Annotated in this window: 52 protein-coding genes and 2 pseudogenes (1 of these 54 only partly in view); 34 read left to right on the top strand and 20 right to left on the bottom strand. The window is 63.5% G+C overall.

From position 1 onward, the window contains the following. Positions 1-431: the 3' portion of a histidine utilization repressor gene (gene hutC / locus B3M58_RS13990; RefSeq protein WP_296219968.1), read on the top strand. It extends 280 nt beyond the left edge of the window; 431 of the gene's 711 nt are visible here — the last part of the coding sequence; its start codon lies off the left edge, out of view; the stop codon is at positions 429-431. 128 nt (positions 432-559) lie between these two features. Beyond that, positions 560-973, top strand: coding sequence for a hypothetical protein (locus tag B3M58_RS13985; RefSeq protein WP_296219967.1), 414 nt, complete (start codon positions 560-562; stop codon positions 971-973). Between the two features lie 186 nt (positions 974-1,159). Here the strand turns inward: B3M58_RS13985 and B3M58_RS13980 are convergent, their stop codons facing one another. Further along, the gene (locus B3M58_RS13980) at positions 1,160-1,597 is read right to left on the bottom strand and encodes a nucleoside deaminase (protein ID WP_296219966.1); all 438 of its coding nucleotides are present in this window, start codon (positions 1,595-1,597) and stop codon (positions 1,160-1,162) included. A gap of 73 nt (positions 1,598-1,670) precedes the next feature. Continuing rightward, entirely contained in the window at positions 1,671-2,288 is a 618-nt protein-coding gene (gene trhA, locus B3M58_RS13975) for a PAQR family membrane homeostasis protein TrhA (RefSeq protein WP_296220123.1), read from the bottom strand. A 271-nt stretch (positions 2,289-2,559) separates the two neighbouring features. Here trhA and B3M58_RS13970 point away from each other — a divergent pair, with 271 nt between their 5' ends. Together B3M58_RS13970 and B3M58_RS13965 are read left to right on the top strand one after the other, a co-directional pair. Next, positions 2,560-4,197, top strand: coding sequence for a VRR-NUC domain-containing protein (locus tag B3M58_RS13970; RefSeq protein WP_296219965.1), 1,638 nt, complete (start codon positions 2,560-2,562; stop codon positions 4,195-4,197). Continuing rightward, positions 4,194-6,497 carry an ATP-dependent DNA helicase gene (locus B3M58_RS13965; RefSeq protein ID WP_414704091.1) on the top strand — a complete coding sequence of 768 codons (2,304 nt, stop codon included), beginning with the start codon at positions 4,194-4,196 and terminating at the stop codon, positions 6,495-6,497. Before B3M58_RS13970 ends, B3M58_RS13965 begins: the two co-directional genes overlap by 4 nt. Positions 6,498-6,697: 200 nt before the next feature. On the opposite strand, the gene B3M58_RS13960 is transcribed toward B3M58_RS13965, so the two are convergent. Together B3M58_RS13960 and B3M58_RS13955 are read right to left on the bottom strand one after the other, a co-directional pair. Beyond that, on the bottom strand, positions 6,698-7,123 hold the full coding sequence (locus B3M58_RS13960; RefSeq protein WP_296219964.1) for a 3-isopropylmalate dehydratase: 426 nt from the start codon (positions 7,121-7,123) through the stop codon (positions 6,698-6,700). Positions 7,124-7,242: 119 nt separating this feature from the next. Further along, positions 7,243-7,680 carry an HIT family protein gene (locus B3M58_RS13955; protein WP_296219962.1) on the bottom strand — a complete coding sequence of 146 codons (438 nt, stop codon included), beginning with the start codon at positions 7,678-7,680 and terminating at the stop codon, positions 7,243-7,245. A gap of 105 nt (positions 7,681-7,785) precedes the next feature. On the opposite strand from B3M58_RS13955, the pseudogene B3M58_RS13950 reads away from it, so the two are divergent. Together B3M58_RS13950 and B3M58_RS13945 are read left to right on the top strand one after the other, a co-directional pair. Continuing rightward, positions 7,786-8,490, top strand: a pseudogene (locus tag B3M58_RS13950) (glutathione S-transferase N-terminal domain-containing protein). 101 nt (positions 8,491-8,591) lie between these two features. Then, the gene (locus tag B3M58_RS13945; protein ID WP_296219944.1) at positions 8,592-9,164 is read left to right on the top strand and encodes a hypothetical protein; all 573 of its coding nucleotides are present in this window, start codon (positions 8,592-8,594) and stop codon (positions 9,162-9,164) included. A 3-nt stretch (positions 9,165-9,167) separates the two neighbouring features. Here the strand turns inward: B3M58_RS13945 and B3M58_RS13940 are convergent, their stop codons facing one another. Then, positions 9,168-9,968, bottom strand: a complete 801-nt coding sequence (locus B3M58_RS13940) for a substrate-binding periplasmic protein (RefSeq protein ID WP_296219942.1) — start codon at positions 9,966-9,968, stop codon at positions 9,168-9,170. Positions 9,969-10,158: 190 nt separating this feature from the next. On the opposite strand from B3M58_RS13940, the gene B3M58_RS13935 reads away from it, so the two are divergent. Together B3M58_RS13935 and B3M58_RS13930 are read left to right on the top strand one after the other, a co-directional pair. Further along, positions 10,159-11,211, top strand: coding sequence for a GGDEF domain-containing protein (locus tag B3M58_RS13935; RefSeq protein ID WP_296219940.1), 1,053 nt, complete (start codon positions 10,159-10,161; stop codon positions 11,209-11,211). 153 nt (positions 11,212-11,364) lie between these two features. Further along, a complete protein-coding gene (locus B3M58_RS13930) occupies positions 11,365-11,691 on the top strand; it encodes a hypothetical protein (RefSeq protein ID WP_296219938.1) in 327 nt (108 codons plus the stop codon). A gap of 255 nt (positions 11,692-11,946) precedes the next feature. Here B3M58_RS13930 and B3M58_RS13925 read toward each other — a convergent pair whose 3' ends face one another. From B3M58_RS13925 to fadD2, 6 genes and pseudogenes are all read right to left on the bottom strand, one after another. Further along, positions 11,947-12,474, bottom strand: coding sequence for a DUF3087 family protein (locus tag B3M58_RS13925; protein ID WP_296219936.1), 528 nt, complete (start codon positions 12,472-12,474; stop codon positions 11,947-11,949). Between the two features lie 82 nt (positions 12,475-12,556). After that, positions 12,557-16,621: an ATP-dependent RNA helicase HrpA gene (gene hrpA, locus B3M58_RS13920; RefSeq protein ID WP_296219935.1), complete on the bottom strand. Its 4,065-nt coding sequence runs from the start codon at positions 16,619-16,621 to the stop codon at positions 12,557-12,559. A 90-nt stretch (positions 16,622-16,711) separates the two neighbouring features. Beyond that, the gene (locus B3M58_RS22635) at positions 16,712-17,467 is read right to left on the bottom strand and encodes a methyl-accepting chemotaxis protein (RefSeq protein ID WP_414704093.1); all 756 of its coding nucleotides are present in this window, start codon (positions 17,465-17,467) and stop codon (positions 16,712-16,714) included. Positions 17,468-17,569: 102 nt separating this feature from the next. Then, positions 17,570-18,307 (bottom strand): annotated as a pseudogene (locus tag B3M58_RS22630) (cache domain-containing protein); the annotation flags it as partial. 380 nt (positions 18,308-18,687) lie between these two features. Continuing rightward, positions 18,688-20,376, bottom strand: a complete 1,689-nt coding sequence (gene fadD1 / locus B3M58_RS13910; RefSeq protein ID WP_296219933.1) for a long-chain-fatty-acid--CoA ligase FadD1 — start codon at positions 20,374-20,376, stop codon at positions 18,688-18,690. Positions 20,377-20,616: 240 nt separating this feature from the next. Continuing rightward, positions 20,617-22,305 (bottom strand): long-chain-fatty-acid--CoA ligase FadD2, encoded by a 1,689-nt coding sequence (fadD2, locus tag B3M58_RS13905; protein WP_296219931.1) that lies wholly within the window; start codon positions 22,303-22,305, stop codon positions 20,617-20,619. Positions 22,306-22,532: 227 nt separating this feature from the next. Here fadD2 and B3M58_RS13900 point away from each other — a divergent pair, with 227 nt between their 5' ends. From B3M58_RS13900 to B3M58_RS13870, 7 genes are all read left to right on the top strand, one after another. Further along, entirely contained in the window at positions 22,533-23,495 is a 963-nt protein-coding gene (locus B3M58_RS13900) for an alpha/beta hydrolase (protein ID WP_296219930.1), read from the top strand. Further along, positions 23,492-23,962, top strand: a complete 471-nt coding sequence (locus B3M58_RS13895) for a MaoC family dehydratase (RefSeq protein ID WP_296219929.1) — start codon at positions 23,492-23,494, stop codon at positions 23,960-23,962. The genes B3M58_RS13900 and B3M58_RS13895 overlap by 4 nt, the downstream gene beginning before the upstream one ends. 145 nt (positions 23,963-24,107) lie before the next feature. Further along, the gene (locus tag B3M58_RS13890) at positions 24,108-24,614 is read left to right on the top strand and encodes a DUF1993 domain-containing protein (protein WP_296219928.1); all 507 of its coding nucleotides are present in this window, start codon (positions 24,108-24,110) and stop codon (positions 24,612-24,614) included. 247 nt (positions 24,615-24,861) lie between these two features. Further along, positions 24,862-25,518, top strand: a complete 657-nt coding sequence (locus tag B3M58_RS13885; protein WP_296219927.1) for a TetR/AcrR family transcriptional regulator — start codon at positions 24,862-24,864, stop codon at positions 25,516-25,518. 1 nt (position 25,519) lies between these two features. Further along, positions 25,520-26,479: an HlyD family secretion protein gene (locus B3M58_RS13880; protein ID WP_296219926.1), complete on the top strand. Its 960-nt coding sequence runs from the start codon at positions 25,520-25,522 to the stop codon at positions 26,477-26,479. Continuing rightward, positions 26,466-27,404 carry an ABC transporter ATP-binding protein gene (locus B3M58_RS13875; protein WP_296219924.1) on the top strand — a complete coding sequence of 313 codons (939 nt, stop codon included), beginning with the start codon at positions 26,466-26,468 and terminating at the stop codon, positions 27,402-27,404. The genes B3M58_RS13880 and B3M58_RS13875 overlap by 14 nt, the downstream gene beginning before the upstream one ends. Then, positions 27,401-28,480, top strand: a complete 1,080-nt coding sequence (locus B3M58_RS13870; protein ID WP_296219923.1) for an ABC transporter permease — start codon at positions 27,401-27,403, stop codon at positions 28,478-28,480. Before B3M58_RS13875 ends, B3M58_RS13870 begins: the two co-directional genes overlap by 4 nt. Before the next feature lie 146 nt (positions 28,481-28,626). Here the strand turns inward: B3M58_RS13870 and ccoM are convergent, their stop codons facing one another. The 4 genes from ccoM to B3M58_RS13850 all read right to left on the bottom strand — a co-directional run bounded on the left by ccoM (position 28,627) and on the right by B3M58_RS13850 (position 29,998). Next, positions 28,627-28,743, bottom strand: a complete 117-nt coding sequence (gene ccoM, locus B3M58_RS13865) for a cytochrome c oxidase subunit CcoM (RefSeq protein WP_296219921.1) — start codon at positions 28,741-28,743, stop codon at positions 28,627-28,629. Positions 28,744-28,896: 153 nt separating this feature from the next. Next, complete coding sequence (locus B3M58_RS13860; protein WP_296219920.1) at positions 28,897-29,058, bottom strand: hypothetical protein; 162 nt, start codon at positions 29,056-29,058, stop codon at positions 28,897-28,899. Then, on the bottom strand, positions 29,055-29,657 hold the full coding sequence (locus tag B3M58_RS13855) for an alpha-ketoglutarate-dependent dioxygenase AlkB family protein (RefSeq protein WP_296219919.1): 603 nt from the start codon (positions 29,655-29,657) through the stop codon (positions 29,055-29,057). Before B3M58_RS13855 ends, B3M58_RS13860 begins: the two co-directional genes overlap by 4 nt. A 44-nt stretch (positions 29,658-29,701) precedes the next feature. Then, the gene (locus B3M58_RS13850; protein ID WP_296219917.1) at positions 29,702-29,998 is read right to left on the bottom strand and encodes an aspartate-semialdehyde dehydrogenase; all 297 of its coding nucleotides are present in this window, start codon (positions 29,996-29,998) and stop codon (positions 29,702-29,704) included. 177 nt (positions 29,999-30,175) lie between these two features. Between B3M58_RS13850 and rapA the strand changes: the two genes are divergently transcribed. Then, positions 30,176-33,019 carry an RNA polymerase-associated protein RapA gene (gene rapA / locus B3M58_RS13845; RefSeq protein ID WP_296219916.1) on the top strand — a complete coding sequence of 948 codons (2,844 nt, stop codon included), beginning with the start codon at positions 30,176-30,178 and terminating at the stop codon, positions 33,017-33,019. Positions 33,020-33,145: 126 nt separating this feature from the next. Here rapA and B3M58_RS13840 read toward each other — a convergent pair whose 3' ends face one another. Beyond that, positions 33,146-34,474: a spinster family MFS transporter gene (locus B3M58_RS13840; RefSeq protein ID WP_296219915.1), complete on the bottom strand. Its 1,329-nt coding sequence runs from the start codon at positions 34,472-34,474 to the stop codon at positions 33,146-33,148. Between the two features lie 423 nt (positions 34,475-34,897). Here B3M58_RS13840 and B3M58_RS13835 point away from each other — a divergent pair, with 423 nt between their 5' ends. Beyond that, complete coding sequence (locus B3M58_RS13835) at positions 34,898-36,952, top strand: hypothetical protein (protein ID WP_296220119.1); 2,055 nt, start codon at positions 34,898-34,900, stop codon at positions 36,950-36,952. 205 nt (positions 36,953-37,157) lie between these two features. Next, positions 37,158-38,753, top strand: a complete 1,596-nt coding sequence (locus B3M58_RS13830; RefSeq protein ID WP_296219914.1) for a GGDEF domain-containing protein — start codon at positions 37,158-37,160, stop codon at positions 38,751-38,753. A 67-nt stretch (positions 38,754-38,820) separates the two neighbouring features. Here B3M58_RS13830 and B3M58_RS13825 read toward each other — a convergent pair whose 3' ends face one another. Together B3M58_RS13825 and B3M58_RS13820 are read right to left on the bottom strand one after the other, a co-directional pair. Next, complete coding sequence (locus B3M58_RS13825; protein ID WP_296219913.1) at positions 38,821-39,615, bottom strand: hydroxypyruvate isomerase family protein; 795 nt, start codon at positions 39,613-39,615, stop codon at positions 38,821-38,823. After that, entirely contained in the window at positions 39,612-40,502 is an 891-nt protein-coding gene (locus B3M58_RS13820) for an NAD(P)-dependent oxidoreductase (RefSeq protein ID WP_296219911.1), read from the bottom strand. The genes B3M58_RS13825 and B3M58_RS13820 overlap by 4 nt, the downstream gene beginning before the upstream one ends. A gap of 141 nt (positions 40,503-40,643) precedes the next feature. Between B3M58_RS13820 and B3M58_RS13815 the strand changes: the two genes are divergently transcribed. From B3M58_RS13815 to phnE, 4 genes are read left to right on the top strand one after another with little or no spacing between them, the layout of a single operon-like run. Beyond that, complete coding sequence (locus B3M58_RS13815) at positions 40,644-41,495, top strand: putative selenate ABC transporter substrate-binding protein (RefSeq protein WP_296219909.1); 852 nt, start codon at positions 40,644-40,646, stop codon at positions 41,493-41,495. Further along, positions 41,492-42,295: a phosphonate ABC transporter ATP-binding protein gene (locus B3M58_RS13810; protein ID WP_296219908.1), complete on the top strand. Its 804-nt coding sequence runs from the start codon at positions 41,492-41,494 to the stop codon at positions 42,293-42,295. Before B3M58_RS13815 ends, B3M58_RS13810 begins: the two co-directional genes overlap by 4 nt. Then, positions 42,289-43,116, top strand: coding sequence for a PhnE/PtxC family ABC transporter permease (locus B3M58_RS13805; protein WP_296219907.1), 828 nt, complete (start codon positions 42,289-42,291; stop codon positions 43,114-43,116). Before B3M58_RS13810 ends, B3M58_RS13805 begins: the two co-directional genes overlap by 7 nt. Further along, positions 43,113-43,880: a phosphonate ABC transporter, permease protein PhnE gene (phnE, locus tag B3M58_RS13800; protein WP_296219905.1), complete on the top strand. Its 768-nt coding sequence runs from the start codon at positions 43,113-43,115 to the stop codon at positions 43,878-43,880. The genes B3M58_RS13805 and phnE overlap by 4 nt, the downstream gene beginning before the upstream one ends. A gap of 121 nt (positions 43,881-44,001) precedes the next feature. Here phnE and B3M58_RS13795 read toward each other — a convergent pair whose 3' ends face one another. Next, positions 44,002-44,370 carry a DUF5064 family protein gene (locus B3M58_RS13795; RefSeq protein ID WP_296219904.1) on the bottom strand — a complete coding sequence of 123 codons (369 nt, stop codon included), beginning with the start codon at positions 44,368-44,370 and terminating at the stop codon, positions 44,002-44,004. A gap of 84 nt (positions 44,371-44,454) precedes the next feature. Then, positions 44,455-44,772 carry a DUF2288 domain-containing protein gene (locus tag B3M58_RS13790; protein ID WP_296219903.1) on the bottom strand — a complete coding sequence of 106 codons (318 nt, stop codon included), beginning with the start codon at positions 44,770-44,772 and terminating at the stop codon, positions 44,455-44,457. Between the two features lie 299 nt (positions 44,773-45,071). On the opposite strand from B3M58_RS13790, the gene B3M58_RS13785 reads away from it, so the two are divergent. The 12 genes from B3M58_RS13785 to B3M58_RS13730 all read left to right on the top strand — a co-directional run bounded on the left by B3M58_RS13785 (position 45,072) and on the right by B3M58_RS13730 (position 56,517). Beyond that, positions 45,072-46,199 (top strand): branched-chain amino acid ABC transporter substrate-binding protein, encoded by a 1,128-nt coding sequence (locus B3M58_RS13785; RefSeq protein WP_296219901.1) that lies wholly within the window; start codon positions 45,072-45,074, stop codon positions 46,197-46,199. A gap of 123 nt (positions 46,200-46,322) precedes the next feature. After that, entirely contained in the window at positions 46,323-47,246 is a 924-nt protein-coding gene (gene livH, locus B3M58_RS13780) for a high-affinity branched-chain amino acid ABC transporter permease LivH (protein WP_296219899.1), read from the top strand. Further along, positions 47,243-48,511, top strand: a complete 1,269-nt coding sequence (locus B3M58_RS13775) for a high-affinity branched-chain amino acid ABC transporter permease LivM (protein WP_414704090.1) — start codon at positions 47,243-47,245, stop codon at positions 48,509-48,511. The genes livH and B3M58_RS13775 overlap by 4 nt, the downstream gene beginning before the upstream one ends. Then, positions 48,508-49,275: a high-affinity branched-chain amino acid ABC transporter ATP-binding protein LivG gene (gene livG, locus B3M58_RS13770; RefSeq protein ID WP_296219897.1), complete on the top strand. Its 768-nt coding sequence runs from the start codon at positions 48,508-48,510 to the stop codon at positions 49,273-49,275. Before B3M58_RS13775 ends, livG begins: the two co-directional genes overlap by 4 nt. Continuing rightward, positions 49,275-49,976 carry an ABC transporter ATP-binding protein gene (locus B3M58_RS13765; protein WP_296219894.1) on the top strand — a complete coding sequence of 234 codons (702 nt, stop codon included), beginning with the start codon at positions 49,275-49,277 and terminating at the stop codon, positions 49,974-49,976. The genes livG and B3M58_RS13765 overlap by 1 nt, the downstream gene beginning before the upstream one ends. 502 nt (positions 49,977-50,478) lie before the next feature. Next, positions 50,479-51,189 (top strand): rRNA pseudouridine synthase, encoded by a 711-nt coding sequence (locus tag B3M58_RS13760; protein WP_296219893.1) that lies wholly within the window; start codon positions 50,479-50,481, stop codon positions 51,187-51,189. 71 nt (positions 51,190-51,260) lie between these two features. After that, positions 51,261-51,722: a DUF1456 family protein gene (locus B3M58_RS13755; RefSeq protein ID WP_296219891.1), complete on the top strand. Its 462-nt coding sequence runs from the start codon at positions 51,261-51,263 to the stop codon at positions 51,720-51,722. 119 nt (positions 51,723-51,841) lie between these two features. After that, on the top strand, positions 51,842-52,612 hold the full coding sequence (locus tag B3M58_RS13750) for an SDR family oxidoreductase (RefSeq protein ID WP_296219890.1): 771 nt from the start codon (positions 51,842-51,844) through the stop codon (positions 52,610-52,612). A 118-nt stretch (positions 52,613-52,730) separates the two neighbouring features. Further along, entirely contained in the window at positions 52,731-53,366 is a 636-nt protein-coding gene (locus tag B3M58_RS13745) for a DUF1326 domain-containing protein (RefSeq protein ID WP_296219888.1), read from the top strand. Positions 53,367-53,368: 2 nt separating this feature from the next. Continuing rightward, positions 53,369-54,172, top strand: coding sequence for a DUF2182 domain-containing protein (locus tag B3M58_RS13740; RefSeq protein ID WP_296219886.1), 804 nt, complete (start codon positions 53,369-53,371; stop codon positions 54,170-54,172). A 68-nt stretch (positions 54,173-54,240) separates the two neighbouring features. Beyond that, on the top strand, positions 54,241-54,933 hold the full coding sequence (tsaA, locus tag B3M58_RS13735) for a tRNA (N6-threonylcarbamoyladenosine(37)-N6)-methyltransferase TrmO (RefSeq protein WP_296219885.1): 693 nt from the start codon (positions 54,241-54,243) through the stop codon (positions 54,931-54,933). 162 nt (positions 54,934-55,095) lie between these two features. Next, a complete protein-coding gene (locus B3M58_RS13730; RefSeq protein ID WP_414704089.1) occupies positions 55,096-56,517 on the top strand; it encodes a sensor domain-containing protein in 1,422 nt (473 codons plus the stop codon). Positions 56,518-56,749: the final 232 nt, after the last annotated feature.

Genomic DNA, 56,749 nt, shown 5'->3' with positions numbered 1-56,749 from the left:
ACCACTACAGCAACGACATCCTGCGCTGCGAGGCCATCGATGCCGACGATGAAGTGGCCCTGCGCCTGGGCGTTCGCCTCGGCACCCCGACGTTCCACAGCATCCTGGTGCACCGCGAAAACAGCGTGCCGATCCAACTCGAAGACCGCTACGTCAACCCGCGCTGGGTGCCCAACTACCTGGCGACCGATTTTTCCCGGCAGACGCCCAACGAAATTCTCGTGGCCACCTGCCCGATCTCGGTCGTCGAGCACGTGGTCGAAGCCGTATTGGTCGATGCCCAGACAGCCGAATGGCTGGCCATCGACACCGCCACGCCCTGCCTGAGCATGATCCGGCGAACCTGGTCAGACGAACACCTGATCAGTTATGCCCGTCTGATCCATCCCGGCGACCGTTACAAGCTGCGCTCGGCAATGCCGCGCGGCTGAATGGCGCAGTGGCGCGCCCAGCGGGTCGGCAGTATTGAATGGGCCACGACAGCGGCTGACGGGCAACGCCCTATCCGCCTTGGGCAGCGCTACACTTGCAACCCGATACCACGACAGCGGAGAGTCCCGTGCCCCCAATCGATCAACCAAAACGCCTCGCTGCTCGGCTGGCGATCCTGCAACACCCGGATGCCCAGGACTGCACCGTCTACCGCTCGGACGACGATGACCCCGAGGCCGAAGAAGAGGATCTGGGCGATGCCAAAATCCTCTTCACCGGCGTATTCGCAGCCCCCGCCGACTGGGATGAGCACGAACGCAGCGAGTTTTTCGGCGACAGCGCCCCCGAGCTGTTTATCAACGCTTATATCGAGTGCGAAGCCAAACCGGCAACCGCTGGTTTCTTCGTTCCGGAGATTGGCGATTACGTAGCGACCATGCCAGGGCTGGGCGAAGTCGTGATGTTCTACGTGCACGACTGCAACGAAGATGAGCACGGCAGGCTGTGCACCCTGATCCGCGACGATGAACTGCTGGATTGAGCGCAGCGGGTGGCGTGCCGGCCGGCCTGACGCGCGGCTTGGCCAGCTGATGAGCGCAGCAGACGCGGTCTTTTTCGCGTAACGCAGCGCCAGAGAGGCGCCTCTAAAACGGCTTGAACAGCGCCTCGGCAGCACGTCTGTGCCCTGAGGCGCACTGACCTTGCAGGCTATTGCAGACGTTGGACCTTACTCGCCGATGTCTTCGTTCCACAACGCCGGCTGGCGGGCGATAAAGCCTTGCATCAGCGCCACGCAGGTTGCGTCTTGCAGCACCTCGACCGCGACGCCGCGCGTACGCAGCAACTGCTCCTCGCCCATAAACGTCTGGTTTTCACCGATGACCACTTTCGTGATGCCGTACAGCAGAATCGCGCCGCTGCACATCGCGCACGGCGACAGCGTGGTGTAGAGCACCGCTTCGCGGTAGGTCTGCGCGGGCAGGCGGCCCGCATTTTCGAACGCGTCCATTTCGCCGTGCTTGATCACGCTGCCTTCCTGCACCCGTCGATTGTGTCCACGACCGATGATCCGGCCTTGGTGCACGATCACAGAGCCGATCGGGATGCCGCCCTCGGCCAAGCCCTGTTGCGCCTGCTCAATCGCCGCTTGCATGAAGGGGTCCATGGTGATTCCTCAAGGTTTGACGTGCCTGACAGCACGGTAATCTGCGCGAAAGCGGCGCACGGAGCAGAGCGCCTTACACAACGTAGAACAAGATCGCCACAAAGTGCAGCAAACTGCCGGCGATCACGAACAGGTGCCAGATGCCATGCCAATGACGGAAACGGCTGTCGTAGGCAAAGAAGATGATCCCCACCGTGTACAACACCCCGCCAGCGGCCAACCAGCTAAAGCCTTCGAGCCCCAGCGCGGCGATCAGCGGTTTGACCGCGACCAGCACAATCCAGCCCATCACCGCGTAGATCACGATGGACAACACCCGCGCCTCGGAGCGCGGCTTGAGCTCTTGCAGCATGCCCAGCAACGCCAACCCCCAGACGATGCCAAACAGCGTCCAGCCCCACGGCCCGCGCAGCGTCACCAGGCAGAATGGCGTGTAGCTGCCGGCGATCAGCAGGTAAATCGACAGGTGATCGAGCTTGCGCATGATCACTTTCGCCGGCCCTTGCACGCTGTGGTAAACCGTCGAAATGCTATAGAGCAAGACCAAGGTGACGCCATAGATCGCAACGCTGACGATCTTCGCGGGCGCGCCATCCAGGCTCGCCAGCACCAGCAACCAGACCGCGCCGATGCAGGCCAGCACAGCGCCGACCAAGTGCGTCCAGGCATTGAATCGCTCGCCCTGATACATAGTGCTCAAACCCCAAACGGCCGCGATTGTGCGAGTGCCCCAGGCTTATCGCTGAAAGCACGCGCCGCTGCAAGCAATCCGCTGTGCGTGCTGGCGGCTCTGCTGCGGGCGCTGTCGCCATTCTGTTGATGCCGCCCAGCGTCCGCTGGAGGCATAAACGCTCATGCAAATCGGGGCCATCGCCCTTCTATTTACCCCCTCTTATCCGCTGGTCGTTGCAAAGCCTGCGCCGCGCTGATATCTGTATATAAAACCAGTGTCCGGCGCGCCCATGCAGTTCCAGCTCGATCCCCGCTTCTATTACCTGTCGAACTTCCATAAGGCACTGGCCTGGCTGCAAGACCGCTATGACGACTTGCTGATAGAGCCCGAGCGGGTGTTTTTGCGTCAGTTCGCCGAGCTGGAGGTGCCCGCCCAGGCCTTGCTGGTGCGCATGATCATGCGCAAGGGCCCGCACTTTCGCGCCAGCAAGCTGGACTACGCCGAGATCGGTTGCCCGCGACGCGCCGCCCAGCCGTTGCTCGCGGCCGGCTGGATAAGCGACGCCGCCGAGCTGTCGCTGGAGGCGCTATTCGCCCTGCTGCGCAAGGACGAACTGCTCGAACACCTCAACGCGCAGGCGCACAAAGCGCTGAAGAAAGCCGAGCTGTTCGAACGCCTGGCCGAGCCGTATTGCGAACCACAACCCTTTGCCCGTTGGTGCCCTGGCCTCGACGAGCAGGTGTTGACCTTGCACATCGGCGAACTCTGCGAACGCCTACGCTTGATGTTCTTCGGTAACCTGCACCAGGACTGGACGGAGTTCGTGCTGGCCGACCTCGGCATCTTTCGCTACGAAAACGTGGAATTGAGCGCCGACTCCCGGGGTTTTCGCCGCCGCGAAGATGTCGACAGCTACCTGCACCTGCGCCGCTGTCAGGAGCACTTCGAGGCCGGTGCGCCAATCGCCGAGGTGCTTGCACTGATCGGCGAGCCGCCGCACGAGCAGCCGTTTCTGGCCCGCCGTCATGCCAAGCTGCTGTTTCGCCTCGGCCAACAATTGGAGCGCGCCGGCGACCTGGAGCACGCCCTGGCCTGCTATGCCGGCAGCCACTATCCCGGCGCCCGCCAGCGGCAGATCCGCGTACTGGAACGCAGCGCTCGTCCTGCCGAGGCCTTTGCGCTGGCGCAAGTCGCCGCCGAACACCCGCAAAGCGAGGCCGAAGCACAACTGCTGGAGCGTGCGCTGCTGCGCCTGGGCCGGCAGCTCGGCGTCGCGCAGCCGGCGAAACCGCGCAGCGCGCCGGCCAAGCGGATCGACCTGTGCCTGCCGCGCCCCGAGGCGCACAGCGTCGAGTTCGCCGTCAAGGCGCACCTGCACACTGACGATGCGCCGGTGCACTACGTCGAGAACAGCCTGATTTGCAGCCTGTTCGGCCTGCTGTGCTGGCAAGCGATCTTCGCGCCATTGCCGGGCGCATTTTTCCACCCGTTCCACACCGGCCCGGTGGACCTGCTTAGCGCGGACTTTCACAGCCGCCGCGCCGAGCGGTTCGCCGCGTGCCTGGCCCAGCTCGACTCGCCGGCCTACAAGCAAACGATCCGCCAGACCTACGCGGACAAGTACGGTATCCAGTCGCCGTTCGTGTTCTGGGCCGCGCTCGATCAGACGCTGCTCGAACACGCCCTCGAGTGCCTGCCCGCCGCCCATCTGCGCGCCTGGTTCGGCCGGCTGTTGCTCGACATCAAGGCCAACCGCGCCGGCATGCCGGATCTGATCCAATTCTGGCCGGCCGAGCGGCGCTACCGGATGATCGAGGTGAAAGGCCCCGGCGACCGCCTGCAAGACAACCAGCGGCGCTGGCTGGCGTTCTGCGCCGAACACGGCATGCCGGTGGACGTGTGTTACGTGCAGTGGGCCGAGGCATGAAACAACGGCTTCTGCACTACCAGGTCGCCGTGCGTGCGCTGTGCGAGTTCACCGCCAAGGTCGGCGACCTCGACTTACGCTTCACCCCCTCGCCCACCGCCCAGGAAGGCATGAGCGGGCACGCCATCGTGGTCGCCCGGCGCGGCCCCGGTTATCACGCCGAACTGCCGCTCAGTGGCGAATACCAGGGGTTGCAGGTGCGCGGCCGGGCCGACGGTTTTGATCCGGATTACAACCGCCTGGAGGAGATCAAGACCCACCGTGGCGACATCGCGCGCATCCCCGAGAACCATCGGCTGCTGCACTGGGCCCAGGCCAAGGTCTACGGCTGGCTGCTGTGCCAGGAGCGCGGGTTGCGCGAGATCAACCTCGCGGTGGTCTACTTCAACGTGCTCAGCCAGCACGAAACCGCCTTCCATGAAAGCTGTACCGCCGAGGAACTGCGCGTCTTCTTCGAGCTGCAATGCAGCCGTTTCATCGCCTGGGCCGAACAGCAGCGCGACCACCGCCGGGCACGTAACCAGGCGCTGGAGCGGCTGCGTTTTCCCCATGCGCAGTTTCGCAGTGGCCAGCGCCAGTTGGCCGAGTCGGTGTACCGCGCCGCCCGCGACGGCCACAGCCTGATGGCCCAGGCGACCACAGGCATCGGCAAGACCCTCGGCACGCTGTTTCCGCAGCTCAAGGCGTTCCCGGAGCAACAACTCGACCGCCTGTTCTTCCTCACCGCCAAAACCCCTGGCCGGCGCCTGGCCCTGGATGCGCTGGCGACCCTGCGCAGCCAGGAAACCGCCATGCCGCTGCGGGTGCTGGAACATGTGGCGCGCGACAAAGCCTGCGAACACCCGGACAAAGCCTGCCATGGCGACTCCTGCCCATTGGCCAAGGGCTTTTACGACCGCCTGCCGGCCGCGCGCCAGGCCGCACTGGAACGCCAATGGCTGAGCCAGGACAGCGTGCGCGAAGCCGCCCTGGCGCATCGGGTCTGCCCCTACTACCTGAGCCAGGAACTCTGCCGCTGGGCCGACGTGGTGGTGTGCGATTACAACTATTACTTCGACATGGGCGGCCTGCTCTATGGCCTGACCCTGCTCAACGAATGGCGCGTGACCCTGCTGGTGGACGAAGCGCACAACCTGATCGAGCGTGCGCGCAGCATGTACACCGCCGAACTCGATCAGGCCAGCTTCAATGCCCTGCGCCTGATCGCCCCGGCGGTGCTGAAAGCGCCGCTGGAGCGGGTCAACCGCCACTGGCAGCAACTGCAACAAGATCAGGAGGCGGCGTATCAGGTGTACCCGGCGGCGCCCGACCTGTTCATCATGGCGCTGCAAAAAGCCGTCAGCAGCCTCACCGACCACCTCACCGACCAGCCGACCGGCAACGATGCCGAGCTGCTGCATTTCTACCTGAACGCCATGCTGTTCTGTCGCCTCGCCGAAGCCTTCGGCGCGCATTCGCTGTTCGATATCAAGCGCAACGAGGAGCACGGCGGGCGCTCGCTGTCGACCCTGTGCATCCGCAATATCGTCCCGGCGCCGTTCCTCGCACCGCGTTTCGACGCGGCCCACAGCAGCACGCTGTTTTCCGCGACCCTGAGCCCGGCGCATTACTACGCCGACCTGCTCGGCCTGCCGCCGAACACGCCGTGGATCGATGTCGAATCGCCGTTCAGCGCCACGCAGTTGCAGGTACAGGCGGTCAGCAACCTGTCCACCCGCTACGTGCACCGCGACTATTCGCTGGCGCCGATTGCCGCGCTGATGGCCCGCCAGTTTGCCGCCCGGCCCGGCAACTACCTGGCGTTTTTCAGCAGCTATGCCTACCTGCGTCTGGCGCTGGAAACCTTCAGCGAAGCACACCCGCAGGTGCCGGTGTGGGAGCAATCGCGGCAGATGGACGAAAGCCAACGCCAGCAGTTTCTCGAGCGGTTCAGCAGCGGTGGTCAGGGCATCGGTTTCGCCGTGCTCGGCGGCGCTTTCGGCGAAGGCATCGACCTGCCTGGCGACCGTCTGATCGGCGCGTTTATCGCCACCCTCGGCCTGCCGCAGATCAACCCGGTCAACGAAGAGATCAAACAACGCATGCAGGTCATGTTCGGCAGCGGCTATGACTACACCTACCTCTACCCCGGCCTGCAAAAAGTCGTACAGGCCGCCGGCCGGGTGATTCGCACCCAGCAGGACCAGGGCGTGGTCTACCTGATCGACGACCGCTTCAACCAGCCGGCCATTCGCCGCCTGCTGCCGACCTGGTGGCAGGTGGATCGCTGCCGCTTGCCGCTGTTGAGCGCACCGCTGTAAAGCGCATCGACTGCTGCTCAACCGCGATAAAAACCCTAGCGGTTGCCAGGCTTTTCACGGCTATCTACCGCCTAGACGGCGAATAAAACAGCGCGGATTGATCCGCGAACACCGTCGAGACGGCAGCGCGGCGACGGCTAAAACGCCATGCCACGCAGGCCAAGTGATGGCGAGACCTCAGACGAGGCCTCGCCGAGCGATCAGGGCGTAACCGGTTTGATATCGAACCCGCCCTTGTTCTGACTGACGATGCGGAACTGCTGGCTCTCGCCCTCCGTCACCCGTACCGCCACTTCGCGGCGCAAGCGGCCCATGCCGCAGAGCGTATCGTCCTGCTTGTCGATGCCAATCCCCAGCACCCGGTTACCCGGCGGCACATGCAGGCTGACCGCCTCGCCAATAGCGATGCGCGCAGCAACCTGGCGATCGACCAATACGGCCACGTAACAGCCGCCACCGAGCATGCCGAGATCGCGGTTGACCACAATCTGTCCGGTGTTCTGTGCCGGCTGCTGGTAGGCCAGCACACGGTCGCTGGGCACCTGGGTCACTTTGTCGGGATCAGCCTGATAGGACGAGCAGCCAGCCAGCGCCAGCAGGGGCAGAACGGCAAAGATCAATCGCATGGGGCCCTCCATGGGCGCAAAGAATGCCGACTGAGTATTGGCGCAGGCGGGCATTGGCTCAAGTGATAGCGGCAAACAAACCCGTCTGGCTTTCGCTTTGCCAGCCTGCGCACGTTGTCTCAGGCGCGAATACGCTGCAGCAAGCGTGCTTGCAACCGCTCAAGCTCGGCCGGATCGGCCTTGCTGCTGGCGTGCATGCCCAGGCCCTGGCCGGCAAAGCGCGGGACGATGTGCACATGAATGTGAAACACCGTCTGCCCGGCCGGTGCGCCGTTGAATTGCGCCACCTGCACGCCGTCCGGTTGCAGCTCGTCCACCAACACTTGGGTGAGCCGCTGCACCACACGCATCAGCCTGCCCAGGTTGTCCGCATCGATCTCCAGAAGATTACGCGCCGCCGCGCGCTTGGGGATCACCAGGGTATGCCCGTAGGACTGCGGAAACAGGTCGAGGAAGGCGAGCACATCGTCGTCCTCGTACAGTTTGAAGCACGGCGCCTCGCCGCGAATGATCTGGGCAAACACGTTCTGCGCATCGTAATCGCCGTACAGGCTCATCTAGGGTCTCCATTACCAGTGGTCGATGGCGCACCATAGCCGGCACATGACCCGGCGGGCAACGCCGGCTATTCTGGCGTTTTCGCCAATTCGACTGGAGCCCGTATGCCAACCCTCGCCGCGTTCCCCATCACCGCCAAATGGCCCGCCAGCCAGCCCGAGCGCTTACAGCTCTACTCGCTACCGACGCCCAACGGCGTCAAGGTGTCGATCATGCTGGAAGAAACCGGCCTGCCTTACGAGCCGCATCTGGTGAGTTTCGAACGCAACGAGCAGCTCTCGGCGGAATTTCTCTCGCTCAATCCCAATAACAAGATCCCCGCGATCCTCGACCCCAACGGCCCCGGCGGGCAACCGCTGGCGCTGTTCGAATCCGGGGCGATCCTGCTCTACCTCGCCGAGAAAACCGGCCAGCTCCTCCCCATCGATCCCGCCGCGCGCTACGAAACCCTGCAGTGGCTGATGTTCCAGATGGGCGGCATTGGCCCGATGTTCGGTCAGCTCGGCTTCTTCCATAAATTCGCCGGCAAGGACTACCCGGACAAACGCCCGCGCGACCGCTATGTCGACGAGTGCAAACGCCTGCTCGGCGTCCTCGACCAGCGCCTGCAAGGCCGCCAGTAGCTCATGGGCGACACCTACAGCATCGCCGACATCGCCACCTTCCCCTGGGTGCGCAATCTGATTGGCTTCTATGACGCCGGCGAGCTGGTGCAGTTCGAGCGCTTCGGCAATGTGCAGCGGGTGCTGGCACAGTTCGTGGCCCGGCCAGCGGTGATACGCGGCTTGGCGATCCCCCTGCGCGACTGAACCAGCGCAGAGCAATCAGCGAAGACGGACTGCGTGCGCAAAACCTCGGCAGCCGTTATCGTCGCGGCCTGATCACCTTCAATTCAGAACGAGTCGGTTTCATGCGCAACCCCCTCACTCAGGCCACCCTCTTCTGCGCCTTGGCGCTTTGTTCGCTTGCCACGCTCGCCAAGGTCGAGGTTGAGGCCGCACAACACCACGCCCTCGGATCGGTACTCGCCGTCAAGGTCTCCGAAGACATCGCCCCGGGCGACTACGAAGCCCTGCTACAAGGCATCAAAGCCAACCCAGGCACGTTCTCCCGCAAGCTTGTGCTGCTCGACAATATTGGCGGCAGCGCACCCGAAGCGATCCGCATGGGCCGCCTGCTGCGCGAACTGGGCTTCGATGCACTGGTGCCTGCCACCGGCGTCTGCCAGGGCAGCTGTGTTTACTTGCTGGCCGCGGGCCACAAAAAGACCGTCAACGGCCATGTCGGCCTCCATCGCCCGTACTTCCCCAGCGGCGACTCGGCCCTGGCGCAGTCGCAACAGAGCCGCATGCGTTACAACGCGCAGGCCTACTTTCGCGAAATGAACGTCGCGAGCCAACTGGCGGGCGAGATGCAACGCATCGAGCCGCACAAGATGCGTGTGTTGTCGGCTCAGGAGCTGGCCCGTTTCAGGCTGAACTGAGGCTCAATTGTCGAGATAGTGCTGCACGATGTGCGCGTGACTGCCGTCCTCGACCAAGCGTTCGAGGCCCAGGCGATACTGCGTGACAAAGGCCTGGGTGTTGCTGCGCTTGCTGAGCGCGACCTCCGAGGCCTCGTTGGCCACCACCACCTGCGTGGCGCTGATCGCCTGGTCCAAACCCAGCTGACGGATTTCGTAGATCCCGGTGAGCTCGTCGGCAATTACGCCGTCGATGCGCCGGTGCGCAATCATCTGCCAGAGGTTGTTGCGGTTGGCGCTGAAACTCACGCGCGCGGCGAAGTTCTGGTGGCCCATCAGTTGCTGGTAGGCCTCACCGTAGGACACACCGATCTGCGCACCAAGGCGCAAATCGCTGTCGCGCAGTTCCGGCAGATGGCGGATCGGATAACGCGCCAGGGCGTCCTTGTGCATGAACAGGATATTGCGTGACGGTTTACCGAACGGCCCAGAGAAGTAAGCATATTGCTCGCGCTCCGGCTTTCTGAACGCACCGGGCAGGACGTCCAGGCGCCCCAGTTCCAGCTCCTTGAGCGCCCGCGCCCAGGGCAACTTGACCAAACGCACCTGGCAACCCAGACGCTTGAGCACCAGGCGGTTGCTGTCGACGTAGATGCCGCCGATTTCACCGTTGGCGAGCTGCATGCTGAACGGTGGATCATCCTCCCAACGCAAGGTTTTTTCACAACCCAGGACACTGCCCGGCAGCACAATCGCCAGCAGCCAGATCAACAACGAGAAGGGGTGAAACAGCCGCGCCGCTACGCCATTACCCATACGCCCCATGTTCAGCGCTCGCCTTCACCAAAATCACTGACCAGAGTCTAGAGAACACGCAGGCCGTTGTATGCCCTCAATATTGGCCAGCGGTCTGGCCTTGCACAGCATCTGCCGCGCGCTGGCGCTGGACATCGCCGGGTAAGCGCAATAGCGTTATGCCTTGATTGCTGCCTTCAGGGTAAGACAAGGATCTGGCATGCCTGAACGATTGGAAACCAATGAGCGCCATCGACGCATGGTGCTCAAGGCATTGCTGTGGACCACCCTGGTCGGCGGGGTATTTTTCAGCATCCTGAATACCCTGCGCGAGATTTGGCTGCTGGTCGTTCTGGAAGGCGGGTACGCCTGCTTCTCGCTGTTTTTGCTGTGCATCATCGATCGCACACCACATCTGCGCACCTGGACCCTGGTTTACCTGCTGCCCTTCTTCAGCATCATGATGGTGTCGCTGCTGCTGCCCAAGACCAGCTTCGCGGTTTTCGCCTGGATTCAGACCATTCCGATCATCTGTTACCTGCTGCTTGGCCTGCACCTGGGCTTCCGGGTAGCGATACTGTTTATCGGCATCGGTCTGCTGGCATTCAATTACCGCTACATCAGCGACGACTACCTGACCAACATCACGGTCATCGCCAACATATCCCTGGCGAGCCTGGCCATGCTGCTGTTCTCGCACATCTATGAGCGCAGCCGCCTGGACAACGAACAGCGCCTGCTGCAACTGGCCAGTACCGACAGCCTGACCGGCCTGGCCAATCGCACCAAACTGAGCGAAGTCTTCCAGCGCGAAAGCGCCCATGCACAACGTGCGGGCTCACCCCTGGCACTGGTGTTTCTCGATATCGACCACTTCAAGCAAATCAATGACCAGCACGGCCATGACAGCGGCGATCAGGCGCTTTGCCACCTGGTCAGGGTCCTGCGTGAACGCCTGCGCAACACCGACCTGTTCTGCCGGCTTGGCGGCGAAGAGTTCGCCGTCTTGTTGCCGCATGCCGACATGACCCAGGCGACCGAGATTGCCGAAAACCTGCGCCTGCGTCTCGCCGCATCGCCCCTGATGCTAGGCGAGACAGCCTTGAATATGACCCTCAGCGCCGGCGTGGCCTGCCTCGGCGCGGACGGCACAAGCCTCGATCAACTGATGAAAGCCGCCGACCGGCGTACCTACGCAGCCAAACACACCGGCCGCAACCGCGTGATCGCCGCGGACGAGCCGCAACTCGGCGAGCTGGAGCCGGCTCGCTAGCAGCGGCGCAACCCGCCCGGCCAACCGGCAGATAATCCCCGGACAATTTCGCTGAGCTCGCCCTGCCCAGGGATAAAACAACCTCGTGCGAGGTCATAACGCCAGGCAATCCGGCGGCCGCCCTGACGGCGTTTTCCATAACGAGGTGGTGAGATGACGGTGAACACCGTACTGGGTTTGTCGATGGTAGTGGCGATGTCCTGCGGCCTGCTGGCCCCGGCGCTGGCTGACCATCGCGACGACGATGACGAGTGGGAAGAGGAATTCCGCGATGGGCCATGCAAGGTCAAGCGTGAATCCGACGGCGACGATTACAAGGAAGAGATCAAATGTCCAAATGGCCGTGGCGCGCACTGGCGTCGTGGCGAGTGGAAGGACGAGTACTGGGATCGTGGCTGCAAGGTGAAAATCGAAGCCAAGTACGACGAGTTCAAGAAAGAGGTCAAGTGCGAGCGCGATAATGACGATGACGACGATTGAGCGGTGTCGATATCGCGACAACATGGCTGATTAGCCGGCATGCCACAGGGTGACCTGTATCGCTGCGCGGCCATGGGTCGCGCTTAGCAATACCGGCGCCGCGACAGTGCAGCGGCGGCTTCTGCGTTAAGAGCCTCTGCCGGCCTTCAACGGCGTGGCATCCGCCGGCGCCTCGGCCCTCTTCCGGACTGTCCAGCCCAAGGTCATACCCACGGCGGCGGACGCCGAGCAGCCGAGATTGGCTAATCGCAGACCCTAATTATCGGCCTGCTTTACCGCCGCCAACCAGGCCGGGTCCAGGCGCGGCTGGCTCACCTCCAGTCCCTGCGCCTGCATGCTTGCCTGGTGCTGGTCGATTTCCCGCAGCATCTGGCTGAGATCGCTGGAATTACCGTCCAACTGGTACATCTGCGTCACCCCCAGGTGGTAGAAGCGCAGCAGCTTCATCGCCGTGGGATCGCCAGCGGCGACGCCGGCTTTGACATGGTGCATGACATTGGTCACGCGCATCAGACTGCGCTTGAGCCGCCAGCCGTAGACCGCTGGCGCCATCCAGGGCAGCGACCACAACTTGAACCGCACCAGGGCGATGGTCAGCACCAGAGCGAGCAGCACGCCGGCCAGGTTCCAGCGAAAATTGTCGCCGCCGGCCGCGCCGAACAACGTCACCGCCAGGCTGGACAGCAGCAGAGCGAGCACCACGAAGATCGCCGCGATGACCAGGGTGATCCGCCGCGTTTGCTTGCGGTAGTTTTCGGCATTGCAGGCTTCGATTTCGAACATCAAGGCGGTCACGCTCCAGAAGGGTTATTGAGGCAGGCTCAGCAGTCGGGTAGACAACGCGCATCAGCTCACACACCGATGCTCAGGCTTCCACCGCGCCCCACTGCTTGCTTAGGCGTTTATCCGACACCGCTAGCTTGGTGCCCAGCTGCTGGGCGAACAGTGACACCCGGTATTCCTCAAGCATCCAGCGGTACAGGGTGAGCTGCGGGTCGCGCTTGCCTTCCTGGCCGTGTTTGCCCAGGCGCGCCTGATACTGCTCCCAGTAACCGGCCAACTCGCCGGCCCAGACGCGGTCGCGCTGCAGCTGGCCGGCGATTTTGTCCAGGCGTTGTTCGATGGCCTTGAGATAACGCGGCACTTCCTTGAGCCATTCGGCCGGGGTTTCGCGGACGAAGCCGGGATAGACCAGATTGCTCAGTTGCAGCTTGATGTCGTTGAGCGCCATGGCCTGGGCCAGGTCGATCTTGCCCTTGAAGCGCTTCTGCAAGCCATGCCACAGCTTGAGAATCTCCAACGTCAGCTTGGCCAGGCGTTCGGCTTCGCCGGTCCAGTCACCGCGCTTGCGTTCGGCCAGAGCAGCCAGACCCGCGCCGTCGCGCGGTAGCGGCTCGCAGCCCTCGAGGATGCAGCTGTCGAGGCTGGCCAGCAGAATGTCTTCGACCAGCGCGTCGACCCGGCCCAACTCGCGGTAGAGCAACGCCAGCTCAGTCAGCCCCGGCAGTTTGCCGCGCAGAAACTTCGCCTGCTCAGCCAACTGCTGCAACAGAAAACGCTGCAAGGCACGGCGATGCTGGAACTCGGCTTCGGCCAGGGTCGGGAAGCGCCCTTCCTTGACCACACCCGCTTCTTCCACCAGTGCCGGGTAGACGGTCATGGACAGGCCAGCGACCTGTTGCTGGGTCTTCGCCGCCACTTCGCTAAAGGCCTTGGCCTCTACCGGTTGCTGGCTCTTGGCGGTTTTCGGCAGGGCCAGGCCGGCCTGGGTGGCTTCGCTAAAGCGCGCGGTCAGCTCAGCCAGGTCGCGACCTTCACCCAGGGGTTTGCCCTGGTTATCGACCACTTCGATATTCATCCGCAGATGGCTTTCGATCTGGGAAGCGGATTCAGCCCAGGCCTCGTCGCTGACCCGCGTGCCGGTCATACGCGTCAGCTCGCGGCCGAGTGCTTCCGGAAGGCTGCCGTCGGCAAAGCTGATCTTGCTCAGCGCCGCGCCGACAAAATCCGGCACCGGTACAAAGTTTTTGCGCAGCGCCTTCGGCAGGCCGCGCACCAGGGCCATGCACTTGGCCTCCAACAGCCCCGGCACCAACCATTCCAGGCGCTCAGGCGGCAGTTGCGGCAACAACGGCGCGGGCACGCGCAGGGTCACGCCGTCACGCGGGTGGTTGGGCTCGAAGTGATAGGTAAGCGGCAGGGTCAGCTCGCCCAGGCGCAGGGTGTCCGGGTACTGCGCAGCGGTGACTTCGGAGGCCGAGCGGGCGAGCACATCCTCTTCGCGCATCAGCAGCAGCTGCGGATTCTTCGCGCTTTCCGTCTTGTACCAACTATCGAAGGTGGCGCTCTGGTAGATGTTCGCCGGCAGGCGCGCCTCGTAGTAGGCAAACAGGGTTTCATCATCGGCGAGAATGTCGCGGCGGCGCGCCTTGGCTTCCAGCTCGTCGAGCTTTTCCAGCAACTGGCGATTGGCGGTCAGGCACTTGGCCCGCGAATTGATCTCGCCACCCACCAGGCCCTCGCGGATAAACAGCTCGCGACAGATCACCGGTTCGATGGGGCCGAAATGCACCGGACGGCGGCCGACCACGATCAGGCCGTAGAGGCTGATCTGCTCGAAGGCCACCACCTGGCCGCGCTTCTTCTCCCAGTGCGGCTCCAAGTGGTTTTTCTTGATCAGGTGGCCGGCCAGCGGCTCGATCCAGTCCGGCTCGATCTTGGCCACCATGCGCGCGAACAGCTTGGTGGTTTCCACCAGCTCGGCGGCCATCAGCCAGGTGGGCCGCTTTCTACCTAGGCCCGATGATGGATGCACCCAGAAACGCCGCTGACGCGCGCCGAGGTAGTCGCCGTCTTCAGTCTTCTGGCCGATCTGGCTGAGCAGACCGGCGAGAATTGCCTTATGCACGGCGGCGTAACCTTTGGCGCGCTGGGCGGCCTGGTCCTTCTCGGCCAGCTCTTTTTCTTTCTGGGCCGCCGATAGCTGTGGTCCGGCATTCCGGCGGTCCTGGGTAGTCGGCGTCTGCTCTTTAGCGCGCGGCTCGCCCCTACCCGCATCGCTCGCCGGTTTGCCTAGCTGCAAATCACGGGTAATCAGTACCAGCTGGCGGTGCGCGTCGCGCCACTCACGCAGCCTGAGGTAATTCAGGAAATTCTTCCGGCACCAGCTGCGCAGCGCACTGCTGCCCAGGGCCTGGCGCTGTTCCTCGAAACCGCGCCACAGGTTGATCAGCGCAGCGAAGTCAGAATCGACGTCCTTCCACTGCGCGTGAGCCTGGTCGGCGGCCTGCTGGCGGTCAGACGGCCGCTCGCGCACATCCTGCACCGACAGCGCACTGGCAATGATCAGGATTTCTTCCAGGCTGCCCTGCTTGGCGCCTTCCAGCACCATGCGCCCCAGGCGCGGGTCCACCGGCAGGCGCGCCAGCTGGCGACCCAACGGCGTCAGTTGGCCCTCGCGATTAACCGCCGAAAGCTCCTGCAGCAGGTTGAAACCATCGCTGATGGCCTTGCCATCCGGCGGTTCGATAAAGGGAAAAGCCTCGATCTCGCCGAGGCGCAGATGGAGCATCTGCAGAATCACCGCGGCCAGGTTGGTGCGCAGAATCTCCGGGTCGGTAAAGGCCGGGCGGCCGTTGAAGTCTTCCTCGCTGTACAGGCGAATGCAGATGCCCGGCTCGACCCGCCCGCAACGGCCCTTGCGCTGATTGGCGCTGGCCTGGGACACGGCCTCGATGGGCAGGCGCTGCACCTTGGCGCGGTAGCTGTAGCGGCTGATCCGTGCGGTGCCGCTGTCGATCACATAGCGGATACCGGGCACGGTCAGCGAGGTCTCGGCGACGTTGGTGGCCAGGACGATCTTGCGTGCGCCCATGGGCGCGAAAATCTTCTGCTGCTCGGCCGGGGTCAGCCGCGCATACAGCGGCAGCACCTCGGTTAGGCGCAGGTTGGCCTTGCGCAGCACCTCGGCGGCGTCACGAATCTCGCGTTCGCCAGGCAGAAACACCAGCACATCGCCGGGGCGCTTGCCCTCGGCTTTCTCAAAGGCGCTGATTTCATCCAGGCTGGCGAGCAGCGCCTGGTCGACGGACAAATCTTCTTCGACGCGATTGCCGTCTTCGTCCTGCTCGGCCGTCAGCGGTCGGTACCAGGTGTCCACCGGGAAGGTACGGCCGGACACCTCGACAATAGGTGCATCGGGAAGGCCGCCCCCACCGAAATGCTTGGAGAAACGCTGCAGGTCGATGGTCGCCGAGGTGATGATCAGCTTGAGATCGGGGCGACGCACCAGCAGGGTCTTCAGGAAACCCAGGAGGAAGTCGATATTCAGGCTGCGTTCGTGAGCCTCGTCGACGATGATCGTGTCGTACTTTTCCAGGTAGCGGTCGTGCTGGGTTTCCGCCAGCAGGATGCCGTCGGTCATCAGCTTGATCAGGCTGCGCTCGTTGCTCTGATCCTCGAAGCGCACCTGATAGCCGACCAGTTCGCCCAGGGGCGTACCGATTTCCTCGGCAACCCGAGTCGCCACGCTGCGCGCAGCCAGGCGGCGCGGCTGGGTGTGGCCGATCAAACCATGCACGCCACGCCCCAGCTCCAGGCAGATCTTCGGCAACTGGGTGGTCTTGCCCGAACCGGTTTCCCCGGCGATCACCACTACCTGATGCTGGCTGATGGCGGCCTTGATCTCGTCGCGCTTGGCGGCAATCGGCAGCGCATCGTCGTAACGCATAACAGGCACACTCAGCCGGCGCGCCTCGACCTTGGCCCGGGACGCCTCGAAGCGCTGCAGCCACTGCGTGAGCTTGGCCTCGTCCACCGGGCTCTGCTTGCGCAATTCATGCAACTGCCGGCGCAGGCGATGCCGGTCGCCCAGCAGGGTCTGGTCGAGGTTTTTCAGCAGTTGGTCGAACGAGGCAGGCGAATCGATCATCAGAGGGCTTTGGCGATGGCGGCAAAGGGCGCAATTGTCGCAGATTTGCCCCAGCCAAGACGACCGCCGTCGACGCCGCAGCCAGCCGCGTCAGATCTGGAACTGCCCCACCAGGCGCTGCAGGCGTTCGCCCAGGCCGTTGAGGTCGCGGGAGGTCTGCGCGCCCTCAACGGCGTCGTTGGCCACGCCGTCTACAGCCACGGCGATCTGGTGCACGCTGCGGTTGATCTCCTCGGCCACCGCGGTCTGCTCCTCGGCGGCGCTGGCGATCTGCGCGTTCATCGAGTTGATGGTGCCGATCAACTGGGCGATGGCATCCAGCGAGGCGCCGGCGCGATTGGCCTGCTCGCGGGTGCTATCGCCCATCTGGCTGGCGCGCTGCATGGTGGTCACGGCCTCGCCGGTGGTGTTCTGCAGGCGGTCGATCATGCCCTGGATCTCGCCGGTGCTCTGCTGGGTGCGGCTGGCCAGGGCGCGCACCTCGTCGGCGACCACGGCGAAACCGCGCCCCGCCTCCCCGGCGCGGGCAGCTTCGATGGCGGCATTGAGCGCCAGCAGGTTGGTCTGGTCGGCGATGGCGCGGATCACTTCGAGCACGCTGACGATGCCCTGTACGTCCTGGCGCAGGGTTTCCAGCGATTCGCTGCTGGCACGCACCTCGCCCACCAGGTGGTGGATGGACTGCACGCTCTGATCGACCACGCGCTTGGCCGACTGGCCTTCGGCGTCGGTATCGCGCGCCGCCTCGGCCGCGCGCTGGGCGCTCTGCGCCACTTCCTGGGCGGCGGCGGACATCTCGTTGATCGCCGTGGCGACCTGATCGGTCTCGTGGCGTTGCCGCTCCATGGCCTGCTCGGAGCGCTGCGCCTGGCTGGCCACGGCACCGACCAGCCCGGACAGGCTGCCGGTGGTGCCGGCCACCTGCTGCACCAGCAGGTGAATCTTCTCGACGAAGCGGTTGAACGAGGCGGACAGCTCGCCCAACTCGTCACGGCTGGTGACCGGCAGGCGATGGGTCAGGTTGCCGTCGCCAGCGGCCATGTCGTCGAGGTTGGCCTTGATCAGCTGCACCGGCCGGGTGATCGACGCCGCCAGCGGCAGGGCCAGCAGCGTCAGCACCAACAGCAGGCCGACGGCCGAACCGATCATCACCAGCAACAGGTGGTCGGTGCTGCGCTGGAACTCGTCGCGGGCCAGTTGCACGTCGCGCTCGACGCCATCGAGGTTGACCGAGGTGCCGAACACCAGCTTCCACTTCGGCAGGTAGTGGGCATAGCCCACCTTGGCCACCAGTTCCTGGCCGTCGCCGAGCACGAAGCTGTAGTCGACGTAGTGGCTGTTATCCATGCCGGCCCGCACCAGCTCGCGGATGGCGTAGACGCCGTTGGGGTCGCGGTAGCCGCTGAAGTCCTCGCCGATCTTGTCGTCGGTGTTGCCCTGCAGCACCCGGCGGATGCCGGTGTCATAGCCCCAGAAGTAGCCGTCGACGCCGTAGGACAGGCGCTTGAGCACCTGCACCGCCTCGTCGCGCGCCGCCAGGTCGCCGTCGGCCGAGGCCTGGTACAGCGGGGCGATGGCGTTCAGCGCCAGCTCGACGTACTGCTTGATCTCGCTCTTGCGATCCTCCACCAGCTTGGCGCGGGTCTGCGCCTCCTGCTGGGCGGCCAGGTTGTCGAGCACCACCATGGCGATGCTGGAGAGCAGCAGGGTCAGCAGGCAGATAGGGCCGAGGGCCAACAGCAAGACTTTGGAGCGCAAACGCAGTCGGGCGAACATGGTCACGGCACCTGCAACATGAGGGAATTAAAGGAATGGCATATTGCCGATATCCTGGCGTCATAAAAATAGAGAAACACAAAAACTGGTCGGACCAGCCGTAAAATCGTCGGGGAAGATTCAGGCCATCGCGGCGTGACCGCACCTCAAATGGCCGTTATCGGGGGCAATAAAAAATTGCCCGGAGCAATTTTTGACGTCGCCTGCGACGGCCCCGCAGGGGTGGCCGCCAGGGATGGTGGGCAACAAAAAACCCGCCGCAGCGGGTTTTTCGGGTCAGCTCGGGCGAATCACTTCTTGCCCAGCTTCTTCAGCTCTTCGTCGCGCAGCTCGCGGCGCAGGATCTTGCCGACGTTGGTGGTCGGCAGCACGTCGCGGAACTCGACGCTTTTCGGCACCTTGTAGCCGGTGAGGTTGGCGCGCATGTGCTCCATGACCTGTTCCTTGGTCAGGGTCACGCCCGGTTTGGCGACCACAAAGATTTTGATCGCTTCGCCGGATTTCTCGTCCGGGATGCCGATGGCCGCGCACTGCAATACGCCCGGCAGGGTCGCCAGTACGTCTTCCAGCTCGTTCGGGTAGACGTTGAAGCCGGACACCAGAATCATGTCCTTCTTGCGGTCGACGATGCGCATGTAGCCGTCTTCCTGGATCACCGCGATGTCGCCGGTCTTCAACCAGCCGTCGGCGTCGAGGATTTCGTCGGTGGCTTCCTGGCGCTGCCAGTAGCCCTTCATCACTTGCGGGCCTTTGACGCACAGCTCGCCGATCGAGCCAAGCGGCAGCTCGTTGCCTTCGTCGTCGATGACCTTGCACAGGGTCGACGGCACCGGAATGCCGATGGTGCCGATCTGAATGTGCTGGATCGGGTTGACCGAGGCCACCGGGCTGGTTTCGGTCATGCCGAAGCCTTCGCAGATGGCGCAACCGGTGACTTGCTTCCAGCGCTCGGCGGTGGCCAGTTGCAGGGCCATGCCGCCGGACAGGGTGACCTTCAACGCGGAGAAGTCGAGCTTCTGGAACTCTTCGTTGTTGCACAGCGCGACGAACAGCGTGTTGAGACCAACGAAGCCGCTGAACTTGTGCTGCGCCAGGTCCTTGATCATCCCCGGCAGGTCGCGCGGGTTGGTGATCAGCACGTTGTGGTTACCGATCAGCATCATCGCCATGCAGTGAAAGGTGAAGGCGTAGATGTGGTACAGCGGCAGCGGCGCGATCAGAATCTCGCAGCCTTCGTTGAGGTTGGAGCCCATCAGCGCCTTGCACTGCAACATGTTGGCGATCAGGTTGCGGTGGGTCAGCATCGCGCCCTTGGCCACGCCGGTGGTGCCGCCGGTGTATTGCAGCACGGCGATGTCGCCGTTGTTCGGGTTGGCTTCGTTGACCGGCTTGCCGCGGCCTTTGCCCAGGGCCTCGGTGAATTTGACGGCGTGCGGCAGGTTGTACGCCGGCACCATCTTCTTCACGTACTTGACCACGCTGTTGACCAGCAGGCGCTTGAGCGGCGGCAGCATGTCGCCGACTTCGGTGATGATGACGGTCTTGATCCCGGTCTTCGGCAGCACTTGCTCAGCCAGGTGTGCCATGTTGGCCAGGCTGATCAGCGCCTTGGCGCCGGAATCGTTGAATTGGTGTTCCATTTCCCGCGCGGTGTACAGCGGGTTGGTGTTGACCACCACCAGGCCGGCGCGCAGGGCGCCGAATACCGCGACCGGGTATTGCAGGACGTTGGGCAGTTGCACGGCGATACGGTCGCCGGGCTGCAAGTCGGTGTGCTGCTGCAAGTAGGCGGCGAACGCCCCGGAGAGCTCATACAGCTCGCCGTAGGTCAGGGTCTTACCGAGGTTGCTGAAGGCAGGCTTGTCAGCGAAGCGTTGGCAGGACTGTTTCAGTACCGCCTGAATATTCGGGTACTGGTCGGGATCGATTTCGGCAGCAATCCCAACGGGATACTTATCCTTCCAAAAGTTTTCGGTCATGGAAGCCCACTCCTAAGCAACAGCTAATCTTCACCGCGCGAAGGCGGTTGTTTGTTGTATGTTTGCTCGTTTTTTTGCCGACTAGACGGCAAAAAAGCGGGCCGAGAGTAGCAGCTTTGCCAGGGACCGCCTAGCACCAAACCAGGCCTCGTCAGTCAAAAAAATGACCGAAAGCCCAGCTTTCGGTCATTTTTAGAGCAGCCCTTTCGATCAGCCGATAGACGGCGGTACTTCAGGGTTTCAGGCGATATCACGTAACTCGCGGCGCAAAATCTTGCCGACCGGGGTCATCGGCAGCGAATCGCGGAAGACGATGTGCTTGGGCACCTTATAGCCGGTGAAGTTTTCCTTGCAGTAGGCTTTCAGTTCCTCGGCGCTGAGGCCACCGTCGCGGGCGACCACGAACAGTTTGACCACTTCCCCAGACTTCTCGTCCGGCACGCCGATGGCCGCGCAGCTGGCGACTTTCGGGTGGGCCATGACCACATCTTCGATCTCGTTGGGGTACACGTTGAAGCCGGAGACGATGATCATGTCCTTCTTGCGGTCGACGATACGCACGAAGCCGTCCGGGTCGATCACCGCCACGTCACCGCTCTTGAACCAGCCGTCGGCGTCCAGCACCTCGGCCGTGGCCTCTTCGCGGTTCCAGTAGCCCTTCATCACCTGCGGGCCTTTGATGCACAGCTCGCCGCGTTCGCCCAGGGCCAGCGCGTTGCCGTCGTCATCGATGACCTTGAATGCGGTGCCCGGCACCGGAATGCCCACCGTGCCCAGGCGCGCCTTGTCGCCATACGGATTGGTGCTGGCCACCGGCGAGGTTTCGGTGAGGCCGTAGCCTTCGACCACGGTGCAGCCGGTCATCGCCTGCCAACGCTCGGCGGTGGCTTTGACCAAGGCGGTGCCGCCGGAATTGGTGACCTTGAGGTTGGAGAAATCCAGGTGCTTGAACTCAGGGTGATCCATCAGCGCGACGAACAGCGTATTGAGGCCCAGCAACGCGGAAAACTTCCACTTGCCCAGTTCCTTGACGAAGCCTGCAATGTCGCGCGGGTTGGTGATCAGCACGTTGTGGTTGCCGTTGACCATCATGCACATGCAGTTCGCGGTGAAGGCATAGATGTGGTACAGCGGCAGCGGCGCGATCATGATTTCCTGGCCCTGCTTCATCAGCGGGCTGCCATCGGCACCGAGCTGCGACAGGCAGGCATCCACTTGCAGCATGTTGGCCACCAGGTTGCCGTGGGTCAGCATCGCGCCCTTGGCCACGCCGGTGGTGCCGCCGGTGTATTGCAGCACGGCGATGTCGCTGTGGCCGACCTTGACCGGCTTGAGGCCGTGGCCCTGCCCTTGCTTGAGCGCGTCCTTGAACGATACCGCCTGCGGCAGGTGGTAGTCGGGGACCATTTTCTTGACCTTTTTCACCACGGTATTGACCAGCCAGCCTTTCAGGCTCGGCAGCAGGTCGCCCATCTTGGCTTCGATCAGGTAGTCGATGTCGGTGTCCGGCAGCACGTCCTGCACCAACTTGCCGAACATGTTCAGGTAGACCAGCGCCCGCACGCCGGCATCCTTGAACTGGTGGCGCATTTCGCGGGCGGTGTACAGCGGGTTGGTGTTGACCACGATCAGCCCGGCGCGCATGGCGCCAAACACCGCAATCGGGTATTGCAGGACGTTGGGCATCTGCACGGCGATACGGTCGCCGGGTTGCAGATCGGTGTGCTTTTGCAGGTAGCCGGCGAAGGCCGCGGACAGGCGATCCAGCTCGGCGTAGGTCAGGGTCACGCCCAGGTTGCTGAATGCCGGGCGGTCGGCGAATTTCTTGCACGAGCGCTCGAACACCTCGATGACCGACTTGTAGGCCTCCAGGTCGATGTCGTTGGGTACGCCGGCCGGGCGTTTGTCGCTCCAAAAATCAGGCTGCATTATTTTTATCCTCTTCCCCTGAAAGTGTCTGCCCTGATCGGCACGCCTTGCATCACCTCATGCAGCCGCGCGTAAGAGCCTGTGGCGAACTTAGCAGCTATGCCGCAAGGCGCAAATACTTGCGGCAGCGTCATTGACCGCGTGAATCTTCGTCCACGCCGTTCAGCTGGGAAAAGCCCATCGCCTGGCTCTACAATGCCGCACTCTTGCAGGCCTAAGGATTCGCCATGCTCCACGATGCGTTTTGGCTCAGTAGCAGCGATGCCGCCCCTCTTTATGTGAACCGCTGGTTCGCCGAGCAGCCGCCCAAAGCGGTGGTCATGGTGGCGCACGGCATGGCGGAACACAGCGGTCGCTATGCGCGGTTGGGCGCAGCGTTGGTGGCCGCAGGTTATGAGCTCTATGCCCACGACCAGCGCGGCCATGGCAAGACCGCCGAACACGGCATGCTCGGCCATTACGCCGACGACAATGGCTGGCAACAAGTGGTAGGCGACCTCGCCTGCCTCAATCACCAGATTCGCCAAACCCACCCGCAAGCCCCGATCTTCCTGCTCGGCCACAGCATGGGCAGCTATATCGGCCAAGCCTACCTGATGCAGCACAGTTGCAGTCTGCAAGGGGCGATTCTGTCTGGCTCCAACTACCAGCCGGTGGCGCTGTACCGTGTGGCACAGCGGCTCGCTCACCTCGAACGCTGGCGCCAAGGCCCGACCGGACGCAGTGCGCTGATCGAGTTCCTCTCCTTCGGCTCGTTCAACCAGGCCTTCAAGCCCACGCGCACCGCGTTCGACTGGTTGAGCCGCGATCCGGCCGAGGTCGACAAGTACGTCAACGATCCGCTGTGCGGCTTCCGCTGCGGCAATCAACTGTGGATCGACTTGCTCGGTGGCCTGCAACAGATCACCCCAGTGAAAAACCTCGCGCAGATCGACAGCAGCCTGCCGCTGCTGGTCATCGGCGGCGCCTGCGACCCAGTCAGCAACGGCAAACGCCTGGAGGCGCTGGCCAACGCCCTGCGCCAGGCCGGCAATAAGCAGGTGCACCTGAAGATTTACCCGGACGCCCGCCACGAACTGCTCAACGAGAGCAATCGCGACGAAGTCACCGCCTACCTGATCGATTGGCTCGAGCAAGCCCTGCGCTTGCCCCGCCAACGCCACTCACAGCTCCAGGAGATTCAGCCATGAGCCAAAGCAGCAACACGCCTTACGACGCCCTCGAAGTCGGCCAGACCGCCAGTTACAGCCGCACCGTCGGAGAACGCGATATCCAGCTGTTCGCCGAAGTTTCCGGCGACCGCAACCCGGTGCACCTGGATGCCGACTACGCCGCCAGCAGCATGTTCAAAGAGCGCATCGCCCACGGCATGTTCAGCGGTGCGCTGATCAGCGCGGCGGTGGCCTGCGAGTTGCCCGGCCCGGGCACTATTTATATCGGCCAGACCATGCGCTTCACCGCGCCGGTCAAGCTCGGCGATACCCTCACCGTGCGTCTGGAAATCCTCGAAAAACTGCCGAAGTTCCGCGTGCGTGTGGCCACTCGCGTGTTCAATCAGCGCGACGAGCTGGTGGTGGACGGCGAAGCGGAAATTCTCGCGCCGCGTAAACAGCTAACCGTCGAACTGGCCGAACTGCCGCCGATCACCATCGGCTGAGCAGCCAATCCGTAGGGTGGGTTGGCGCATGCGTTAAAAATTACGAGTTACACCGATTACGAACGCCATAACCCACCAGCTTCCCTACGCTATTCCTGCCCTTGCGCCGGATTACGCACTACCAACCGCCTTACTGGAGAATTCCATGTCCCTGTCCATGTACCACGTGTCCGTTGCGGTCTTCACCCGTCAACTGAGCAACCTGTCGACCATCCTTGGCATCGCCGCCGCCCACGCCGAGAGCAAGAAAATCGAGCAGAGCGTCTTCCTCAACGCGCGCCTGGCGCCGGACATGTTCCCGCTCAGCCGTCAGGTACAGATCGCCTGCGACGGCGTGAAAGCCGGCGCCGCCCTGCTGGCCGGCAGCGAAGCACCGAGCTATGCCGACGACGAAACCAGCTTCGCCGAGCTGCAAGCACGCATCGCCAAGACCCTGGCCTTCCTGCAAGGCATCAGCGCCGAGCAGATCGACGGCAGCGAAGAGCGCACCGTGACCCTCAAGCGTCGCGACAAGGAAACCCACTTCCAGGGCCAGGCCTTCCTGCTCGACCACGTGCTGCCGAACTTCTATTTCCACCTGACCACCGCCTACGCCATCCTGCGCCACAACGGCGTCGAGATCGGCAAGCGCGACTTCCTCGGCACCCGCTGAGGCGCCGCCGCGCGACAGCACAAGACCGGCTCAGGCCGGTCTTGTGCTGTCAGGGCACCCGCGCCCACCGCGCCAGACCAGCGGGCAACCTGGGGTTGACGGCTACAGGTGGCTCTATGCTGAAAGTAGCTGCGGCGCCCAGCGCCGTGGCGATGTCAAGGCCGGTAGCCGGCGCGTCATATACCGCTCGGCTTAATCCTCGGCGCCGGGCTTGCCATTAATTAAATAAGTATTTAATTAATGGCACATGAACAGATCAGCCCCCGCTCCAGACAAAACCGCCCGTACGCCAGGGCGCCCCACTGCCGACGCTGCCCCGCAGCGCGAACGCCTGCTGGACGCCGCCGTGAACGCCTTCGCTCATACCGGCATCCACGCATCCAGCCTGCGCGGCATCGCCCAGCAGGCCGGTGTCACCCCGGCACTGGTCAATTACTACTTCGGCAACAAGCCGTGCCTGGTCGAAGCCATGGTGGAGGAGCGCTTGCTGCCGCTGATCCAAGGCGTTGCCGCACGCCTGCAACAGGCCGGCGACAGCCCACGCGAACTGGTTAGCCAGTTCGTCCGCGGGATGAGCGAGATGGTGACCCGGCATCCGTGGATTCCACCGTTGTGGGTGCGCGAAATCCTCTGCGAAGGCGGTGCACTACGTGACCTGCTGACCACCCGCGTCGCTCCACTGATCCCTCTGCTGCTGGCCCAGCGCTTCGCCGCCGCCCAGGCGCGCGGCGACCTCAACCCCGCGCTCGACCCACGCTTACTGGTGGTCTCGCTGATCGGCCTGACCATGCTGCCGCACGCCGCCGCGCCGCTCTGGCGCGGGATATTCGCCAACCCGCAGATCGGCGACGAAGCACTGATCTGCCACACCCTCGCCCTGCTCGAACAGGGGATGGAGGCCTGAAATGACCAGACTACTGCCCGGCCTGTTGTGCGTCACCCTGCTCGCCGGCTGCGAGCAGCCGGGCGACGATGCGCTACTCGGCAGCCTGGAATGGGACCGCATCGGCGTGCCTGCCGAGGCCTCGGAAACCATCCTCAGTTGGCACGTCGCCGAGGGCCAGTATGTCGAGGCCGGACAATTGCTGTTGGCGCTCGACCCACGCCGCCAGGATGCGCGCATCGCCCAGGCGCGCGGCGAAGTGGCCCAGGCCGAGGCCCGCCTCAACGAGCTGAGCAACGGCGCCCGCCGTGAAACCCTTGACGCGGCACAGGCCACGCTGGCGCGCCAGCGTGCCGAGCAGCGTAATGCCGAGCACAATTTCCAGCGTATTGCCGCGCTCTACCAACGTGGCCAGGTGGCCATTGCCGAGCTGGACCGCGCCCGCGCCGGCCGCGACCAGAGTCAGGCCGCCACGCGTAACGCCGATGCCCAACTGCGCGAACTGAGCAACGGCACCCGCCCCGAACAGCTCGAGCAGGCTGCCGCTGCGCTGGACGCCGCACGTGGCAAGCTCGCCCAGGTTATGCTCGACCGCGAACACCTGAACGTGCGTGCGCCACGGGCCGGCCGGGTCGATGCCCTGCCCTTCAAGGCCGGCGACCAACCGCCAAGCGGCGCCGAAGTGGCCAGCCTGCTGGTCGGCGAGATGCCCTATGCGCGGGTCTACATCCCCGCTAGCCAGCGGCCGCACACCGCCCTGGGCGACGCCATGCGCGTGCAGGTCGAAGGCATAGAACAGCCCTTCGCCGCCACCGTCAGCAGCATCCGCAGCGAGGCCAGCTTCACCCCGTATTTCGCCCTCAGCGGCGACGATGCCAGCCGGCTGATGTACCGTGCCGAGCTGCGCCTGCACGGCGCTGCCGCGCGCCAACTACCGGCCGGTTTGCCCCTGCAAGCCGAGCACGACGATGAACAGCCATGAGTCGGTAATCCAGGCGCGCGGCCTGAGCAAGCGTTTTGGCACGCTTACCGCGGTCGACCAACTCAACCTCAGCGTGCGCCGCGCCGAGGTGTTCGGCTTTCTCGGCCCCAACGGCTGCGGCAAATCCACCACCATCCGCATGCTGTGTGGCCTGTTGCTGCCCAGCGCCGGTGAGATCGAGGTGCTTGGCTGCCAGATCCCCCGCGATGCCGAGGCGCTGAAACGGCGCATCGGTTACATGACGCAGAAGTTCTCGCTGTACGAAGACCTCAGCGTCGCCGAGAACCTGGAATTTCTCGCCACCGTACAGGGCCTTGCTAAACACGCGGCGCGCCAGCGCATCGAGGAGCTGCTGGAGCGTTACTGGCTGGCCGACCGTCGCCGGCAGATGGCCGGCAGCCTCAGCGGCGGGCAGAAACAGCGCCTGGCCCTGGCCGGTGCGGTGCTGCACAAGCCGGACCTACTGTTGCTCGACGAACCGACCAGCGCCGTCGATCCGCAATCGCGCCGCGAGTTCTGGGACTCGCTGTTCGAGCTGGCCGACGCCGGCACCACCCTACTGGTCTCCACCCACTACATGGACGAGGCCGAGCGCTGCACGCGTCTGGGTATCCTCGATGCCGGCCGTCTGGTGGCAGATGGCAGCCCGCGCCAGCTGATGGACGCCCTGCCCGGCCACCCACTGTTGATCGAATGCGCCCAGCCGCGCCAGGCGCAACGTGCTCTGCAAGGCTTCCCGGAGGTGCTGGCGCTGGCGCAGATCGGGGCCAGCCTGCGCGTGCTGGTCGCCACCGCCGATGCGCGCCAGCGCATAGCACAGCGCCTGCGCGCCACCCACCTCGAGGCGCGAATCGAGGACACCGAAGCGAACCTGGAAGACGTATTCGTCACCGTCACCCGCACACCATTGCAGGTCGCGCCATGAACCTGCATCGCCTGGCCGCCATCGTGGTCAAGGAACTGCGCCAGTTGCACCGCGACCGGCTGACCGTCGCCATGATCGTCGGCATCCCGCTGCTGCAACTGGTGCTGTTCGGCTACGCGATCAACATGGATGTACGCGGTATCGACGCCGCCGTGCTGGACCAGGCCAACACCGCGCGCTCACGTGAGGTGGTGGCGGAAATCGGCGTCAGCCAGGTGCTCAACCTGCGCTACCGGCTGAGCACGCCGCAACAACTGGACAGCCTGCTGCGCCAGGGCAAGATCAGCGCCGCCCTGGTGGTGCCGGCGAATTTTGAGGCGCGCCTGCAACGCCATGATCGCCCGCCACTGCAACTGGTGGTGGATGGCTCCGACCAGAGCGTGCAAGCCTCGGCGCGGCAGCTGGCGGCCTATCCGCTGCCCGGCTGGGAGAGTCGCCAGGGCGTGGCGCTGATCAACCTGTACAACCCGCAGCGCCTGGCGCCGCTGAACACCGTGCCTGGGTTGATCGGGGTGATCCTGACCATGACCATGGTGCTATTCACCGCCATCGCCCTGGTTCGCGAGCGCGAACGCGGCAACCTGGAGATGCTTATTGCTACGCCGCTGTCGCCCTGGGAGCTGACCCTCGGCAAGGTACTGCCGTTCATCGGCATCGGTCTGATTCAGGTAACGGTGATCCTGCTGGCCGGCCGCCTGCTGTTCCAGGTACCGATCCGCGGCTCGCTGCTGGAGCTGTACGGCGCCGCCTTGCTATTTATCGTCGCCAGCCTGGCCCTCGGGGTGTTCATCTCGACCCTGGCGCGGACGCAGTTCCAAGCCATGCAAATGGCCTTCTTCACCTTCCTCCCGCAAATCCTGCTGTCCGGTTTTATGTTCCCGTTCGCCGGCATGCCCCGGGCCGCGCAGTGGATCGCCGAGCTGTTGCCGCTCACCCACTTCCTGCGCCTGGCGCGCGGCATCATGCTGCGCAGCGCCGGGCTGCTCGACTTGTGGCCGGAAATGCTCGCGCTGCTGGTGTTCGCCGTGCTGATGCTGAGCATCGCGGTGGCGCGGGTGACCAAGCGCCTGGACTGATAGCCAGGCGCGCCGGGCAAGTCCACGGGCTAGCGCCAACCTCCGCAGCCGTACCGCCGCCCACGCCCAAGCCGCAGGCAAAAAACGGACAAAAAAAGGGCGACCGAAGTCGCCCGAATTGCCTTGCGTGCCTCTTGTGGAGGGATTCAGCGCGCCTTGCGCTTGTGCGAATCCTTCCAGATGAAGTAACCGACGCCTGCGAAGAAGGCGCACATCAGGCCGACGGTGCCAACACCGGCGAGCACTACGACATCGATAAACATGGTTGCCTCCTGCGTGAGTCCTGTCTGGGATGGCTCCACATTACTCAGGGCAGCGCAGGCACACATTGATCTGGATCAATGCGACTGGGGGCGCGATTGGCGGGCGCGGGAAAGACCTGATCCAAATCAATGGATCGGTGCGGCAGGCGGGAATCAGCGTTTTTTCGGCTTGGTTTTTGATTTTTTCTTGGCCTGGGCCAGCGGCAACGCCTGCTCGAAGGCCTGGCGCATGTCGTCGAGCTTCTTGTCGTGTACGTCGTGGATACGCTTGCCGCGCTCGGCGGTGAAATCGATCAGGTTGTCGTCGTTGCTCATGAGGGCGACCGGATTAGGCGAAATGTCAGGTTCAGGCGGGGCGCGCACGGCGTGCGCGTCTTCGCCACTTGATGCTGCCAATAATGCTGCGTCGGCCCGCGCATGACCAGTAGCGAACCGTGCTCCAGCGCCAGCGAGTGCTCGATACGACTCTGCCCCTTGCGGCGCAGGTCGAAACGCCGGGTACCGCCGAGGTTGAGCGAGGCAACCAGCGGGTTGCGGCCCAACTCCGCTTCATCATCGCTGTGCCAGCCCATCGAGTCGTTGCCATCGCGGTAGTAGTTGAGCAGCACGCCGTTGAGCGCCTGTCCTGCCGCTGCCGCTACACGGCGGCGAATCTCGGCCAGCAGTGGCGTCCAGGGCAGCGGTTGGTGGGTCAGCCCGGAGTAACGGTAGCTGGCCTCGGCATCGCCGTACCAAGCCACCAGACGCGGCACCGGGTAGGCGCGCCCGTACAGGCGCACTTGCGGCTGCTCCCAAGGCGTCTGCGCGATCAGTTGCTGCAACCAGCGATCCGCAGTGGCGGCGTCCAGCCACTGCGCTTGCAGCTGGAGTTCGGCATCGGGCAACTGCAAGTCGGTGTCGGCGAACAGGTTCACGTCGGGCTCGGCGCTATGCGGGACAGAAGCGCATTGTGCGCGGCTCAGACTTCCACATCCACCCACAGCCCTTGTCGCGGCAGCGCCTCGATCACCGCCTCGTCGGCCTTGGCCACCTCGCCTTCGGCCAACTCTTCCGGGGTGTAGCCCCGCCGCTGACGTCGGCGCTGCTCTTCGCGCAGCAGCTCGGCGGCCTCCTGGGGATGGCGTTTGTCCAGGCCCACGCCACTTTCCTTGGCGCCTTCGGCAGCCGGCGTCACCGGCGGAATGTCGGGGCGTGGCTTGATCACGTCCTGCTGCACGGTGACTGGCGCCATGCTGTGGGGAATCGGTGGTAGCACGTTATCGCCCTCCTTTGGTCAGACTGTCGGCCAGGCGAACGCCGACTTGAGAGCAGCCTCGCTACACTTTCGACTCAGGTTACGCCGCTAAGTGCCCGTTTGCAGTGAATGCGCCTTTGGCCTGGGCTCGGCGTTCCGTTACCATAGCCGGCTTTTTCACGCGGGAGACAGACAGGCATGGCGCAATACGAACCGGGGCAACGCTGGATCAGTGACAGCGAGGCTGAACTGGGTTTAGGGACCGTCCTCATGCAGGATGGCCGCATGCTCACCGTGCTCTACCCGGCTACCGGCGAAACCCGCCAATACGCCACCCGCAATGCACCGCTGACCCGCGTGCGCTTCTCCCCGGGCGACGAAATCACCCACTTCGAGGGCTGGAAGCTGACCGTGCAGCAAGTCGACGATGTCGATGGCCTGCTGGTTTACCACGGCCTCGATGGGCAGAACCAGAGCGTCACCCTGCCGGAAACCCAACTGTCGAATTTCATCCAGTTCCGCCTGGCCAGCGACCGCCTGTTCGCCGGGCAGATCGACCCGCTGCCCTGGTTCGCCCTGCGCTACCGCACCCTGGAATTCACCAGCCGCCAGCTGCAATCCTCGCTGTGGGGCCTGGGCGGCGTGCGTGCGCAACCGATTGCGCACCAGCTGCACATCGCCCGCGAAGTCGCCGACCGCATCGCCCCGCGCGTCCTGCTGGCCGATGAAGTGGGCCTGGGCAAGACCATCGAAGCCGGCCTGGTGATTCACCGCCAGCTGCTCTCCGGGCGCGCCAACCGCGTGCTGATCCTGGTCCCGGAAAACCTCCAGCACCAGTGGCTGGTGGAAATGCGCCGGCGCTTCAACCTGGATGTGGCCCTGTTCGACGCCGAGCGCTTTATCGAAAGCGACGCCAGCAACCCGTTCGAGGACTGCCAGCTTGCCCTGGTCGCGCTGGAATGGCTGTGCGAGGACGAAAAAGCCCAGGACGCGCTGTTTGCCGCCGGCTGGGACCTGATGGTGGTCGACGAAGCCCATCACCTGGTCTGGCACCCGGAACACGCCAGCCGGGAATACGCCCTGGTCGAGCAGCTCGCCGAAGTGATTCCCGGCGTACTGCTGCTCACCGCCACCCCGGAACAGCTCGGCCAGGACAGCCACTTCGCCCGTCTGCGCCTGCTCGATCCGCACCGCTTCCACGACCTCGAAGCATTCCGCGCCGAGAGCGCCAATTACCGCCCGGTCGCCGAAGCCGTGCAGGAGTTGCTCGATCAGGGTCGCCTGTCGAGTGCCGCGCACACGACCATCCACGATTTCCTCGGCGCCGAGGGTGAAGGCCTGCTCGCCGCGGTCAACGATGGCGACAGCGAAGCTGCAGCGCGCCTGGTGCGCGAACTGCTCGACCGGCACGGCACCGGCCGCCTGCTGTTTCGCAACACCCGCGCCGCGGTGCAGGGTTTCCCCGAGCGCGATTTGCACCCCTACCCGCTGCCGAGCCCGGATCTGTACATGGAGCTGCCGATCGGCGAGCACCCGGATCTGTACCCGGAAGTCAGTTATCAGGCGCAGAGCGAGATCGACGACGAGCAGCGTTGGTGGCGTTTCGACCCGCGCGTCGAATGGCTGATCGATGCCCTGAAGATGCTCAAGAAATTCAAGGTACTGGTGATCTGCGCCCACGCCGAGACCGCCATGGACCTGGAGGACGCCCTGCGCGTGCGCTCCGGCATCCCGGCCACGGTGTTCCATGAAGGCATGAACATCCTCGAGCGCGACCGCGCCGCCGCCTACTTCGCCGACGAAGAGTTCGGTGCCCAGGTGTTGATCTGCTCGGAAATCGGCAGCGAAGGCCGCAACTTCCAGTTCGCCCACCACCTGGTGCTGTTCGACCTGCCGGCCCACCCGGACCTGCTCGAACAGCGTATCGGCCGCCTCGACCGCATCGGTCAGCAGCACCGCATCCAGTTGCATGTGCCGTACCTGGAAAACAGTCCGCAAGAGCGTCTGTTCCAGTGGTACCACCAAGCGCTGAACGCCTTCCTCGCCACCTGCCCGACCGGCAACGCCCTGCAACACCAGTTCGGCGGCCGCCTGCTGCCGCTGCTGGAAAGCGGCGACGACGGCGAATGGCAAACCCTGGTCGACGAGGCCAAGGCCGAACGCCTGCGCCTGGAAAGCGAGCTGCATGCCGGCCGCGACCGTCTACTGGAACTCAACTCCGGCGGTGCCGGCGAAGGCGAGGCGCTGGTCGAGGCGATTCTCGAACAGGACGACCAATTCGCCCTGCCGATCTATATGGAGCAGCTGTTCGACGCCTTCGGCATCGACAGCGAAGACCACTCGGACAACGCCCTGATCCTGCGCCCCAGCGAAAAGATGCTCGACGCCAGCTTCCCGCTGGGCGACGACGAAGGCGTGACCATCACCTACGACCGCAACCTGGCCCTGGCTCGCGAGGACATGCAGTTCCTCACCTGGGAACATCCGATGGTGCAAGGCGGCATGGACCTGGTGCGCTCCGGTTCGATGGGCAACACCGGCGTGGCGCTGATCAAGAACAAGGCGCTGAAACCCGGCACCGTGCTGCTCGAACTGCTGTATGTCAGTGAAGTGGTGGCCCCGCGCGCCCTGCAACTGGGTCGCTACCTGCCGCCGATTGCCCTGCGCTGCCTGCTCGATGCCAACGGCAACGACCTGGCACACAAGGTGGCCTTCGAAACCCTGAATGACCAGCTGGAAAGCGTGCCGCGCGCCAGTGCCAACAAGTTCGTGCAGGCCCAGCGCGACAGCCTCAACCCGCTGATCAATGCCGGCGAAGGCAAAATCGCCCCGCACCACATCACCCGGGTCGCGGAAGCCAAGCGCCGTCTGGCGGCCGACACCGAAGAAGAACTGGCCCGCCTGACCGCTCTGCAAGCGGTCAACCCGAGCGTACGCGACAGCGAGCTGGACGCCTTGCGCCAGCAACGCGAGCAAGGCCTGGCCCTGCTCGACAAGGCCGCCCTGCGCCTGGAGGCGATTCGCGTACTGGTCGCCGGCTAACTCGACCCGCTGAACAAACAAGGCCCGCAATTGCGGGCCTTGTTTGTTCAGGGTGACGGGCTGTGGGAGGGTTTCAGCCGCGATTCGACGCGCCTCTGGCTTGTCGCGGCCAAAGCCCCTCCCACATCACGCCGGCACCGCCTCGCTCATGCCGACGCGCATCCGCCGGGCATCGGCGGCGAAACAGCGCGAGGCCTGCACCAGCGCCAGCATGGTCAGCAACAGCGCCGCCGGGATCAGGTACATGGCGTCGTGCAGCCCTACCGCCTTGAACGCCTCGCTCATCTCGCTGGCACCTGCCGCAAGCATCGCCGCCTGGGCGAAGTGGTCGGAGAGCAAGCCCACGGCAATCGGCCCCAGCCCGCCGCCCAGCAAATACAGACCGGCGAAGAACAATGCCATGGCCGTGGCGCGCAGGCGCGGCTCGATAACGTCCTGAATCGCCGTGTAGACGCAGGTGTAGAAGTTGTAGGAGAACAACCAGCCCAGGCTGAACACGCCGACGAAGATGGCGATGTCGATACGCCCGGACAACAGCGCATAAGCGGTGGCCAGCGCCGCGATCAACATGCTGAACGCCGCGAACAACAGGCGCCCGGACTCCCAGCGCTGGTGAATCCGATCCGCCAACCAACCGCCGAGGGTCAGTCCCAGCAAACCGGTCACCCCGACAATCATGCCGGTGGCCATGGCCGCCTGCTCCAGCGGCAACAGAAAGTAGCGCTGCAGCATCGGCACCATGAACGAATTGCAGGCATAGGTGGCGAAGTTGAAGGTCAGCCCCGCCACCACCAGCCACCAGAAGGTGCGAATCGCCAGCACCTTGCGCAGCGGCTTGTCCACCGGTGCGGCCGCCACCTGTACGGCTTCGGCGGCGCCGCGCTTGGGCTCCTTGATGAAGAACATGAACAGCGCAAGGATCAGCCCCGGCACGGCGGCGATGAAGAACGGCGCACGCCAGCTGTCGAACGCCTCGACCATCGCACCAATGGTGAAGAACGCCAGCAACAGGCCAATCGGTAGGCCGAGCATGAAAATACCCATGGCCCGCGCCCGCTTGTGCGCCGGGAACAGGTCGCCGATCAGCGAATTGGCCGCCGGTGCATAACTGGCTTCGCCAATCCCGACCCCCATGCGAATCAGCAGGAAACTCCAGAAGTTCCAGGCCAGACCATTCACTGCGGTCAAGCCACTCCACACCGCCAAGCCCCAGCCCATGATCTTGCGTCGTGAGCCGGTGTCGGCCATGCGTCCCAGCGGTACACCGGCGATTGCATAAACGAGGGTGAATGCCGTGCCGATCAAGCCCAGCTGAAAGTCGCTGAGGCTCCACTCCATACGGATGGGTTCGATGATGATGGCCGGGATGGTGCGGTCGAAGAAGTTGAACAGGTTGGCGAGAAAAAGCAGGAACAAAATGCGCCACGCATTCGTCGCTGGCTGGGTGTGTTGCATGGAATCCATCTCTATTTGTTGTTATTGAAGCGCGCCGCCAACCTTGGCAACGCCTGTCAGACCTTTTGCAGGGTGCAATCTAGAGCGTTCGGCCTGATCTGTCTGCGACTATTCGCCGGATTTATGCACGCCGATGACGGCGATTCGCCGCGCTCGACGCCCCCGGCAACGCCTGCATTGCACGCCACCGACAACCGGCCGAATAACGCGAATTGCATTTTTTCATGCTACAACCAAGCGTGTTGCGCGCACTGTGGCCACTGGCCGTAGTGCCTTTCACCACTCGCCGGATTGTCGATCATGAAAATAAAAAAAGACGCTGTTTCCGCCGCTGCGACCGAAGCCACCCTGGCCAAACTGGCTGACGACTTGCTTATCCCCGCTGCGCCGCTGCGCCGGCTCGACGAGAACAGCGAGCAGTACATGTATTTCACCGAGCGCGACATCGATCGCATCCTCGACAACCTCGACGGCTTGCGCAGCCTGGTGTTCCCGCCGGCCAACCTGGATGACGACGCCGACATGCGCCGCGTCCAGCATTTCCCGTCGGTGTGCCTGATCGGCCTGGGCCGCTGCGGCTCGAATATCGCCCTGGATGTCGCCTCCCTGGTCTACAACGCCCGGCAGTTCTACCTCAGCGAATTCAACAACGAAGAAAAAGCCGTCGCCGAGCAGGATTTCCGCCCCACCCGCTGGATTCGCAGCAACCTGCTGCGCGCTCCGAGCAAGGACAGCAAACCGGTGTTCCTGATCGAGCCGCTGGTGATGCTCGGCGACCTGGACAAGGACATCGAAGGGCGCATCCGCTTTTCGCGCAAAGGCGAAACCAGCGGCTTTCTCAGCGACTACAGCAAGATGAAGATCATGGACCTGTCCGAGGTGCATGCGGGCGGCGCCGGTAACGCGCCGATCCTCGGCCAGTACCTGGCCAAGATCATCCTCAACAAGGACACCCAGCGCTTCAGCAACGCCGACTGGAAGTTTATCCACAGCTACTTGATCGACTCCTGCGGGATCAAGGCCAACCAGTCGCGCCTGTACTTCTACATCTTCAGCGCCGGTGGCGGCACGGGCTCGGGCATGGCCTCGGAATTTGGCCTGGCCCAGCAGTTCGCCTACATGAGCAAGACCTTCGACAGCAAAACCCAGGATGAAAACCCGGAAAACCGCGATCACAGCTTCGTTTTCGAACCGATTTTCACCAGCGGTATCTGCATCCTGCCGAACATTTCCGACCAGCGCAGCGAGATGTCCGAAGCCCTGCACATCAATGCTGGGCGCCTGCTGTGCAAGTACCTCGCCGAGGAATGGGACTTCTCCTACAACTTCGACAACGAGGAAAACAGCGAAGCCAGCGTGATGCGCCGCATCCGTCCGTGGAATGCGATGATGCTGATCTCCAACGACATCATGCGTTACGCCGAAGAGAGCGACGACGGCAACATCCAGAACATCGACGTCAACGCCATGGAGCGCCACGCCAACCAGTACATCTCGCAGCAGATCTTCAACATCCTCACCGCCCAGGCGGTGACCACCGACTACGACCAGAACTACTTCCGCCGCGCCGGTATCGACATCGGCGAAACCATTCGCCTGGATGCCAACGACCTGTTTATGAGCCTGGCAGGCCCGGTGGCGATCGCCTATGCCGAATCGGTGGTGCCCGAGCAGGCGTCCGCCAGCACCGACAAATTCCGCGTGCTGGATAAAGAGCCGCCCCGTTTGAACATCGACGACCTGTTCTTCCGCTCCATCGACCTGCCGCACTTCAACAAGGTCACCCAGGCCATCGAAGGCATCAGCCTGCTGCCGATCGAATCCAAGCGTTACCGCGAGGCCCTGTCGCACTACAAGAAATCCGGCTTCGACGCCGCCGAACTCAGCGACCTGCACTTCTTCAAGAACTGCTCCTCGGTGGTCTCGATCGTCTCCCTGCCGAAGGACTACAAACTCTCCTACATGGACCTGAACCGGCTCAAGACCCACCTCAACAGCCTGTTCCCCAACACCACGCTGAAACGCTACGCCCTGGTCATCGGCGCCTCGGCCAACCTCTCGTTGACCACCCTGATCGTCAAGAGCCCGTGCCTGTCGGACGATTTCCTGACCCTGATAGTGGCCTTTATCAAGCGCTGCTTCGCCCGCGAACAGCACCGTTTCGACGACAGCCTGGACACCGCCATCCTCGACTTCATCGTCGCCGACGAATTCGACGAGGCGCGGGTCGACGCCATGCTCAACGAACACGAAAACCCGGCGAAAATCCTCGACACCAACTGGTATGCAATCAAGCCGATGTACGAGAAGAAATACCGCGAGTTGATCCACGACAAGGACAAGTTCGTCTCGATCAACGACATTCGCCTGAGCCGTGACAGCGTGAAGAAAACCATCAAGTACCTGCGCGAAATCTACCGCCACCGCATCGGCAAGACCCGGGTGATCTCGCTCAACGACTACGACGCGCGCCGCTGACCGAAGCAGGCGTGGCCAGTAGCGCGCTGCTTGCCAGCGCACCGCTGGCGATCATTGACGCAACAGCAATCGCCGTCCATGGTTTAAACGGGCTGTTAAGCGCCAGCGTCGCTGGCAGGTTGTCATGCCAATACCATCACCCCACCACTCCTCACGCAGACCCGGCAGCAGCCAGAAATGGCTGGGCCTTGGCTGGTTATTAATTGTGCAGTGGCTGTGTCTGGCCGAGGCCGTGGCGGCCGACACGCTGCGCCTGCAATTGCGCTGGCTGCATCAGTTCCAGTTCGCCGGCTACTACATGGCCCTGGAAAAAGGCTATTACCAGCAGGCCGGGCTGGAGATACAGATCCTGGAAGGTGGCCCGGGAACCCCCAAACCCATCGATAGCATGCTCGCTGGCGATGCCGACTTCGCCATTGCCAACAGCGGCGTGGTCATCGCGCGCATGGCCGGCAAACCGGTGGTGGCGTTGGCGGCGATCATGCAGAGCTCGCCGATCGTGTGGATCGTGCGCGCCGACTCGGACATCTACACCCCGCTCGACCTGGCCGGCAAACGGGTGATGTTGATGCCGCCGCCGGAAAGCGCCGAGCTGCGCATCACTCTGGCCCTCGAAGGCATTGACCCCAATCGCCTGGATGTGCGCCAAACCAGCTTCAATCCGCAGGACCTGGTCGACGGCAAAGTCGATGCCTTCGACGGCTATATCTCCAACGAGCCGTTCTGGCTGAAGCAGCAACGGGTTGCTTACCGGCTGATCAACCCGCGCGAATACGGCGTGAACTTTTACAACGACGTGCTGACCACCCGTGAAGCCCTGCTGCAACAACGCCCCGAGCAGGTCGAGGCGTTTATCCAGGCCAGCCTGGTTGGCTGGCAGTACGCCCTGGATAACATCGAGGAAAGCGTGCAGCTGATACACCGGCGTTACGCACCCAACAAGAGCCTGGAGCATTTGCGCTTCGAGGCCGAAGAGCTGAAGAAACTGATCATGCCCGAGCTGGTGCAACTCGGGCACATGAACCCGGGGCGCTGGCAGACCATCGCGCGCAATTACGTACAACTGGGCATGGCCGAAGGGCCGGTAAACCTCGACGGTTTTATTTACCGGCACCAGGCCCGCACCGACCACCGCCTGCTCTATCGGGTACTTGCCGGTGCCGCCCTGGCCCTGCTGCTGGTTGGCACCGTGGCCCTGCGCTTCGCCCACCTGAGCCAACGCCTGCGCCTGGAGATCGGTCGCCGCCGTCAAGCCGAGCAGGAACTGCTCGGCAGCAACCTGCAACTGGAGCGCCTGGCCAACACCGACCGCCTGACCGGGCAATGGACCCGGCTTAAATTCGAAGAGGTGGCCAACAACGAAATCAACCGCGCCGGACGCTATGACCTGCCGCTGTCGCTGATATTCCTCGACATCGACCGTTTCAAACTGATCAACGACCAGCATGGCCACGAGGTTGGCGACGCCGTCTTGAGCGGAGTGGCGCACCGCCTCAAAGCACAATTGCGCGACTCGGACAGCCTGTGCCGCTGGGGCGGCGAGGAATTCATCATCCTCATGCCGCATACCGACCTCGATCACGCCTGCGCTATCGCGGAAAAACTGCGCGCCCTGCTCGCCGCGACTCCCGTGGCCGAGGGCATCGACGTCAGCGCCAGCTTTGGCGTCGCGCAATGGCAGGCCGGCCAGAGCCTACGCGAACTGGTGCACCGGGCCGACCAAATGCTCTACCGCGCCAAGCAACTGGGGCGCAACCGCGTCGAGTGTTTTACCCCCGGCAAGCACCTGCCGCAGGCGTAGGGTGGGTTACAACGCCGCTCGGGATGGAACAAATAATCCGCATGGCGAATGGGCGCCTAACCCCACTTTACGAACTGCCACCAGCTTGGCGCCAGTCGGCCAGCCAGCTCAGGCTAGCCAGCGTTCCCGCCTCGCCCGGCCGGTATTCGGCGCCCAGCCAACCGCGATAACCGCTGCGTTGCAAAGCCGCCAACGGCGCGGCAAAGTCCAGCTGGCCGCTGCCTGGCGCACCGCGGCCAGGGCAATCGGCAACCTGCACATGGCCAATACGCCCGCGCAGTAATTCAATCCCCGTCACCAGATCGAGGCCTTGCCGCGCCATGTGGTACAGGTCGTACTGGGCCAGGCAGTTGCGCTGGTCGACCGCGCGCAGCAAAGCGTCCAGCTGCGCCGGGGTGTTGATCAGAAAACCCGGCATATCCAGCGGATTGATCGCCTCCACCAGCACGCGGATGCCGAGTAATTCGAACGCCTCGGCGGTCTTGCGCAGATTGCCAACCAGGGTGGCGAGGGCCTGCTCACGGCTCACGCCCTCAGCCAGCCGCCCCGGCAATACATTGACGCAGGCCGGACGCACCATGGCGGCGTAGGTCAGCGCCTCCTGCAACGCCGCGTCGAATGCCGCCTGGCGTGCCGGCACCGCGGCCAGCCCGGCGCCGCCGCTCATCAGGTCGCCGGCCGGCAGGTTGATCAGCACCAGCGGCAAACCGGCGCGCTGCAAAGCCTCCTGCAATTGCAGCGCCGGCAGCTCATAGGGGAATTGGATTTCCACACCATCGAAACCCGCGGCCGCCGCGGCGACGACGCGCGCGTGCAGTGGCTGCTCGGTGAACAGCAGCGACAGGTTGGCGGCGATCTTCATCGCTCGACCTCGCGGTACAGCTCGACCAGGGTCGCCGGGTCGCGTTCGAGGTTGCCCTGGCTGCCGTGCAGGCGCATCAGCTGCGCCGCCAAGCCGCTGATCGGCGTAGCCGAACCGATCTCGCGGGACAGCTTGGCCGCCGTATCCAGATCCTTGAGCAGGGTGCGCACATGCCACTTGATCGGTTCGAACTGACTGGCGGCCATCTGCGGGGCGAGAATCTGCAAGGGTTTCGAGTCGGCGAAGCCGCCTGCCAAAGCTGGGGCGATCAGGCGGGCATCAACACCGGCCTGCTCCGCCAGGGCCACAACTTCGGCAATCACCAGGGCGTTGCAGGCGACGATCATCTGGTTGCACACCTTGGTCACCTGGCCGGCACCGACCTCGCCCATGCGCGTCAGCCGCTGGCCAAGGTGAGCGAGGATTGGCCGCGCCCGCTCGACATCCTCCTCACGGCCACCGGCCATGATCGCCAGGGTGCCCGCCTCGGCGCCGGGCGTGCCGCCGGACACGGGCGCATCCACCCAGCGCATGCCGGTACGGCGCTCCAGTTCGGCGGCCATCTCGCGGGTGGCCGCCGGTTCCAGGCTGGAAAAGTCCACCAGCAGCTGCCCCGGCTTGCCGCCCTCGACGATACCGCCGGGGCCAAAGACCACCTCGCGCACCACCTCGGTGTTGGCCAGACAAAGCATCACGATGCCCGCCTCGGCGCACAATTCGGCTGGCGTCAGCACGCGTTGCGCGCCCTGCTCCAGCAACGCCAGGCACTTATCCGGCGAGCGGTTCCAGATGCTTAGGGGATAGCCGGCGGCCAACAGCCGGCGGGTCATCGGCAGGCCCATCAGGCCGATACCGGCGAAAGCGATTGCGGGCAGCGAGGCGGTCATGCGGCAGCTCCAGAAGGCTCAAAAGACGACAATTTTAATCGCAGTGTCAGCGCTGTGGCCGCTGAAAATGAAAGCTGCGAAGAACCCAGCGCCTCACTATACTCCGCCGGCTTTCCCCGCTATTGAACCGGAGAACCCGAAATGCTCAAGCCCACTCTGGCGCTCGTCGCCGGCTTTGCCCTGTCTTTTTCCGCCGTCTTTGCCCACGCCGCCGATGTTCTGCGGGTCTCGGCCATTCCCGATGAAGCGCCGACCGAATTGCTGCGCAAGTTCAAACCGCTGGGGGCCTACCTCGAACAACAACTGGGCATGAAAGTCGAATTCGTCCCGGTGGCCGATTACGCCGCAGTGGTCGAATCGCTGGCCGCCGACCGCCTCGACATGGCCTGGCTGGGCGGTTTCACCTTCGTCCAGACGCGCCTGAAAACCGGCAACGCGATTCCCCTGGTGCAGCGCGCCGAAGACGAAAAGTTCACCAGCAAGATCATCAGCGCCGACCCGGCCGTGCAGTCGCTGCAAGACCTGAAAGGCAAGACCTTCGCCTTCGGCTCGGTATCGTCTACTTCCGGCAGCCTGATGCCGCGTTATTTCATGCTGCAAGACGGCATCAAGCCGGAAGAGTTCTTCAGCCGTATCGCCTACTCCGGCGCGCATGACGCCACCGCCGCCTGGGTGCAGGCCGGCAAAGCCGACGGCGGCGTGCTCAACGCCTCGGTGTGGGACAAGCTGGTTGCCGCTGGCAAGGTCGACCCCGACAAGGTCAAGGTGATCGCCACCACCGCGCCGTACTTCGATTACAACTGGACCGTGCGCGGCAACCTCGACCCGGTCGTGCGGGACAAGATCAAGGCCGCCTTCCTCGCCCTCGACCCGGCCAACCCGCAACACAAGGCGATCCTCGACCTGCAAGCGGCCACTCGCTTCATCGAGACCAAGCCGGAAAACTACCAAGGCATCGAGCAAGCAGCCCGCGCAGCCGGCCTGTTGAAGTGAGCCTGCGGCTGCATGGCGTGGGTCTGACCCACGCCAATGGCCAGGTGGCGCTCAGCGAAATCGACCTGACTATCCAGCGCGGCGAGCGGGTGGCCATCATCGGCCCGTCGGGCGCCGGCAAGACCAGCCTGCTGCGCCTGCTCGCCACCAGCCTGGCGCCCAGCGTCGGTGAGCTGAGCCTACTGGGACAACAGCCCTGGCAGCTCAGTGCGCGCAAACGCCAGCAGCTGCGCGCGCATATCGGCCTGATTCACCAAGCGCCGCCGTTGCCACCTCGGCAACGGGTAATCACGGCGGTGCTGGCCGGCAAACTCGGCCAGTGGTCGCTGGGCAAAAGCCTGCTCAACTTGCTGCATCCGGTCGATATGCCGGGTGCCCAGGCCGCTTTGGCGCGCCTTGACCTGGCGGAAAAACTCTTCGAGTGCTGCGATCAATTGTCTGGTGGTCAGTTACAACGCGTCGGCATCGCCCGCGTGCTCTATCAAGCGCCCGAGCTGATCCTCGCCGACGAACCGGTCTCCGCCATGGACCCGGTGCTGGCCGGGCATACCTTAAGCGTGCTCAACCAGGAAGCCAGCGCGCGCGGCATTACCTTGCTGGCCAGCCTGCATGCAGTGGAACTGGCCCTCGCGCACTTTCCACGGATCATCGGCGTGCGTGAAGGCCGTATCGTCTTCGACCTGCCGCCATCGGCGATCAGCCCCAGCGCGCTGGACAGCCTGTATGCCAATGAACAGCTGCAAGCCTTGCCGGCTTCGCTGCCGGCGGCGCCTGTCAGCGTACACATCCCACGATGCTGAACCCGGTATTACGCGACCCAGCCGCTCTGCCACGCCTGCTACTGACCGCGCTGGCGCTGCTGCTGTTGTGGCCAGGCTTGTCGCTCAGCGAGCTGGATCTGGCGGTGCTGGCCGACGCCGACAACGCGGCCAATATGGGGCGCTTCCTCGCCGACTTCTGGCCCTTGGCGCATGACCGCGAGTTTCTCCGGCTGCTTGGCCGTGCCACCCTGGAAACCCTGGCCATCGCTACCGCCGGCATGGCGTTGGCGTTGCTGATCGCCATTCCCGGCGCGCTGCTGGCCAGTCGCGCCCTGTCGCTGTCTGCGGTGCACCTTGCCGGCCGCCCGGCCTGGTGGGCGCAAGCGTTACGCTGGCCGGTGCGCGGCCTGTTGATCGTGTTACGCAGCGTGCCGGAGATCGTCTGGGCGCTGCTGTTCGTGCGCGCCGTCGGCCTCGGCCCAACCGCCGGGGTACTGGCCATCGCCATCACCTACAGCGGCATGCTCGGCAAGGTTTATGCGGAAATCTTCGAATCGGTCGACCCACGCCCGAGCCGCGCCTTGCTGGTTGCCGGCAGCCCACGCCTGAGCGCTTTCGCCTACGGCGTGCTGCCGAATGCCGCTGCGGAAATGCTCTCCTACACGGTGTATCGCTGGGAATGCGCAATCCGCGCCTCAGTGGTAATGGGCTTCGTCGGCGCCGGCGGCCTGGGTCAGCAGATCGACCTGTCGATGCGCATGTTCGCCGGCGGTGAAGTGGCGAGCATGCTGCTGACCTTCCTCGCCCTGGTGCTACTGGCCGACCAGCTCAGCCGCTTACTGCGGGCACGCCTGCTATGAGCCGCGCGCTTAACTACGCGCTGCTGCTCGCGTTACTGGCGGCAGTGATTGCCTCGTTCAGCTACCTGGGCATCGATTTGGCGGCCTTGGTCGGCGGCGACAGCCTGAGCCAAATGGGCGGTTACGCCAGCAGCTTCTTCAACCCGGATGTCTCCACGCCTCACCTGCATGCTATCTACCGCGGCGCGCTGGAAACCCTGGCCATGTCGGCCATCGGCACCCTGCTCGCGGCGCTGCTCGGCCTGGCCTTGGCGTTGCCAGCCGCCGGACGCTTCGGCTGGCTGGCGCTGAGTGGTTCACGCTTGCTGCTCAATGCCCTGCGCGCCATACCGGAGTTGGTGTGGGCGGCGCTGGTGGTGCTGGCCGCCGGCCTCGGCCCGAATGCCGGCACCCTGGCCCTTGCCCTGCACACGGCGGGCGTGCTCGGCCGCCTGTTTGCCGAAGCCCTGGAGAACACGCCAACCGCGCCAGCCGAGGCGATTCGTCTCAACGGCGGCGGACGCCTTACTGCGTTTTGCTACGGCACCCTGCCAGCGGTCTGGCCACAGTTGGTCGCCTATTCGCTGTACCGCTGGGAAAACAATATCCGCATGGCCAGCGTGCTGGGTTTCGTCGGCGCAGGCGGCTTGGGGCAGATGCTCTACGTCAACCTCAGCCTGTTCCAGGAAGCCCAGGCGGCGACGGTGATTCTGGCGATGCTGCTATTGGTGGTGGCGGTCGACGCCTTGAGCAGTTGGGCGCGTCAGCGCTGGGTCAGCGCCTAGGGCGGACATGCCGCAGTGCGGCTTGTCCGCCGCAAAGCTCGGTGGACAAAGCTTCGCCATGTCCACCCTACGCCGCCATGGCGCCTGCCGACCCGCCGTACCAGGCATGCCGAATCACAGCCTACAGACCATCTTTCTCCAGGTGATCGAGGTCAACCGGATCGCCGGCATGCGCGCCGAGCTTGCGGCGAATGTCCTCGAACATCTGGTCGTATTGCTGGTGGTTGCGCATGATCAGGCTGGTGTTGGTCGGCAACCCATGCTTCATCGCAATGCGTGTGGCGACGCTGGCAAAGTTGAAAGCCGTATCGCGGTGCAGCTCGAAAGATTCCTCAAACGCCTTGCCGGCCAGCTCACCGACCATGCGCATGTGCAACATTGCGCCTTCGGCCGGATCGTGGCGCACCTCGTAATAGAGATCGATGCTGAAGGCAGGTTGCGCGGCGCTGGCAATGGGATTGCCGAGATGCAAATGGCCGGGTTCGAACATAATGGTACTCCCCTGTGCAGGACACCTCCGAGCATAGCGCAAACCGTCTAGCCTGCCCCTTCGCCGAGCCAGGCACGCGCCAGATCAGTGCATTGCCGGCGCCGCCACACGCTCTTGCACCAGCACCCAAGGCGCCACCACCACCGCCCATAACGACGGGTCGCGGGCTAGCAGATCTTCGGCGTGCGCATCGTCGACCTTACTCAATTGCCCGTGAGTCAGCCACGTCGCCACCTGGTCCCGATCGTTTTCAGCCACGGCTTGCGCCACCGCGATCAAGTCCTGGTCACCCGCCACCCACAGCAACGCGCCACGGGCAAAGAAAGGTTGCAGCTCTTGCCAACTGATTGGTGCCGTTTCACCAAGCAGCTTGGCATAGAGGGTGCTAGGTTGTTCAGTCATGGTGTGCCCTGTTGTGGATGAGCCGATTTTCCAGCGGCAACCATGATAGCGCCGAGCAATTAGCAGACAAGCTCGCCTGACGTTGCCGGACAGTTTTAAGGCACGCCGTTTTTCTATACGTTTCTTGCAATTAAGCGACACCCAGGTGTTTTGCCCCCAGTAGCCGGCTTTTCAAGGCGCAAACCAGCGCTCTACACTGTACCGGTACAATTGCCGGGGGTATGACCGGGGCACTCAACCCGGTTCTGCAGCTTTGGCCGCCAGAACTACAACAACGAAAAACATAAGAGTGGAGCACTATGAACAAGGCTACTAAGCAGATTTCCAAACTGTTTGCCGCCATGGCCATGGCCGGCGTTGCCAGCTACTCGGTAGCGGCTGACACCATCAAGATCGGCCTGGCAGGCCCCGTAACCGGCGCTGTCGCGCAGTACGGTGAAATGCAATTCATCGGCGCCAAGATGGCCATCGAGCAAATCAACAAAGCCGGTGGGGTCAACGGTGCGATGCTCGAAGGCGTGGTCTATGACGACGCCTGCGATCCGAAACAAGCCGTGGCCGTAGCCAACAAAATCGTCAACGACGAAGTGCAATTCGTCGTCGGCCACCTCTGCTCCAGCTCCACTCAGCCAGCGTCCGACATCTACGAAGACGAAGGCATCCTGATGGTTACCGCGGCGTCCACCAGCCCGGACATCACTGCACGCGGTTACGAACTGGTGTTCCGCACCATCGGCCTGGACAGCCTGCAAGGCCCGACCGCCGGCAACTACATCGCCGACCACATCAAACCGAGCAACGTCGCCGTTATCCACGACAAGCAGCAGTACGGTGAAGGCATCGCCACCGCGGTCAAGCAGACCCTGGAAGGCAAAGGCGTGAAAGTCTCCCTGTTCGAAGGCATCAACGCCGGCGACAAGGACTTCTCCGCGATGATCGCCAAGCTCAAGCAAGCCGGTGTCGACTTCGTCTACTACGGCGGCTACCACCCGGAACTCGGCCTGCTGCTGCGTCAGTCGGCGGAGAAAGGCCTGAAGGTCAAGTTCATGGGCCCAGAAGGTGTGGGCAACAAGGAAATCTCGGCCATCGCCGGCCCAGCCTCCGAAGGCCTGCTGGTCACCCTGCCGCGCTCCTTCGACCAAGATCCGAAGAACCAGGCACTGGTCGAAGCGTTCAAAGCCAAGAACGAAGACCCGAGCGGTCCGTTCGTGTTCCCGGCTTACGCGGCCGTGCAAGTGATCGCCGAAGGCATCAAAAAAGCCGGCGACACCGATACCGCCAAGGTAGCCAGCGCCCTGCGCGCCAACACCTTCGACACCCCGACCGGCCCCCTCGCCTTCGACGAGAAAGGTGACCTGAAGGACTTCAGCTTCGTGGTTTACGAATGGCACCAGGACGGCACCAAAACCGAAGCCGCTACGCACTAAAAAGCGTACGTCCCGCCTGAACCCAAAGCCCACTGCTCAGCAGTGGGCTTTGTTTATTAGAAGAATTCCGGTTTCACGCTGCGCCACAAGCGCTGCCTTGCGTGACAACCCAGGAGTTAGGCAATGCCTGATCTTTATCACTACCTGCAACAGCTGGTTAACGGTCTGACCGTTGGCAGCACCTATGCCCTGATCGCCATCGGCTACACCATGGTCTACGGCATCATTGGCATGATCAACTTCGCCCACGGCGAGGTCTACATGATTGGCTCGTACGTAGCCTTCATCGTCATCGCCGGCCTGGCCATGTTCGGCCTGGACAGCCTGCCGCTCATGATGGTCGCGGCCTTCGCCGCCAGCATCATCGTCGCCAGCGCCTTCGGTTACAGCATCGAACGGGTCGCTTATCGCCCCTTGCGTGGCGGCAACCGCTTGATTCCGCTGATCTCGGCAATCGGTATGTCGATCTTTCTACAGAACCTTGTATTGCTGTCTCAAGACTCCAAGGACAAGGCCATCCCCAATCCACTGCCAGGCAACTTCGTGTTCGGTGAAAGCACCATGAATGGCGTGGTGATCTCCTACATGCAGGTGCTGATCTTCATCGTCACCATCCTGGTGATGATCGGCCTGACCTTCTTCATCTCCCGTTCGCGTCTTGGCCGTGCCTGCCGCGCCTGCGCCGAAGACCTGAAGATGGCCAACCTGCTGGGCATCAACACCAACAACATCATCGCCCTGACTTTCGTCATCGGCGCCACCCTGGCCGCCGTGGCTGCGGTGCTGCTGGGCATGCAATACGGCGTGATCAACCCCCACCTGGGTTTCCTCGCCGGCATCAAGGCCTTTACCGCAGCGGTGCTTGGCGGCATCGGCAGCATCCCCGGCGCCGTACTCGGCGGTCTGGTCCTGGGTGTGGCGGAAGCCTTCGGCGCCGACATCTTCGGCGACCAATACAAAGACGTGGTGGCATTCACCCTGCTGGTGCTGGTGCTGCTGTTCCGGCCGACTGGCATTCTGGGCCGACCGGAGGTTGAGAAAGTATGAGTTTCGCAATCACTAAAAACCTCAAGACTGCGGTCTTCAGCGCCCTGCTGGTGATGGCAGTGGCCTACCCGGTGCTCGGCCTGAAGCTGTCCACCGTGGGCATCAAGCTGGAAGTGCAAGGCGCCAGCCCAGCCGTTCTGTGGACCATCGCCGGCTGCGCCATCGCCATGTTCTTCTGGCAACTGTTGCGCAGCCAGTTGGGCGCAGCCTGGAGCCATGCGCCCAAGCTGCCCAGCGTACCGAGCAAGGCGAGCAATTTCCTCACCCTGCCTTCGACCCAGCGCTGGATCATCCTTGGCCTGATCATCGTCGCATTGGCCTGGCCGTTCTTCGGCAGCCGTGGTGCAGTGGACATCGCCACGTTGGTCCTGATCTACGTGATGCTCGGCCTCGGCCTGAACATCGTGGTCGGCCTGGCGGGCCTGCTCGACCTCGGCTACGTGGCGTTCTATGCCGTCGGCGCCTACAGCTATGCGCTGCTGTCGTTCTACTTCGGCCTGAGCTTCTGGATCTGCCTGCCGATTGCCGGCCTGATGGCGGCGTTCTTCGGCTTTATCCTCGGCTTCCCGGTGCTGCGCCTGCGCGGCGACTACCTGGCCATCGTCACGTTGGGTTTCGGCGAGATCATTCGCATCCTGCTGAACAACATGACCTGGCTGACCGGCGGACCCAACGGCATCGGCTCGATTCCCAAGCCGACGCTGTTCGGCCTGTCCTTCGACCGCAAGGCCGCCGAGGGCATGCAGACCTTCCACGAGTACTTCGGCGTCGCCTACGCCTCGATCAACAAGGTGATCTTCCTCTACCTGATCGCCCTGCTGCTGGTGCTGCTGACCCTGTTCGTGATCAACCGCCTGCTGCGCATGCCAATCGGCCGCGCCTGGGAAGCGCTGCGCGAAGACGAAATCGCCTGCCGCGCGCTGGGCATGAACCCCACCGTGATCAAACTCTCGGCCTTCACCCTGGGCGCCACCTTCGCCGGGTTCGCCGGCAGCTTCTTCGCCGCACGACAAGGCCTGGTCAGTCCGCAATCGTTCACCTTTATCGAGTCGGCGATCATCCTCGCCATCGTCGTGCTGGGTGGCATGGGTTCGCAGCTGGGGATCATCCTCGCGGCGATGGTGATGATCCTGTTGCCGGAACTGATGCGTGAGTTCAGTGAGTACCGCATGCTGATGTTCGGTGCCTTGATGGTGCTGATGATGATCTGGCGTCCGCAGGGCCTGTTGCCCATGCAGCGTCCGCACCTGGAGCTGAAACGATGAGCCGCCCGATTCTAGAAGTAAGCGGCCTGTCCATGCGCTTCGGCGGCCTGCTGGCCGTCAACGGGGTGGGCCTCACGGTTAACGAGAAACAGGTGGTGTCGATGATCGGCCCGAACGGCGCCGGCAAGACCACGGTGTTCAACTGCCTGACCGGGTTCTACCAGCCGACCGCTGGCAGCATCCGCCTCGACGGCGAGCAGATCGAGGGCCTGCCGGGCCACAAGATCGCGCGCAAGGGCGTGGTGCGCACCTTCCAGAACGTGCGTCTGTTCAAGGAAATGACCGCGGTGGAAAACCTGCTGGTCGCCCAGCATCGCCACCTCAACACCAACTTCCTCGCCGGCCTGCTGAAGACCCCGGCCTTCCGCAGGAGCGAGCGCGAGGCGATGGATTACGCCGCGCATTGGCTGGACCAGGTCAACCTGACCGAATTCGCCAACCGCACCGCCGGCACCCTCGCCTACGGCCAGCAGCGGCGCCTGGAAATCGCCCGCTGCATGATGACCCGTCCGCGCATTCTCATGCTCGACGAACCGGCGGCCGGTCTCAACCCACGCGAAACCGACGACCTGAAAGCGCTGATCCGCGTGCTGCGTGACGAACACAGCGTCACCGTGTTGCTGATCGAGCATGACATGAAGCTGGTGATGAGCATCTCCGACCATATCTATGTGATCAACCAGGGCACGCCCCTGGCCGACGGTGCGCCGGCGCAGATCCGGGAAAACCCGGACGTGATCAAAGCCTACCTGGGGGAAGCGTGATGCTGTATTTCGAGAACGTTTCCACCTTCTACGGCAAGATCCAGGCGCTGCATGACGTCAACGTCGAAGTGCGCCAAGGCGAAATCGTCACCCTGATCGGCGCCAACGGTGCCGGCAAGTCGACGCTGTTGATGACCCTCTGCGGCAACCCGCAGGCGGCCAGCGGCAGCATCCGCTACCAGGGTGAAGAGCTGATCGGCCTGGACACCCCGGACATCATGCGCAAGAGCATTGCCGTGGTGCCGGAGGGCCGCCGCGTGTTCTCACGCCTGACCGTGGAAGAAAACCTGGTGATGGGCGGCTTCTTCACCGCCAAGGCCGATATGCAGGAACAGATGGACAAGGTCCTGCACCTGTTCCCACGGCTGAAGGAACGCTTCGCCCAACGCGCCGGCACCATGTCGGGCGGCGAGCAGCAGATGCTCGCCATCGGCCGCGCGCTGATGAGCAAACCCAAACTGCTGTTGCTCGACGAGCCGTCGCTGGGCCTGGCACCGATCATCATCCAGCAGATCTTCGACATCATCGAACAGCTGCGCAAGGATGGCGTGACCGTGTTCCTGGTCGAGCAGAACGCCAACCAGGCGCTCAAGCTGGCGGATCGTGGCTATGTACTGGAGAACGGTCGGATCGTCATGCAAGGCAGCGGGCAAGAGCTGCTGAGCGACCCGAAGGTACGCGACGCCTACCTCGGCGGCTAACCGGCAAGGCCGTCCTGAAACCGCTCTTCGGAGCGGTTTTTTTATGGCTATGTCCCAGTGACGTGTTGCAGGAGAATCCGCGCTGTTGTGGGAGCGGATTTATCCGCGAAAATCTTTGAAAACTGAAGATCTTTCGCGGCTAAAGCCGCTCCCACGTGACGGCGGTCTGCATCAACAGTTAACGGGTACAGAGCCTTTTACATGTGGCTATTCGCCGTGCACGCCGGCTTTCTTGAGTGGGTTGCGGGCGCCGAGCCGAGCGGATAAATCACCGGCGGAACTTGTGCGCCACGTAACCCACCACGTGGAAATCGGTGGGTTACGACGCAACTGACTTTGCGCCAGCAGATAGCCGGGGTGGCGATGCGCCTAATTAACGCGCCGCTGGCCTCGACACATAACGGGGATAGCGTTTTTTATCTTCACCGTTCGCCCGATGATCCGTGCACGCACGCCCTGGCCAGTTACAATGGTCGCCCTTTTTTTGCCGATGACCGTTTTTATGACCGACCCCATCCGCCTGTCCAAACGCCTGATCGAACTGGTCGGCTGCTCGCGCCGCGAGGCCGAGCTGTATATCGAAGGCGGCTGGGTATCGGTGGATGGCGAGGTGGTGGAAGAGCCGCAATTCAAAGTGCAGGATCAGCGTGTCACGCTTCACCCCGAGGCCGTACTCACTCCGGCGGAACCCGTCACCCTGCTCTTGCACGTGCCCTCCGGGCGCGCAGCGGATCGCGTTGCCGAAGCCATTGCCGCCGCCAGCCAGTGGCCGGACGACAGCAGCGGCATTCGCCCATTGAAGAGCCATTTCGACCGCCTGACGCCCTGCATCCCCTTGCAGGCTGGGGCCGACGGCCTGCATGTGCTGACCCAGGACTGGCGCATCGAACGCAAACTCAAGGAAGACCTGAGCAAGCTGGAGCAGGAATATGTGGTCGAGGTCATCGGCGAACTGTCCAGCAACGAGCTGAAACGCCTGAACCACGGCCTGAGCTTCAATGGCTCGGCGCTGCCACCGTGCAAAGTCAGTTGGCAGAACGAAACCCGCTTGCGCTTTGCCCTGAAGAACCCGCAGCCAGGGCAGATCGTCTTCATGTGCAACAGTGTCGGCCTCAAGGTGCTCGGCATGAAGCGTATCCGCATCGGCGGTGTGCCGATGTCGAAAGTACAACCGGGCCAATGGCGCTTTCTTGCCGCAAAAGAACGCTTCTAAAACACCGCGCCTTACTCTCTTTGATCGCCGCCCGCGCGGCAGCGACCACTATTTTTCTTAGGAATACGCTCATGCTCAATAACGATGTTCTGCGCAGCCTGCGCTACATGCTCGATGTCAGCGACGCGCAAATGGCCGAAATCGTCCAACTGAGCGGCAAACCAACCACGGAAGCAGAAATCAGCGCAGTGCTGAAGAAAGACGACGAGGAAGGCTTTGTCGACTGTGACGACGAGCTGATGGCGCACGTTCTCGACGGCCTGGTGTACTTCAAGCGCGGCAAGGACGACAGCCGCCCGGCGCAACCCTTCGAACTGCCCGTGACCAACAACATGGTGCTGAAGAAGCTGCGCGTGGCCTTCGAACTGAAAGAAGACGACATGCACACGATCATGCAAAGCGTCGACTGCCCGGTGTCCAAACCCGAGATGAGCGCACTGTTCCGCAAGTTCGGCCACAGCAACTACCGCACCTGCGGCGATCAATTCCTGCGCAACTTCCTCAAGGGCCTGACCCTGCGCGTGCGCGGCTGAGTCGCGCCTGAGAATGCAGCATGACGTCGCATGGCGCTGCATTCTCAACTGCAATAATGCCTGCCATCAGCCAGAGGCACGTTTAGGGTAGCGGCACTCTCCCGTGAAAAGGATTTGCCATGCACCCTTACTTCTCCCTGCAAGGCCGCACCGCCCTGATCACCGGCGGCACGCGCGGTATCGGCAAGATGATTGCCAAAGGCTTTGTCGAAGCCGGCGCCACGGTCTACGTATGTGCCCGCGCTGGCGAGGCCTGCGCACAGACCGCTGCAGAGCTGTCGGCCTTCGGCACTTGCCACGGCATTGCCGCCAACCTGTCCAGCGAAGCAAGCGTACAGGTGCTGGCCGAGCAGTTGGCCGGCGAGATCGGCCAGCTGGATATCCTGGTCAACAATGCCGGCACCACCTGGGGCGCACCGCTGGAAAGTTACCCGGTCAAGGGCTGGGAAAAGGTCATGCAGCTCAACGTGACTGCAGTGTTCAGCTGCATCCAGCAGTTGCTGCCGCTGCTGCGCAAGGCCGGCTCGGCCGCCAACCCGGCACGGGTGATCAATATCGGCTCGGTGGCCGGCATCACGTCCCACGGCGAAGACGCCTATGCCTACGGCCCGAGTAAAGCCGCCCTGCACCAGTTGTCGCGCATGCTGGCGCGCGAACTGGTCAGCCAGCACATCAACGTCAACGTCATCGCCCCGGGACGCTTCCCAAGCAAGATGACCCAGCACATCTCCAAGGATGACGCGGCGATGGCCGAGGATACCGCGCTGATTCCGATGCAGCGCTGGGGCCGCGACGAGGAAATGGCCGCCCTGGCGATCAGCCTGGCGAGCACCGCAGGGGCATATATGACCGGCACCATTATTCCCATCGACGGCGGCTTTAGCCTCTAAATCCCCGCGCGCACCGGCCACCGCTGGTCTGGCGCCACGCTCGGCACCCCCTGCTCTGCTAGCGTTATTGAGTGGGGGCCACCACACCTCGGCCGCAATCACGGCGGGGAGGATAGCCATGAGCATGGCGGACTGGCGCATGCAGGGCGTCGAATTTGCTACCTGCAACTGCAACTGGGGCTGCCCCTGCCAATTCAGCGCCCTGCCCAGCTACGGCAAGTGCGAAGCCGTGGTGGCGATGCGCATCGAGCAAGGCCACCATCTGGCCGTCAACCTGGATGACCTGTGCTGGGTCGCCACCTTCGCCTGGCCCAAGGCGATCCACCAAGGCAACGGCCGTTGCCAGGTATTTATCGAGGACAAAGCCACCGCTGAGCAGCGTGCGGCCCTGCTGCGCATCCTCTCGGGCGAGGACACTGAACCCGGCGCCACGGTATTTTCGGTATTCGCCAGCACCATCAGCGAGATGCACGAACCGCAGTTCGTGCCCATAGCGTTTCGCGTGGACGTGGATAAGCGCGAGGCCCACGTGCATATCGCAGGCGTGCTTGAGGCCAGCGGTGAACCGATCCGCAGCCCGGTCGACGGTGCGCCCCAGGAAGTGCGCCTGGTATTGCCTAACGGATTCGAGTTCACTGAGGCGCAGATGGGCAATGGCAACTTCCAGACCCAGGGCGCGATCAAGATCGCCTCACAACAGGGTCACGGCCACTTCGCCCGCCTGCACTTCACCGGCCAAGGGGTGGTGCGCTGAGCGTGCCCGAGCTACCCGCCGAACCGGCGCGCCAACGCCTGCCACACTGGCCACTCAGCGCCGAACAGTGGTTACTGCTGCTCTGCCTGCTGACGCTGACGGGGCTGGCCTGGTGGCTATTGCTGCGCATGGCCGCGACCATGGCGCTACCCGGCGGCATGGCCGATCTCGCCATGGCCGGCATGCCGATGCCCTGGACGGCCAGCGATGCCCTGCTGATGCTGGCCATGTGGGCGGTGATGATGGTCGGCATGATGCTGCCCAGCGCCCTGCCGATGATCCTGCTCTACCAACATATGCTGCATCGCTACAGCGCTGGCGCGCGGCGGCACCTGGCGCTGTTGCTGTTCTGTCTGGCCTACCTGCTGGTGTGGAGCGGCTTCAGCCTGCTCGCCACTGGCCTGCAATGGGGCCTGGACCATCTGGCCCTGCTCAACCCGCAGATGCGCAGCGAAAGTCGCTGGCTCGGCGCGGCCCTGCTGCTGAGCGCCGGCGTCTACCAGTGGTTACCGAGCAAGGCGGCCTGTTTGGCCTATTGCCACGGGCCGGTGCAGTTTCTTATGAGCCACTGGCGCCCGGGAATTATCGGCGGCTGGCGCATGGGCCTGGCCCACGGCCGGTATTGCCTGGGCTGCTGCTGGCTGTTGATGGGCCTGCTATTCGTTGGCGGGGTGATGAACCTGCTGTGGGTGGCGCTGATCGGCGGCTACGTGCTGCTGGAGAAGATCCTGCCCCAAGGGCCCTGGCTCGGCCGTATCACCGGTCTCCTCTTGATCGCCGCGGGCCTGGCCATGCTGCTGGCCTAACAGGCCGCTTAAGGCTGCTGCCGGATGCGGGTAAGATGGCTGCCTCGCCGCTCTCGATCCCCCCTCTCATGCCCTACTCCGTATCCCCTATCGGCTTCGTTCGCTCCTGTTTCAAGGAGAAATTCGCCATTCCCCGACAGCCGCAGCTGGCGCCGGCCGCGCGTGGCGTACTGGAACTGCTCGCGCCGTTCGATAACGGCGAGGCGGTGCATGGCCTGGAGCAGGTCAGCCACGTCTGGCTGCTATTCCTGTTTCATCAGGCCCTGGAAGACAAACCCCGGCTGAAGGTACGGCCGCCGCGTCTGGGCGGCAATCAATTGGTCGGCGTCTTCAGCACCCGCGCCACTCACCGGCCCAATGGCATCGGCCAATCGGTGGTCAAGCTGGACAAGCTCGAACCCGGCAAACTCTGGCTCTCCGGTATCGACCTGCTGGACGGCACGCCAGTGCTGGATATCAAACCCTACGTGCCTTATGCCGACAGCGTGGCGGGCGCTTACAACCGCATCGCCGACAGTGCACCGGAACTGATTACCGTCGAATGGCAGGCGCAGGCGCTGAACCAGGCTCACAGCCATGGGTTGCGCCTGGCAGAACCCCTCGTCGAGCTGATCGAACAATGCCTGGCGCAAGACCCGCGCCCGGCCTATCAGCAACCGCTGCCCGAACGTCACTACGGTGCGCGCTTCTGGGACGTTGATGTACGCTGGCATTACCCTGAGCCGGCAAAGATTTGCGTACTGGAAGTGGTCGTGGCCTGAACCCTCTCACTGCGTCGGCGCGAACGTGGGTGTAACGCAAGTGAAGTATTGTTTGCCTGCCCCTGGGCAACGGCTAAGGTTGTTGCAGGCGCCACGCTTACTAGCACATCGCCATACACCTTTACCGGCATGTTTAGCTGTCGAGCCACGTAGCGTTATCCGATGAAGACACCCGCTTACGTCCCAGCAAGCAACGTCATGGATCTCCTACTCGATGCCGTTTGCGTGGTCGACAAAGAGGGACGTTTTGTATTTGTCAGTGCCGCCGGCGAACGGATCTTCGGCTACAGCCTCGAGGAAATGCTCGGCAAGCCGATGATCGAGCTGGTTTTCCCGGAAGATCGCGAACGAACGCTGCAAGCAGCTCGTGACATCATGCTCGGCAATTTCAAGCCACATTTCGAGAATCGCTACGTCCGCAAGGACGGCCAAATTGTCCACATCATGTGGTCGGCACGCTGGTCCGAGGGCGACCAACTGCGGGTCGCGGTCGCGCACGACATCACCGAGCGCAAACGCAACGAGTCGATGCAGGCAGCGATCTACGCGATTTCCGAAGCCGCGCACGCCGCCGAAGACCTGCCGACACTGTACCAACGCATTCACCAGATAATCGGCGAACTGCTGCCGGCGGATAATTTCGCCATTGCCCTCTACGACGAGCGCAAGGACGAACTGAGCTTCCCTTACCATGTCGATCAGCGCCTGCCGGTACCGCCACCGCTGAGCCTGAAGGCCGACACGCTCAGCACACAGATCATTCGCAGCGGCCAAACCCTGCTGCTGACCCCCGAATCGCGCGCTGGCCTACCTGCACCCGTGCTGGCGGCCGAGGCGCAGCCGCTGTATTGGCTCGGCGTGCCGCTGCAGTCACAACAGGGCACCAGCGGGGCCTTGATTCTCAAGAGTTACTCGCAGCACGAGCGCTACTGCGAGCAAGACAAAGAATTGCTGCAATTCGTCTCGACCCAGGTGGCGTCCGCCATCGAACGCAAGCAGTTGCTCATCCGCTTGCAGTTCATGGCGCAATACGACCAGCTGACCCAACTGCCCAATCGCGCGCTGTTCAATGACCGCCTGCACACCGCACTCGCCCGAGCGCACCGCGAGCAAACGCTTCTATCGCTGCTGTTTCTCGACCTGGACAAGTTCAAGCAGGTCAACGACACCTGCGGCCACGCCATTGGCGACATGCTGCTGCAACGCGTGGCGCAGCGTCTCGTCGCCTGCGTGCGCGAGGTCGACACGGTCGCGCGCCTGAGTGGCGACGAGTTCGTCGTGCTGCTGGAGAACATTCATAACCCGGAACACGCCATTGCCGTCGCCGAAAAAATTCGTCTGGCACTCAATCAGCCCTTCGCCCTCGCAGGCCATACACCGCAAATTGTGCCAAGCATCGGAATCGCGCTGTATCCGCAGCATGGCAGCGAGGCGCAGCAGTTACTCAGCCACGCTGACAATGCCATGTACCTGGCGAAGAAAAGCGGCGGCAACCGTTTCCAGCTCGCCCAGGAGCCTCGCCCGGCGCATGAGGACACCCCGCAAGCGCACGGGGAAAAGCACGCGCAACCGCAGATCGAGTAACGCCGCGTGCAAGCCGGGCGGTTATCGGAGCGGCCGGACAGTTTTTGCGGCTAAACAGACAGAAGCCGCGCAACCGCCCGCGCACGCTGACGGGCTGCCACGACAGTTAACGGCGACGCCACATAAAAAAGGCTATGTCCCAGTGACGTGTTGCAGGAGAAGCCGTGCTTTTGTGGGAGCAGATTTATCCGCGAAAATCTTTGAAAACTGAAGATCTTTCGCGGCTAAAGCC

The sequence above is a fragment of the Pseudomonas sp. UBA2684 genome, assembly GCA_002354655.1.
Classification (GTDB): domain Bacteria; phylum Pseudomonadota; class Gammaproteobacteria; order Pseudomonadales; family Pseudomonadaceae; genus Aquipseudomonas.
The sequence above is the reverse complement of the archived record's forward strand: the minus strand, read 5'-3'. Positions and strand labels throughout refer to the sequence as shown.

Bases quoted from the DNA above. Each gene is read 5' to 3' on its own strand.
- B3M58_RS13745 (WP_296219888.1), top strand. From the start codon at position 52,731: ATGAGCATGGCGGACTGGCGCATGCAGGGCGTCGAATTTGCTACCTGC.
- B3M58_RS13765 (WP_296219894.1), top strand. From the start codon at position 49,275: ATGCTGTATTTCGAGAACGTTTCCACCTTCTACGGCAAGATCCAGGCG.
- B3M58_RS13805 (WP_296219907.1), top strand. From the start codon at position 42,289: ATGCTGAACCCGGTATTACGCGACCCAGCCGCTCTGCCACGCCTGCTA.
- B3M58_RS13795 (WP_296219904.1), bottom strand. From the start codon at position 44,370: ATGTTCGAACCCGGCCATTTGCATCTCGGCAATCCCATTGCCAGCGCC.
- B3M58_RS13885 (WP_296219927.1), top strand. From the start codon at position 24,862: ATGAACAGATCAGCCCCCGCTCCAGACAAAACCGCCCGTACGCCAGGG.
- B3M58_RS13840 (WP_296219915.1), bottom strand. From the start codon at position 34,474: ATGCAACACACCCAGCCAGCGACGAATGCGTGGCGCATTTTGTTCCTG.
- B3M58_RS13955 (WP_296219962.1), bottom strand. From the start codon at position 7,680: ATGAGCCTGTACGGCGATTACGATGCGCAGAACGTGTTTGCCCAGATC.
- B3M58_RS13900 (WP_296219930.1), top strand. From the start codon at position 22,533: ATGCTCCACGATGCGTTTTGGCTCAGTAGCAGCGATGCCGCCCCTCTT.
- ccoM (WP_296219921.1), bottom strand. From the start codon at position 28,743: ATGTTTATCGATGTCGTAGTGCTCGCCGGTGTTGGCACCGTCGGCCTG.
- B3M58_RS13730 (WP_414704089.1), top strand. From the start codon at position 55,096: ATGAAGACACCCGCTTACGTCCCAGCAAGCAACGTCATGGATCTCCTA.
- B3M58_RS13815 (WP_296219909.1), top strand. From the start codon at position 40,644: ATGCTCAAGCCCACTCTGGCGCTCGTCGCCGGCTTTGCCCTGTCTTTT.
- rapA (WP_296219916.1), top strand. From the start codon at position 30,176: ATGGCGCAATACGAACCGGGGCAACGCTGGATCAGTGACAGCGAGGCT.
- B3M58_RS13945 (WP_296219944.1), top strand. From the start codon at position 8,592: ATGCGCAACCCCCTCACTCAGGCCACCCTCTTCTGCGCCTTGGCGCTT.
- B3M58_RS13930 (WP_296219938.1), top strand. From the start codon at position 11,365: ATGACGGTGAACACCGTACTGGGTTTGTCGATGGTAGTGGCGATGTCC.
- B3M58_RS13940 (WP_296219942.1), bottom strand. From the start codon at position 9,968: ATGGGGCGTATGGGTAATGGCGTAGCGGCGCGGCTGTTTCACCCCTTC.
- B3M58_RS13970 (WP_296219965.1), top strand. From the start codon at position 2,560: ATGCAGTTCCAGCTCGATCCCCGCTTCTATTACCTGTCGAACTTCCAT.
- B3M58_RS13895 (WP_296219929.1), top strand. From the start codon at position 23,492: ATGAGCCAAAGCAGCAACACGCCTTACGACGCCCTCGAAGTCGGCCAG.
- B3M58_RS13870 (WP_296219923.1), top strand. From the start codon at position 27,401: ATGAACCTGCATCGCCTGGCCGCCATCGTGGTCAAGGAACTGCGCCAG.
- B3M58_RS13825 (WP_296219913.1), bottom strand. From the start codon at position 39,615: ATGAAGATCGCCGCCAACCTGTCGCTGCTGTTCACCGAGCAGCCACTG.
- phnE (WP_296219905.1), top strand. From the start codon at position 43,113: ATGAGCCGCGCGCTTAACTACGCGCTGCTGCTCGCGTTACTGGCGGCA.
- trhA (WP_296220123.1), bottom strand. From the start codon at position 2,288: ATGTATCAGGGCGAGCGATTCAATGCCTGGACGCACTTGGTCGGCGCT.
- B3M58_RS13880 (WP_296219926.1), top strand. From the start codon at position 25,520: ATGACCAGACTACTGCCCGGCCTGTTGTGCGTCACCCTGCTCGCCGGC.
- B3M58_RS13935 (WP_296219940.1), top strand. From the start codon at position 10,159: ATGCCTGAACGATTGGAAACCAATGAGCGCCATCGACGCATGGTGCTC.
- B3M58_RS13755 (WP_296219891.1), top strand. From the start codon at position 51,261: ATGCTCAATAACGATGTTCTGCGCAGCCTGCGCTACATGCTCGATGTC.
- B3M58_RS13890 (WP_296219928.1), top strand. From the start codon at position 24,108: ATGTCCCTGTCCATGTACCACGTGTCCGTTGCGGTCTTCACCCGTCAA.
- B3M58_RS13960 (WP_296219964.1), bottom strand. From the start codon at position 7,123: ATGCGATTGATCTTTGCCGTTCTGCCCCTGCTGGCGCTGGCTGGCTGC.
- fadD2 (WP_296219931.1), bottom strand. From the start codon at position 22,305: ATGCAGCCTGATTTTTGGAGCGACAAACGCCCGGCCGGCGTACCCAAC.
- B3M58_RS13860 (WP_296219920.1), bottom strand. From the start codon at position 29,058: ATGAGCAACGACGACAACCTGATCGATTTCACCGCCGAGCGCGGCAAG.
- B3M58_RS13775 (WP_414704090.1), top strand. From the start codon at position 47,243: ATGAGTTTCGCAATCACTAAAAACCTCAAGACTGCGGTCTTCAGCGCC.
- B3M58_RS13760 (WP_296219893.1), top strand. From the start codon at position 50,479: ATGACCGACCCCATCCGCCTGTCCAAACGCCTGATCGAACTGGTCGGC.
- hrpA (WP_296219935.1), bottom strand. From the start codon at position 16,621: ATGATCGATTCGCCTGCCTCGTTCGACCAACTGCTGAAAAACCTCGAC.
- B3M58_RS13835 (WP_296220119.1), top strand. From the start codon at position 34,898: ATGTATTTCACCGAGCGCGACATCGATCGCATCCTCGACAACCTCGAC.
- livH (WP_296219899.1), top strand. From the start codon at position 46,323: ATGCCTGATCTTTATCACTACCTGCAACAGCTGGTTAACGGTCTGACC.
- B3M58_RS13790 (WP_296219903.1), bottom strand. From the start codon at position 44,772: ATGACTGAACAACCTAGCACCCTCTATGCCAAGCTGCTTGGTGAAACG.
- B3M58_RS13925 (WP_296219936.1), bottom strand. From the start codon at position 12,474: ATGTTCGAAATCGAAGCCTGCAATGCCGAAAACTACCGCAAGCAAACG.
- B3M58_RS13875 (WP_296219924.1), top strand. From the start codon at position 26,466: ATGAACAGCCATGAGTCGGTAATCCAGGCGCGCGGCCTGAGCAAGCGT.
- B3M58_RS13785 (WP_296219901.1), top strand. From the start codon at position 45,072: ATGAACAAGGCTACTAAGCAGATTTCCAAACTGTTTGCCGCCATGGCC.
- B3M58_RS13980 (WP_296219966.1), bottom strand. From the start codon at position 1,597: ATGGACCCCTTCATGCAAGCGGCGATTGAGCAGGCGCAACAGGGCTTG.
- B3M58_RS13820 (WP_296219911.1), bottom strand. From the start codon at position 40,502: ATGACCGCCTCGCTGCCCGCAATCGCTTTCGCCGGTATCGGCCTGATG.
- B3M58_RS22635 (WP_414704093.1), bottom strand. From the start codon at position 17,467: ATGGAGCGGCAACGCCACGAGACCGATCAGGTCGCCACGGCGATCAAC.
- livG (WP_296219897.1), top strand. From the start codon at position 48,508: ATGAGCCGCCCGATTCTAGAAGTAAGCGGCCTGTCCATGCGCTTCGGC.
- B3M58_RS13965 (WP_414704091.1), top strand. From the start codon at position 4,194: ATGAAACAACGGCTTCTGCACTACCAGGTCGCCGTGCGTGCGCTGTGC.
- B3M58_RS13750 (WP_296219890.1), top strand. From the start codon at position 51,842: ATGCACCCTTACTTCTCCCTGCAAGGCCGCACCGCCCTGATCACCGGC.
- fadD1 (WP_296219933.1), bottom strand. From the start codon at position 20,376: ATGACCGAAAACTTTTGGAAGGATAAGTATCCCGTTGGGATTGCTGCC.
- tsaA (WP_296219885.1), top strand. From the start codon at position 54,241: ATGCCCTACTCCGTATCCCCTATCGGCTTCGTTCGCTCCTGTTTCAAG.